The 47861-nt window shown below is 71.4% G+C and carries 42 protein-coding genes and 1 pseudogene (1 of these 43 running past the window's edge); 23 read left to right on the top strand and 20 right to left on the bottom strand.

Annotated elements, in window-relative coordinates; all coding sequences use genetic code 11:
- Together ABZS69_RS44565 and ABZS69_RS44570 are read right to left on the bottom strand one after the other, a co-directional pair.
- Window positions 1–512, bottom strand: the 5' portion of a protein-coding gene (locus ABZS69_RS44565; protein ID WP_355383720.1) for an alpha/beta hydrolase. The gene continues 175 nt to the left of window position 1, outside the view; the window shows 512 of its 687 coding nt (coding positions 1–512); it begins with the start codon at window positions 510–512; its stop codon lies beyond the left edge, outside the window.
- Between the two features lie 12 nt (window positions 513–524).
- Complete coding sequence (locus tag ABZS69_RS44570) at window positions 525–1949, bottom strand: PLP-dependent aminotransferase family protein (protein WP_355383723.1); 1425 nt, start codon at window positions 1947–1949, stop codon at window positions 525–527.
- Window positions 1950–2008: 59 nt separating this feature from the next.
- On the opposite strand from ABZS69_RS44570, the gene ABZS69_RS44575 reads away from it, so the two are divergent.
- Both ABZS69_RS44575 and ABZS69_RS44580 read left to right on the top strand, forming a co-directional pair.
- Complete coding sequence (locus ABZS69_RS44575; RefSeq protein ID WP_355383726.1) at window positions 2009–3196, top strand: aminotransferase class I/II-fold pyridoxal phosphate-dependent enzyme; 1188 nt, start codon at window positions 2009–2011, stop codon at window positions 3194–3196.
- Window positions 3197–3204: 8 nt separating this feature from the next.
- Complete coding sequence (locus tag ABZS69_RS44580) at window positions 3205–4176, top strand: pyridoxal-phosphate dependent enzyme (RefSeq protein ID WP_355383729.1); 972 nt, start codon at window positions 3205–3207, stop codon at window positions 4174–4176.
- A 184-nt stretch (window positions 4177–4360) separates the two neighbouring features.
- Here the strand turns inward: ABZS69_RS44580 and panB are convergent, their stop codons facing one another.
- Window positions 4361–5191, bottom strand: coding sequence for a 3-methyl-2-oxobutanoate hydroxymethyltransferase (gene panB, locus ABZS69_RS44585; RefSeq protein WP_355383732.1), 831 nt, complete (start codon window positions 5189–5191; stop codon window positions 4361–4363).
- Between the two features lie 146 nt (window positions 5192–5337).
- Between panB and ABZS69_RS44590 the strand changes: the two genes are divergently transcribed.
- The 9 genes and pseudogenes from ABZS69_RS44590 to ABZS69_RS44630 all read left to right on the top strand — a co-directional run bounded on the left by ABZS69_RS44590 (window position 5338) and on the right by ABZS69_RS44630 (window position 15485).
- Window positions 5338–6654 carry an MFS transporter gene (locus tag ABZS69_RS44590; RefSeq protein WP_355383735.1) on the top strand — a complete coding sequence of 439 codons (1317 nt, stop codon included), beginning with the start codon at window positions 5338–5340 and terminating at the stop codon, window positions 6652–6654.
- A 425-nt stretch (window positions 6655–7079) separates the two neighbouring features.
- Entirely contained in the window at window positions 7080–8645 is a 1566-nt protein-coding gene (locus tag ABZS69_RS44595; protein WP_355383738.1) for an MFS transporter, read from the top strand.
- A gap of 166 nt (window positions 8646–8811) precedes the next feature.
- Entirely contained in the window at window positions 8812–9414 is a 603-nt protein-coding gene (locus ABZS69_RS44600; RefSeq protein ID WP_355383741.1) for a TetR/AcrR family transcriptional regulator, read from the top strand.
- Window positions 9415–9859: 445 nt separating this feature from the next.
- Entirely contained in the window at window positions 9860–11662 is a 1803-nt protein-coding gene (locus ABZS69_RS44605) for a right-handed parallel beta-helix repeat-containing protein (protein WP_355383743.1), read from the top strand.
- A gap of 29 nt (window positions 11663–11691) precedes the next feature.
- Complete coding sequence (locus ABZS69_RS44610) at window positions 11692–12075, top strand: hypothetical protein (RefSeq protein ID WP_355383746.1); 384 nt, start codon at window positions 11692–11694, stop codon at window positions 12073–12075.
- On the top strand, window positions 12072–13289 hold the full coding sequence (locus ABZS69_RS44615) for a hypothetical protein (protein ID WP_355383749.1): 1218 nt from the start codon (window positions 12072–12074) through the stop codon (window positions 13287–13289). Before ABZS69_RS44610 ends, ABZS69_RS44615 begins: the two co-directional genes overlap by 4 nt.
- A gap of 74 nt (window positions 13290–13363) precedes the next feature.
- Window positions 13364–13567, top strand: a pseudogene (locus tag ABZS69_RS44620) (ATP-binding cassette domain-containing protein); the annotation flags it as partial.
- A gap of 76 nt (window positions 13568–13643) precedes the next feature.
- Entirely contained in the window at window positions 13644–14630 is a 987-nt protein-coding gene (locus ABZS69_RS44625) for a sigma-70 family RNA polymerase sigma factor (RefSeq protein WP_355383752.1), read from the top strand.
- Window positions 14631–14693: 63 nt separating this feature from the next.
- Window positions 14694–15485 carry a nuclear transport factor 2 family protein gene (locus ABZS69_RS44630; protein ID WP_355383754.1) on the top strand — a complete coding sequence of 264 codons (792 nt, stop codon included), beginning with the start codon at window positions 14694–14696 and terminating at the stop codon, window positions 15483–15485.
- On the opposite strand, the gene ABZS69_RS44635 is transcribed toward ABZS69_RS44630, so the two are convergent.
- The gene (locus ABZS69_RS44635) at window positions 15482–15844 is read right to left on the bottom strand and encodes a MerR family transcriptional regulator (RefSeq protein WP_355383757.1); all 363 of its coding nucleotides are present in this window, start codon (window positions 15842–15844) and stop codon (window positions 15482–15484) included. The two genes, ABZS69_RS44630 and ABZS69_RS44635, sit on opposite strands and share 4 nt — an antisense overlap.
- Window positions 15845–15923: 79 nt before the next feature.
- Here ABZS69_RS44635 and ABZS69_RS44640 point away from each other — a divergent pair, with 79 nt between their 5' ends.
- Window positions 15924–16559 (top strand): SDR family NAD(P)-dependent oxidoreductase, encoded by a 636-nt coding sequence (locus ABZS69_RS44640; protein WP_355383760.1) that lies wholly within the window; start codon window positions 15924–15926, stop codon window positions 16557–16559.
- On the opposite strand, the gene ABZS69_RS44645 is transcribed toward ABZS69_RS44640, so the two are convergent.
- The 6 genes from ABZS69_RS44645 to ABZS69_RS44670 are packed head-to-tail and all read right to left on the bottom strand — an operon-like array spanning window position 16538 to window position 21820.
- On the bottom strand, window positions 16538–17248 hold the full coding sequence (locus ABZS69_RS44645) for a GNAT family N-acetyltransferase (protein WP_355383763.1): 711 nt from the start codon (window positions 17246–17248) through the stop codon (window positions 16538–16540). The two genes, ABZS69_RS44640 and ABZS69_RS44645, sit on opposite strands and share 22 nt — an antisense overlap.
- Window positions 17249–17303: 55 nt before the next feature.
- A complete protein-coding gene (locus ABZS69_RS44650; RefSeq protein WP_355383766.1) occupies window positions 17304–18374 on the bottom strand; it encodes a hypothetical protein in 1071 nt (356 codons plus the stop codon).
- Window positions 18375–18407: 33 nt separating this feature from the next.
- Window positions 18408–18908, bottom strand: coding sequence for an SRPBCC family protein (locus ABZS69_RS44655; protein ID WP_355383769.1), 501 nt, complete (start codon window positions 18906–18908; stop codon window positions 18408–18410).
- Window positions 18905–19267 (bottom strand): metalloregulator ArsR/SmtB family transcription factor, encoded by a 363-nt coding sequence (locus ABZS69_RS44660; protein WP_355383772.1) that lies wholly within the window; start codon window positions 19265–19267, stop codon window positions 18905–18907. Before ABZS69_RS44660 ends, ABZS69_RS44655 begins: the two co-directional genes overlap by 4 nt.
- 14 nt (window positions 19268–19281) lie before the next feature.
- Window positions 19282–21120 carry an acyltransferase gene (locus ABZS69_RS44665; RefSeq protein ID WP_355383775.1) on the bottom strand — a complete coding sequence of 613 codons (1839 nt, stop codon included), beginning with the start codon at window positions 21118–21120 and terminating at the stop codon, window positions 19282–19284.
- On the bottom strand, window positions 21113–21820 hold the full coding sequence (locus ABZS69_RS44670) for an alpha/beta hydrolase (protein WP_355383778.1): 708 nt from the start codon (window positions 21818–21820) through the stop codon (window positions 21113–21115). Before ABZS69_RS44670 ends, ABZS69_RS44665 begins: the two co-directional genes overlap by 8 nt.
- A 1069-nt stretch (window positions 21821–22889) precedes the next feature.
- Here ABZS69_RS44670 and ABZS69_RS44675 point away from each other — a divergent pair.
- On the top strand, window positions 22890–25013 hold the full coding sequence (locus ABZS69_RS44675) for a histidine kinase (protein ID WP_355383781.1): 2124 nt from the start codon (window positions 22890–22892) through the stop codon (window positions 25011–25013).
- A gap of 11 nt (window positions 25014–25024) precedes the next feature.
- Window positions 25025–25672, top strand: coding sequence for a response regulator transcription factor (locus ABZS69_RS44680; RefSeq protein ID WP_355383784.1), 648 nt, complete (start codon window positions 25025–25027; stop codon window positions 25670–25672).
- A gap of 356 nt (window positions 25673–26028) precedes the next feature.
- On the opposite strand, the gene ABZS69_RS44685 is transcribed toward ABZS69_RS44680, so the two are convergent.
- On the bottom strand, window positions 26029–26775 hold the full coding sequence (locus ABZS69_RS44685) for a methyltransferase (protein WP_355383787.1): 747 nt from the start codon (window positions 26773–26775) through the stop codon (window positions 26029–26031).
- Between the two features lie 471 nt (window positions 26776–27246).
- A complete protein-coding gene (locus ABZS69_RS44690) occupies window positions 27247–28248 on the bottom strand; it encodes a hypothetical protein (RefSeq protein WP_355383790.1) in 1002 nt (333 codons plus the stop codon).
- Window positions 28249–28433: 185 nt separating this feature from the next.
- Between ABZS69_RS44690 and ABZS69_RS44695 the strand changes: the two genes are divergently transcribed.
- From ABZS69_RS44695 to ABZS69_RS44720, 6 genes are read left to right on the top strand one after another with little or no spacing between them, the layout of a single operon-like run.
- Window positions 28434–29498, top strand: a complete 1065-nt coding sequence (locus tag ABZS69_RS44695; RefSeq protein WP_355383793.1) for a LacI family DNA-binding transcriptional regulator — start codon at window positions 28434–28436, stop codon at window positions 29496–29498.
- Between the two features lie 14 nt (window positions 29499–29512).
- Window positions 29513–31120 carry an FAD-dependent oxidoreductase gene (locus tag ABZS69_RS44700; RefSeq protein WP_355383796.1) on the top strand — a complete coding sequence of 536 codons (1608 nt, stop codon included), beginning with the start codon at window positions 29513–29515 and terminating at the stop codon, window positions 31118–31120.
- Between the two features lie 33 nt (window positions 31121–31153).
- The gene (locus ABZS69_RS44705) at window positions 31154–32416 is read left to right on the top strand and encodes a sugar ABC transporter substrate-binding protein (protein ID WP_355383799.1); all 1263 of its coding nucleotides are present in this window, start codon (window positions 31154–31156) and stop codon (window positions 32414–32416) included.
- Window position 32417: 1 nt separating this feature from the next.
- Complete coding sequence (locus ABZS69_RS44710; RefSeq protein ID WP_355383802.1) at window positions 32418–33359, top strand: sugar ABC transporter permease; 942 nt, start codon at window positions 32418–32420, stop codon at window positions 33357–33359.
- The gene (locus ABZS69_RS44715) at window positions 33349–34179 is read left to right on the top strand and encodes a carbohydrate ABC transporter permease (RefSeq protein WP_355383805.1); all 831 of its coding nucleotides are present in this window, start codon (window positions 33349–33351) and stop codon (window positions 34177–34179) included. The genes ABZS69_RS44710 and ABZS69_RS44715 overlap by 11 nt, the downstream gene beginning before the upstream one ends.
- Before the next feature lie 2 nt (window positions 34180–34181).
- A complete protein-coding gene (locus ABZS69_RS44720; protein ID WP_355383808.1) occupies window positions 34182–36035 on the top strand; it encodes a hypothetical protein in 1854 nt (617 codons plus the stop codon).
- A 43-nt stretch (window positions 36036–36078) separates the two neighbouring features.
- Here the strand turns inward: ABZS69_RS44720 and ABZS69_RS44725 are convergent, their stop codons facing one another.
- The 4 genes from ABZS69_RS44725 to ABZS69_RS44740 form a co-directional block, all read right to left on the bottom strand.
- Window positions 36079–36858: a pentapeptide repeat-containing protein gene (locus tag ABZS69_RS44725; RefSeq protein WP_355383810.1), complete on the bottom strand. Its 780-nt coding sequence runs from the start codon at window positions 36856–36858 to the stop codon at window positions 36079–36081.
- A 119-nt stretch (window positions 36859–36977) separates the two neighbouring features.
- A complete protein-coding gene (locus ABZS69_RS44730) occupies window positions 36978–38750 on the bottom strand; it encodes an NAD+ synthase (protein WP_355383813.1) in 1773 nt (590 codons plus the stop codon).
- Window positions 38751–38782: 32 nt separating this feature from the next.
- Window positions 38783–40234 (bottom strand): BTAD domain-containing putative transcriptional regulator, encoded by a 1452-nt coding sequence (locus ABZS69_RS44735; protein WP_355383816.1) that lies wholly within the window; start codon window positions 40232–40234, stop codon window positions 38783–38785.
- 63 nt (window positions 40235–40297) lie between these two features.
- A complete protein-coding gene (locus ABZS69_RS44740) occupies window positions 40298–41491 on the bottom strand; it encodes an MFS transporter (protein WP_355383819.1) in 1194 nt (397 codons plus the stop codon).
- Window positions 41492–41550: 59 nt separating this feature from the next.
- Here ABZS69_RS44740 and ABZS69_RS44745 point away from each other — a divergent pair, with 59 nt between their 5' ends.
- Window positions 41551–42513 (top strand): DUF5937 family protein, encoded by a 963-nt coding sequence (locus ABZS69_RS44745; RefSeq protein ID WP_355383822.1) that lies wholly within the window; start codon window positions 41551–41553, stop codon window positions 42511–42513.
- On the opposite strand, the gene ABZS69_RS44750 is transcribed toward ABZS69_RS44745, so the two are convergent.
- Window positions 42504–43550 (bottom strand): terpene synthase family protein, encoded by a 1047-nt coding sequence (locus tag ABZS69_RS44750; RefSeq protein WP_355383825.1) that lies wholly within the window; start codon window positions 43548–43550, stop codon window positions 42504–42506. The genes ABZS69_RS44745 and ABZS69_RS44750 overlap by 10 nt on opposite strands.
- 8 nt (window positions 43551–43558) lie before the next feature.
- On the bottom strand, window positions 43559–44104 hold the full coding sequence (locus ABZS69_RS44755) for a hypothetical protein (protein WP_355383828.1): 546 nt from the start codon (window positions 44102–44104) through the stop codon (window positions 43559–43561).
- A 153-nt stretch (window positions 44105–44257) separates the two neighbouring features.
- Between ABZS69_RS44755 and glnA the strand changes: the two genes are divergently transcribed.
- Window positions 44258–45619, top strand: coding sequence for a type I glutamate--ammonia ligase (glnA, locus tag ABZS69_RS44760; protein WP_355383831.1), 1362 nt, complete (start codon window positions 44258–44260; stop codon window positions 45617–45619).
- On the opposite strand, the gene ABZS69_RS44765 is transcribed toward glnA, so the two are convergent.
- Both ABZS69_RS44765 and ABZS69_RS44770 read right to left on the bottom strand, forming a co-directional pair.
- Entirely contained in the window at window positions 45616–45966 is a 351-nt protein-coding gene (locus tag ABZS69_RS44765; RefSeq protein WP_355383834.1) for a YciI family protein, read from the bottom strand. The genes glnA and ABZS69_RS44765 overlap by 4 nt on opposite strands.
- Window positions 45967–46037: 71 nt before the next feature.
- Window positions 46038–46628 (bottom strand): AAA family ATPase, encoded by a 591-nt coding sequence (locus ABZS69_RS44770; protein WP_355383837.1) that lies wholly within the window; start codon window positions 46626–46628, stop codon window positions 46038–46040.
- A gap of 383 nt (window positions 46629–47011) precedes the next feature.
- On the opposite strand from ABZS69_RS44770, the gene ABZS69_RS44775 reads away from it, so the two are divergent.
- Window positions 47012–47725 carry a hypothetical protein gene (locus ABZS69_RS44775; RefSeq protein WP_355383840.1) on the top strand — a complete coding sequence of 238 codons (714 nt, stop codon included), beginning with the start codon at window positions 47012–47014 and terminating at the stop codon, window positions 47723–47725.
- The last annotated feature ends 136 nt before the right edge of the window (window positions 47726–47861 follow it).

The following is a 47861-nucleotide window of genomic DNA, read 5'->3' on the forward strand; positions in this document are numbered from 1 at the left end:
CCGGCGGGCACCGGGACGGGCTGGGTGTAATAGTCGAGCGGCAGCCGCGGCTGCTCCGCCGCCACCCTGATGCGTACGGCGGGATCGGGCAGCATGGCCACCACATCCTCCTCGTCCCACCAGTCGGTCCAGCGCGGCAGCACGCCGTCGGGCCCGGCCAGGTCGTGCAGGAACGGCAGGAAGCTCTCCTCCGCGGTCCTGACCAACCCCTCGCGCGGCGGGATGTGCGCGTCGGCGAAGACGCACGCCACCACCCGCTCGCCCAGCCCCTCCTTGATCAACGGCAGGAAGAACCCGGCGTTGCTGTGCCCGGCCAGCACGACGGGCGTGTCAGGCGTGACCGCGCGCACCGCCTCGACCACGCGCGGCCAGTACGGCGGCCCGCCCGCCGTCACGCCGGTCAGGTCGGGCACCACGGCCGCGTGGCCGCGGCGTTCCAGCGACTCGGCTACGGGAGCCCAGGTCGAGGGCCCGACGGAAGGGCTGTGCACGAGCACGAAGGTCGTCTGCATAGGCCCACACTGTCAGACGACCAGGGTGTGGCGGGAGACCGGGTGATCGGCGCCGTCGAAGACCGCCCAGGCCGCGGCCAGGTTGTTCACCGCTCGCGAAAGCTCGTCCTCGGGGAACAGGAAGTGCAGGCGCATGCGGTCGGCGTGCCCGCCCAGCGGGTCGAACGATCTCCCCGGCGGCACCGCGACCCCGTGCCTGAGGGCCACCTGGGCGAAGGAGTCCACGTCGCCGCGCGGGATCCGCACCCAGATGGTGTGGCCGCCGAGCGCGGGCCCGAACTCCCATGACGGCAGCCGTTCGCGCAGTTCGGCGCACAGATGGTCGTGGCGCCGGCGCAACGTGCGCACGCGCGCCGCCCGTACCTCCTCCAGGCGGCGCAGCAGCGCCACGGCGGCCAGCTGGCTGAAGACCTCGCCCCCGAGGTCGTGCACGGCCCGCAGCCTGGCCAGCCGCGACACCAGCGGCGCCGCCGCGCGGATCCACCCGACCCGCAGCCCGCCCCAGACGAGCTTGCTCAGCGACCCGACGGTGATCAGGTGCTCCCCCCGCTCGAACGACGCCAGCGGCGGCGGCGTCTCGCCCGTGAAGCCGAGCTCGGCGCACACCTCGTCGTCGATCAGCGGCACGTCGTGCTCGGCGGCCAGCGCGGCCAGCCGCCGGCGGGCCGGGTTGGCCATGACCGCGCCGTCCGGGTTGCGGTTGGTGGGGACGAAGTAGGCCAGCGTGGGGCGTTCGCGCAGGTCCTCCGCCGTCCCGGGGCGGACGACGGCGGCGGCGTGCCGGAAGACCTCCAGCGCGCCCGGGTACGTCGGCGTCTCGGTCAGCACGGTGTCGCCGGCCGCCACCAGGAGCCCGGTGAGCAGGGTGAGCGCCTGCTGGGCGCCCGTCGTCACGATGATCTCCTCGGCCGTCGTCGGCACGCCGCGGCCGGTGTAGTAGGCGGCCAGCGCGGCACGCAGGGCCGGGTTGCCCGCCGGCTGGTAGCCCAGCTCGCGGCCGTTCGCCAGCCGGGCGCCCGCCTCCTCGTACGCCTCGAACATCGCGGCCGGCATGTCGTGCGGCGCGGCGCACGTCAGGAGCTGCACGCCGTCCGGCGGGTGCAGGATGTGCAGCAGCAGCGGGTTGGCCGCCACGCCGTCGGCGGTCCGCGTCGCGGGCAGGTCGAGCGCGGCCACCCGGGTGCCGCTGCCCTGGCGGCGCACCACGCGGCCCTCCTGCTGCAGCAGGTCGTACGCGGCCACCACGGTGCCCCGGCCCACCGCGAGCCGTTTGGCCAGGGCCCGGTCCGGCAGGAGCGCCTGGTCGGGCGGCAGCACGCCGTCGTCGATGAGCGCCCGCAGCCGGGCCGCGAGCAGCAGGTAGAGCGGGCCGCGGCCCGACGCCCAGCGGCCCAGGAGATCGACGAGGTCGCCGTCGCCGAGATTGGCCCCATTCATGGACCAATTCTGCAGTATTGGCTCTGATGCCGGACCGTTCCGCGGGAGATCCTTGACGTATGACCGAATCTCGTCCCCCTGAGCTTCGTCCAGAGACGCGCACCGTCCACCTGCCGCAGCCCGTCGTCGAGGGCAGCCGGCCGATCACCGTGCCGATCTACCAGACCTCCGGATTCATCTTCGACGACCCCGCCGTGATGGCCGACGCGATGGGGCGGGCCGACGGGCCCTTCGTGTACGGGCGCTACACCAACCCCACCGTCCGCTCCCTGGAGCAGGCCGTCTCCGGGCTGGAGGGCGGGGCGGGGGCCATCGCCACGGGCTCGGGCATGGGCGCGATCAACACCGTCCTGCTCGGCCTGCTCAAGCCCGGCGACCACCTCATCGCGCAGAAGGCCCTGTACGGCGGGACCGCCGCCATGATCAACGACCTGGTGGGCAGGTTCGGGATCACGGTGACGTACGTGCCCGAGAACGACCCCGCCGCCCTGCGCGCCGCCGTCCGCCCCGAGACCAGGCTCGTCTACCTGGAGACGATCAGCAACCCGATGACGCTGGTCGCCGACCTGCCGGGGATGTGCGCGGCGGCCCGCGAGCTGGGGATCCTGTCCGTGGTGGACAACACGTTCGCCACGGCCCTGCTCTGCCGGCCCATCGAGCACGGGGCGGACATCGTCGTACACTCCACCACCAAATACCTGTCCGGCCACACCGACGTGGTGGGCGGGCTCGCCGTCTTCGCCTCCGCCGAGCTCTACGAGAAGGTGTGGCACTTCGCGATCGAGCTGGGCGCCTCCGCCGACCCCTTCGCGGCCTGGCTGTCGCTGCGGGGGTTGCAGACGCTCGCCCTGCGCATGGAGCGCCACTGCTCCAACGCCCGCCTCCTCGCCACCCGCCTCGCCTCCCACCCCGCCGTCACCGCCGTGCACTGGCCGGGGCTGTCCACGCACCCCTCCCACGAGCTGGCCGGGAAGCTGCTGTCCGACTTCGGCGGGGTGCTCTCGTTCGACCTCGCCGGCGGGCGGGCGGCGGGGGAGCGGTTCATGAGCTCCGTACGTCTCATGCTCCTGGCCCCCTCGCTGGGCGGCGTGGAGACGCTCGTGCTGCACCCGGCCACGACGTCCCACCGCTCGCTCAACGCCGAGGAGCTGGCCAGGAACGGGATCGGCGAGGGCACCGTACGCATCGCCGTGGGCATCGAGCACCCGGAGGACCTGTGGGCCGACGTGTCGCAGGCGCTGGCATAGTGGCCGGTGTGGATTACTCGGATGTGCTGGCCGCGGCCAGCCGTATCGACGGGCTCGTGCTGCGCACGCCGGTGCTGGAGGTCTCGCCCGGGGTCTTCTTCAAGCTGGAGCTGCTGCAGCACTCGGGGTCGTTCAAGGTCCGCGGGGCCTTCAACCGGATGTTGTCGGCGGGGGAGCTGCCGCCCAGCGGGGTGATCGCCGCCAGCGGCGGCAACCACGGGCTGGCCGTCGCCCACGCGGCGCGGGAGCTGGGGGTGCGGGCGGAGATCTTCGTGCCCGAGGTGACGAGCCCGGTGAAGGTCGCGGGGCTCGCGGCGCTGGGGGCGCACGTCACGCAGACCGGGGCCATCTACTCGGAGGCCGCCGAGGCCGCCGCCAAGCGCGCCGCGGAGACGGGGGCGTTGTCGGTGCACGCGTACGACCAGGCCGAGGTGGTGGCGGGCCAGGGGACCACGGGGCTGGAGATCGCCGAGCAGACGGGCGGCGTGGACACGGTCGTCGTCGCCGTCGGCGGGGGCGGCTTCGCCGCCGGCATCACACTCGGCACCTCAGCCGCGCCCGGGGCCGAGTCCGGAAGCGCGTCCGGAGGCGCGTCCGGGGGTGGGGCAGGGGCCGGGCCGCGGATCGTCGCGGTCGAGCCCGAGCGGATCCCGACCCTGCGCGAGGCGCTGCGGGCGGGGCATCCGGTGCCCGTCGAGGTGAGCGGGGTGGCCGCCGACGCGCTGGGCGCCACCAAGCTCGGCGCCATCGCGTTCGAGATCCTCTCCTCGCCTCGGGTGGAGAGCGTGCTCGTGAGCGACGAGGCGATCGTGGAGGCCCGGCGTACCCTCTGGGCGCGGCACCGGGTGGCGGCCGAGCCCGCGGGCGCGACGGCGTACGCGGCGCTGCTGGCGGGCGCGTACAGCCCGGCTCCTGGGGAGCGGGTGGCCGTGGTGCTGTGCGGCTCCAACACCGACCCCGGCACCCTCACCACCCCCTGACCCGCACTCACACCTCACACCCACCCCCGGCCCCGAGCTCGCGCCGACGTCCAGGCCCCTGACACCTGACACCTGACGCCTGGCTCCGGGTGGGTGCTCCTGGACGCCCGCCCCCGGACGCTTCGGCCCCGAGCGCCTGGTCCGGCCGTGCGGTGGCCGTACTGGCGCCGGGGCCGGGTCGACGTCAGTTGTACGTGTGCTCGGCGGCCGGGAAGGCGCCCGTCGTCACGTCGGTGGCGAAGGCGCGGACCGCGCGGTCCATCTCGGCGGCCAGGTCCGCGTAGCGCTTGACGAACCGGGCGGGATGCGGGGTGAGCCCCATCAGGTCCTGCCAGACCAGCACCTGCGCGTCCGTCCCGGCGCCCGCGCCGATGCCGATGGTCGGGATCGTCAGCGACGCCGTCACCCGCTCCGCCAGGTCCGCCGGCACGCACTCGAGCACCACCGAGAACGCCCCCGCCCGCTCCAGGTCCTTGGCGTCCGCCATGAGCTCGTCGCCCGACTGGCCGCGCCCCTGGACGCGGTAGCCGCCCAGGACGTTCACCGACTGCGGGGTCAGCCCGAGGTGGGCCATGACCGGGACGCCGGCCGAGACCAGCGCCTCCACCTGCGGCACGACGCGGCGGCCGCCCTCCAGCTTGACGGCGTGCGCGCCGGCCTCCTTCATGAAGCGAGCGGCCGACTCCAGCGCCTGCTGGGGGGAGGCCTGGTACGACCCGAACGGCAGATCCGCGACCACCAGCGCCCGGGACGAGCCGCGCACGACGGCGGCCGTCAGGGGCAGGAGGTCGTCGACCGTGACGGGGATCGTGGAGTCGTACCCGTAGACGACCATGGCCGCCGAGTCGCCCACCAGCAGGACGGGAATGCCCGCGCCGTCGAAGACCCTGGCCGTCATCGCGTCGTAGGCGGTGACCATGGGCCACCGCTCTCCGCGCTCCTTGGCGGCGGCGAGGTCGCGAACGGTGACCCGGCGCCCGGCGACGCCCCCGTACAGCGTGGTTGAAGAGGACATGTGTGAACCCTCCAGAAAACGTCTCGAGGCGCCCCAGTGGCGTCCCCGGACTCCTTCCGATGATGTCACGGGCCGTCACGGGCCGAAAAACCTGTGGCGAAACTGTCGGTGCCTCTTGCCAGAATCTGTGGGGAGGTTGAAACGACATGGCTCTCGCCCCTTACCGACGACTGTTCAAGATCCCGGGCGTTCCCGCGTTGCTGCTGGTGGGGCTGCTGGCGCGGGTTCCGTCCACGGCCATGGGCATGACGCTCACCCTGCACGTCGCCGTGGCCCTCGACCTGGGATACGGCAAGGCAGGGCTGGTCACCATGGCCAACACCATCGGCATGGCGATCGGCTCGCCGTTGTCGGGGAGGTTGGTCGACCGGCACGGCCTGCGTCCCGTGCTCATCGTCACGACCGTGGCGCAGGCGGTGTTCTGGGCGTGCGCGTGGGCGCTGCCGTTCCCGGTCCTGGTCGGGACGGCGGCCGTGGCGGGGCTGCTGGCGTTGCCGGTGTTCAGCGTGACCAGGCAGTGCCTGGCCGCCCTGGTGCCGGTGCCCCAGCGGCGCAGCGCGTTCGCGCTCGACTCGATGCTGGTCGAGCTGTCGTACATGGTCGGTCCGGCGCTCGCGGTGGCGGGCCTGACGACGCTGGGCAGCCGCGTGACGATGACGGTCATCTGCGTCGGCACGGCGGCCGCGGGCCTGGCCCTGATCGTGCTCAACCCGCCCACCCGGTCGGCCGACGAGCTGGCGGCCCAGTCGATCAAGGTGTCCAGGCGGCAGTGGCTGACGCCCGGGTTCGTGGCGCTGCTCGGGACGACGGCGGCGGCCACGTTCGTGCTCACGGCCACGGAGTTGTCCCTGGTCGCGACCATGAACAACGCAGGCCAGACCCAGTGGGTCGGCCTCGCCGTCGCCATCTGGTGCGTCTACTCCCTCATCGGCGGCTTCGTGTACGGCGGGCTGTCGCGCGGCTTCTCGCCCCTGGTGCTCATCGCCTCCATGGGCCTGCTCACGATTCCCGTGAGCCTGGTGAGCGGGTGGCAGTGGCTGGTCGTGATGCTCATCCCGGCGGGCATCCTCTGCGCGCCGTCGCTGTCGGCCACGGTCGACGTGCTCTCCCGGTGGGTGCCTTCCGCCGCGCGGGGCGAGGCGATGGGCTTCCACGGCACGGCCCTGCTGATCGGCGGCGCGAGCTCGGCCCCCATCGCGGGGGCCGTGATCGACGGGAGCGGGCCGTCGTGGGCGTTCGTGCTGGCGGGCCTGGTGGGAGTGGCCATGGTGCTCGCCGCCGCCCCCTTCTGGCCCCGCCGCCCCGCCGAGGCCCTTCCCTCCGCCGAGGCATTTCCTCCAGCCGCTCCTTCGGCCACGCCCGCCCCTTCGAGCACGCCCGCCCCTTCGGCCACGGTCACCTCTTCGGCCACGGCCGCACCGGCGCTCGCCGAGCCTCCGCCGGCACCAGTCGAGGCCCCTTGAGCCGGTGACCGGTCGGCCTGCCCCGGCCCGGTGATCGGCGGCCGGTGGACCCGGTCCGATGGCCGTGCGCGCATGGGGTCGGGCGGCCGGTGGACCCCGGTCCGATGGTCGCGTGCGCATGCGGCCGGGCGACGCGTCGACACCGCCGGGCCTGACGCCGGTGGCCGCCGTTTCGCTCGCTGCCCGTGGCGAGGTACGGCGGCCAGGACCCGCCCGGCCTCGCCGTCCGGGAGTTCGGCCGTGCGCCGCCTCGCTTCCTGCGTGTCCGAAGGCGACGACAGGATTTCGGGCCGGGCACGGTGGCGGCGCGGGGGCGTTGGGCGGAGTTAACCCAGGGTTTACGAAACGGGACCGTTGCGTATCGGAATACCTTGCGATACGGTGTCGTTGCGAAACTCGTACGTATCGAAATTGGGGGGCTCTTCATGAAAGAGGTAGTCGTGGACCCGCACGCGGGCCATCCACGCAGGTGGGGGATCCTTGGTGTCCTGGTGTTCAGCCTGCTGGCCGTCGTGCTGGACAACACCATCCTCAACGTGGCGATGAAGACCATCGCCGACAAGACGGTCGGTTTGGGGGCGACGCAGAGTGAGCTGGAGTGGGCGATCAACTCCTACACGCTGGTGTTCGCCGGGTTGCTGTTCACGTTCGGGGTGATCGGCGACCGGACGGGGCGCAAGCGGATGTTGTTCATCGGCATGGCGTTGTTCGGGCTGGCCTCGCTCGCCAGCGCCTATTCGCAGGATCCGACGCAGTTGATCCTGGCGAGGGCGGCGATGGGCATCGGCGGGGCGGCGATCATGCCGGCGACCCTGGCGATCATCTCCAACGTCTTCCCGCCTGGTGAGCGGGGCAAGGCGATCGGCGTGTGGGCCGGCGGCGTGGGGCTCGCCGTGGCGATCGGGCCCATCACGGGCGGCCTGCTGATCCAGCACTTCTGGTGGGGTTCGGTCTTCCTGATCAACGTGCCGATCGTGATCGTCGCCATGATCCTCATCGCGACCTTCGTACCGGAGTCGCGTGACCCGAAGCCGTCCAAGCTGGACCCGGTCGGTGTGCTGCTGTCGATCATCGGGTTGGTGGCCGTGGTGTACGGCATCATCCGCGGCGGCGGCCTCGGCACCGTGCTCAGCGCGGAGGTCCTGGTGCCGACGCTGCTCGGGCTGGTGGTGCTGGGCGTGTTCGTCTGGTGGGAGCGGCGCATCGACCACCCCATCTTCGACGTCCGCAACTTCGGCAACGTCCGCTTCAGCTCGGCCATCGGCATGATGGGCATCGTCTTCTTCGCGATGATGGGCGGGATGTTCTTCCTGACCTTCTACCTGCAGACGGTGCTGGGTTTCTCGCCGGTGCAGGCGGGGGCGCTGATGATCCCGTTCGCCGCCGCGCAGCTCATCTTCGCGCCGCTCAGCCAGCGGGTGAACGAGCGGTTCGGCGCCAAGCTGTCGGCCACCGTGAGCATGATCGTGGTGACGGGGGCCCTGGCCAGCTACGCGCTCATGGACCAGGACACGCCGATCGTGCTGATCGAGGTCATCTTCTTCGTCCAGGGCGCCGCGATGGCCAACATCATGCCGCCCGCGACCACTGCCATCATGGAGTCGCTGCCCAGGGAGAAGGCCGGTGTCGGCTCGGCCATGAGCAACACCGTCCGCCAGGTCGCCGGCGCGCTCGGCGTGGCCGTGCTCGGCTCGGTGCTGTCGTCGAACTACCGCGGCGAGATCACGCCCTCGCTGGCCGGGCTGCCCGCCGACGTCCAGCACACCGCGGGCGAGTCGATCGTCCAGACGATGGGCGTCGCCCAGGCGCTCGGTGAGCGGGGCCAGGCGCTGATCAAGCCCGCGTTCGACGCGTTCGTCGACGGGATGCACGTCACGGCCCTGGTCTCGGCGGTGATCGCGCTGGTCGGTGTCGCGGTGGTGGCAAAGTGGATGCCGGGCAAGGCACGCCCGGTCACGCAGGCGGAGCAGAAAGAACCGGCTGTGGTTTGACGACCTCCCCCGTCTGGAACGGTAGGCGGGGGACCCCGAATGATCTCGCGCGGAGAGGAGGAGAGGTTGAGGTTCGCGGCGCACCGGCCCGGGCGACGTGCCCAGCCGTTCCGCGTTTCCTCCCCTCTCACAGCAACGAAGCATGTAGATGTACGGTGAGGCAGCGATGACGATCCAGGAATCAGGGACTGCCCGTCCGGCAGGGCGCCCGCGCAGCGAGAAGGCCGAGAAGGCGATCATCGAGGCCACCCTCGATCTGATCGGCGAGGGCATGGGAGTCTCCGAGCTGTCCATCGAGGCCATCGCGTCGAGGGCGGGCGTCGGCAAGACGACGATCTACCGGCGCTGGTCCAGCAAGGAGGACCTGGTCGTCGACGCCCTCGCCACGCTCAAGGCCCCGGTGCCCGCGCTCACGGGTACGTCCGTGCGCGACGACCTGATCGCCCTGCTCGACGCGATGCGCAAGGAGTCGGGCGTGGCCCGCAACCGCTGCGTGATGAACATCGCGATGAACGAGGCCGATCGGCACCCGCAGTTGATGGACCGGTTCGTCAAACGGGCCATCGAGCCCCGGCGGCAGGCGCTGCGCGCCGTGATCGAGCGCGGCATCGCCACCGGCGAGCTCCGCGCCGACCTGGACGTCTCCATGGGCATGGCCCTCCTCAGCGGCACCATGCTCTGGCACACCAAGTGGGCTCCGGCCGGCGACCTCGACCCAGATCTCGCCGAACGCGTCGTGGACGTCGTTCTGGAAGGAATGGCGCCCTGACGGCCACCGGTCCCCGGGGCTGACGACTCCCGGCGGAGGCGTGTTTTTCGGCCGCCTCCGCCGGGCCTTGCCCGGGGTGGCCGCAGGTGTGATCGTTCTGGCCTAGGCAGAACGTGAGCATTGTTCTACTCTCGCGGCCATGCCCCCCATGCGAAGAATCGCGACTATCGTCGCGCTCACCTCAGGTCTGCTGTTACCCGGCGGCGCCGCCCTCGCCCATGAGGAGCGTCCGGTGACGCTGCCTGACGGTACGGGGACGGTGCCGGTGGTGCGGTCCGGGGAGCCGGATCTGCTGGTCTGCAAGACCGATAAAGCCGACTTTGAGCGTCGAATCGCGAAATTTCCGGACGAGCTCAAAGCCCGCAACCTCGACCTTTTCGCAAAATGTCGACAAAAAGGGGTTAGGCATCTCCAAGAGGCCGTCGACCAGGTCAATCGGCCAGGAATGACGATCGCCATTCTTCCCGGACTCTACCGGGAGGAGCCCAGCCAGCCCGCCCCCACCGGCGCCTGCGCCCAGCTCCCCGCCCGCTGGTCCACGTGGGGCTACCAGATCCTCTCCTTCGAACAGCAGCTGCGCTGCCCTCACAACCAGAACCTCGTCGCCATCCTCGGCAAGAAGGACCTGCAGATCGAGGGCACCGGGGCCGGCCCGCTCGACGTCGTGATCGACGCGGAGTACCGCAAGCTCAACGCCGTCCGCGCCGACCGTACCGACGGCGTCTACTTCCGGAACTTCACCGCCCAGCGCACCACGTTCAACTCCCTGTACGTGCTCGAAACCGACGGGTTCGTCATCGATCGCGTCCTCACCCGCTGGAACGACGAGTACGGCTTCCTCACCTTCGCCAGCGACCACGGTCTCTACACCGACTGCGAGGCGTACGGGAACGGCGATGGCGGCCTCTACCCGGGCAGCGCCTCCAACCTCAACAACGGCCGCGGCCACGACGTGCCCAGGTACGCGATCGAGATCCGCCGCTGCAAGAGCCACGACAACGCGCTCGGCTACTCGGGCACCGCGGGCGACTCGATGTGGGTGCACGACAACGAGTTCTACGACAACATGGTCGGCGCCACGATGGACAGCCTCTGGCCCTCCCACCCCGGCCTGCCGCAGAACCACGCCAAGTTCGAGAACAACAAGATCTACGACAACAACCGCGACTACTACCGCCACACCCGCGACGGCACCTGCGCAAAACCCCCGGCCGAACGCGGCTACGAGCGGGGCGTGGTGTGCTCGCAGGTGGGCGTGCCCCCGGGGACGGGCATCCTGGTCGCGGGCGGCAACTACAACATCTTCAGGAACAACCGCGTCTGGGGCCACCGGCGGGCGGCCTTCCAGCTGTTCGGGGTGCCCGCGTTCATCAGGGGCGAGAACGACCTGGCCAAGCAGGCCGACACCTCCGACTACAACCGCTACGAGGGCAACGTGTTCGGCGTGAGCCCGACGGGCGAGCGGCGGCCGAACGGGCTGGACGTGTGGTGGGACGGGCAGGGCACCGGCAACTGCTGGCAGGGGGACACGGGCGCGTCCTCGCCCGCCGTCCTGCCGGTCTGCGCCGAGGCGGCGCCCGCGCTGTCGGGCGGGGCGAACCGCCTGGTGGCCGAGCCCGTGAAGCTGATCAAGCTGTATCTGTGCGCGGACTTCAGCGCCTCGCAGGCCCGCCTGCCGGCCGGGTGCGACTGGTTCGGCGCGTCGGGGCTCGGCAAGGTGGAGGCGCAGCTCGCCCTCGGCGGCTCGGCGGTGCTGGGACTGCTGCTGGGGCTGTTCTGGTGGCGTTCGCGGCGGGGCGCGCGCCGGCACGAGGGCGACGGCGACCCGTCGGGGAACGGCGTGGTGCCCGCGGTGACGGCCGTCGTGCGGCGCAGGCACCGGCTGATCCTGGCCGGGAGCGTCGCGGGGGCCGCCGGGCTCGTACTGGACGTGGTGGCGGCGGCCGTGGACAACATGTCGCAGGCCGGGGTCGCGCTGCTGCTCATGGGGACGTGGTGGCTCTGCCTGGGGGCCGCCTTGCGGGCGAGGCGGCCGGCGTTCGGCCTGCTCACGATCGTCGTGGGGGCGCTGGCCTGCGCCGACGCCTTCGACCGGCTGGTGTACCTGATCCCGGCCATTCCGCTGGGGCCGGGGTGGATCCGGGGGTTGCTGACCGGGATCTGGGTGCTCTGCGCGGTCGTGGTGCTGGCTCCGCGGCGCGGGCGCACCGCGGAGGAGCAGCCGGCCGAGGCCGGGGTGCCCGCGTGAACGTGCCCGGCCGGGGCCGGGGTGCCCGCGTGAGCGTCCGGGTGGCGGGGTGCGCGCTGGCGTGCTGGCTCGTCACGGGGTGCGGGCCGCTGTCGCGGACCCACCACGATCCGGGCAACAGCCACGAGGTGGCCACGCGGGCGCCGAGCGGGCAGGCGGACGCCCGGATCACCGTCGCCCGCGGCCAGGTGAGCCCGCCGCCGGGCTGGCTGGAGGTGGCCAAGGGGCAGCGGGTCAGCATCACGGTCACCAGCGACGTGGCCGACGAGCTGCACGTGCACGGCTACGACATCGAGGCCGAGCTGCGGCCGGGGGTGCCCGCGACCGTGCGCTTCACGGCCGGCCTGACCGGGGTGTTCGAGGTGGAGACCCACAAGAGCAAGCTGGTCCTGACGCAACTGGCGGTCCGGTGACGGCGGGGGTCCTCGCGCACGGGATCGGCACGCGCGGCGACCTGCCGATCCCGCTCTTCTACGCCTACGCGGGCGCTTTCGCGGCGCTCGTCGTCTCGTTCCTGGCGCTCGGGCTGCTCTGGGCGGACTCCCGCTTCCGCGGCGACCGGGCGGGCCTGCTGATCCCGCTGCGCCTGCCCGGCCGTCCGGCCCGCGTCCTGACCCTGCTCGCCGCCGGCTACACGATCGGCTGGCTCGCGGCCGGCCCCGCCGACGGGAACGCGGGCCCGTACCTGGTGTATGTGCTCTTCTGGGTGGGTCTGGTCCCGGCCTCGCTGCTGCTCGGCCCGGTGTGGCGGGCGCTGAGCCCGTTCCGGCTGCTGCCCGACCGGCCCCGGCGGCCGCTCCCGCCGGGGCTCGGCTACTGGCCCGCCGCCGCGGGCCTGCTCGCGTTCACCTGGACGGAGCTGGTCGCCCCCGAGCCCGCGGCCCCGCTCACCCTGCTGACGTTCTGCGTCCTGTACGCGGCCGCACAGCTCGCGGGCACCCTCGCGTACGGCCACGCCTGGCTGGAACGCGGCGACCCGTTCGAGGTGTACTCGACGCTGATCGGCCACCTGTCACCCCTCGGCCGGCGGGCGAACGGCGAGCGCGTCCTACGCAATCCCTTCGACGGCCTCGACGCCATCCGGCCCGCCCCCGGCCTGGTCGCCACCGTCTGCGTCCTGCTCGGCGGCACCGCGTACGACGGCTTCTCCGGCACCCCCGCCTGGGTGAACGCCCTCCAGTCAGGCCCGCTCGGCCGCACCGGGCTGGGCACGCTCGGCCTGCTCGCGGCCGTCGCCGGCGTGGCCCTCCTGTACGCCGCCTGCCTCGGCGCGGCGGGACTGATCGGCGGCACCGCAGGGCTGACCGCCCGCTTCGCCCACTCGCTGGTGCCGATCGCCACCGGCTACCTCATCGCCCACTACTTCTCCCTCCTGGTCATCGAGGGCCGGCACGGCATCCTCCTGGCCGTGGGCGTGGCCGCCGAGCCCGACCCGAACGCCGTCGAACCCGCGGCGATCGCCACCGTCCAGGTGCTGGCCATCGTGATCGGCCACGTGGTGGGCGTGGTGGCGGCCCACGACCGCTCGGTGCGCCTCCTGCCGCCCGGCCGCGCGGTCGCGGGCCAGATCCCGCTGTTCGTGCTCATGGTCTGCTACACGATCGGCGGCCTGACGCTGCTGCTTTAGGCGGAGGTCCGGGGCGGCGAGGTTCAGCCTCTGGTCGGTCGTCCGCCGCAGGGCCCTCTTCCAGCGTCGAAGGCATGATCGAGGTACGGGAGCTCACCAAGCGATACGGCGGCGTCACCGCCGTACGGGATCTTCCGCCCTTCACAGTGCGGCCGGGCCGGGTGACGGGGTCCCTCGGCCCCGACGGCGCCGGCAAGTCCACCACCATGCGCGTCATCCTGGGGCTGCACCGGCCCAGCGCCGGGGCCGCGACCGTCAACGGGGGCGCAGTGAGTCGTCATCTCGCCCCAATCGTGGCAGAGTACGGCGATCCGGGCGCGCTGTAGCTTGGGCGCATCGGGAGGGGGACAGGTGATGGCGGACGAGGCGACGGCGGCGGAGCTGCTGGCCGCGGCGCGGGGCGGGGACGATGTGGCGTTCGGGCGGCTGGTCGGGCCGTTGCGGGACGAGCTGCGGGCCCACTGCTACCGGATGCTGGGCTCCGTTCACGACGCCGAGGACGCCGTGCAGGACACGCTGGACCGGGCGTGGCGGAACCTGGCGCGGTTCGAGGACCGCGGGTCGATCAGACCGTGGCTGTACAAAATCGCGACGAACAGGTCGCTGACCCTCATCGGACGCCGGGGCCGCCGCGAGCTGCCCGCCGACCTCGACCCGGCCGGTGGCGAGGTGGCCTGGCTGGAGCCGTACCCGGACGATCTGATGGGGTGGACGGCGGAGCTGGGGCCCGAGGCGCGGGTGGTGGCGCGGGAGAGCGTGGAGCTGGCGTTCGTGGCGGCGCTGCAGCACCTGTCGGCCGTGCAGCGGGCCGTGCTGCTATTGCGCGACGTCCTCGGGTACGCCGCCCGCGAGGTCGCCGACCTGCTGGACACCACGGTCGCGGCGGTCAACAGCGCCCTCCAGCGGGCCAGGGCGAACCTCGCCGGACTGCTCCCCCCGAGCACCCAGCGGCAGACCCTCGACGAGCTGGGCGAGGCGGGGAGCCGCGAGCTGGCCCGCCGGTACGCGGCCGCCTGGGAGGCCGGTGACGTGGACGCGATCGTGGCCATGCTGGCGGAGGACGCGAAGTACTCGATGCCGCCGCTGGCCGCCTGGTTCGAGGGGCACGACGGGATCCGGGGGTTCCTGCTCGGCGGGCCGCTCAAGCATCGCTGGCGGTTCCTGCCCGCGCGGGCCAACGGGCAGCTCGCGTTCGGCACGTACATGTGGGACGACAAGCGGGCGGCCTACCTGCCGGCGGGGCTGGACCTGCTGGTGGTGCGGGATGGCCGGGTGGCGGAGGTGGTGGCGTTCCTGGAGGCCGGGTTCGCCGATTTCGGGCTTCCGGCGGAGGTGCGATGAGTTTCGGGATCCGCCCGGGTTGTACGTCCGGAACGAAGACGTCGACCCGGAAGGACCCCGCCCATGTCCACGAACGAAGACCAGATCCGCGACCTGATCCTGCGCTGGGCCGAGGCGGTGCACCGCGGCGAGCTGGACACGGTGCTCGCGGACCACGCCGCGGACATCGTGATGTTCGACGTGCCGCAGGACGTCCGCGGCATCGAGGCGTACGAGAAGGCCTGGCCGCCGTTCTTCGAGTGGCAGGCGCAGGGGGCGGCGTTCGAGATCGAGTCGCTGGACGTCGTCGCCGGTGACGACGTCGCCTTCGCGTACGCGCTGCTGCGCTGCGGCATGCCCGCCGACGACGGCCGGCTGTTGCGGCTGACGCTCGGCCTGCGCAAGGAGGGCGGCCGGTGGGTCGTCGCGCACGAGCACCACTCGTTCCCGACCGCCGACGACGGGGCGGCCGCGCGGGAGGTGCGGCGGGTGCACGAGCGGTGGTACGAGGGCACCGCGGCCAAGGACCTCGACGGCATGATGGCCGCCATCGCCGACGACGTCGTCTCGTACGAGCACGAGGCGCCGCTCGCGTACGTGGGCGTCGAGGCAGTGCGGCAGGTCTGCGCGCGCGGCCTCGACGAGGGGCCCGACGTCCGTTTCGACATGCCTGACCTGAAGGTCCTGGCCAGGGAGGACCTCGCGGTCGCGTGGGGGCTGAACCGGGTCCGCGCAGGCGGTGCCGCCGAGACGTGGTCGCGGGGGACGCGGGTGTTCGAGCGGCGGAACGGCTCGTGGGTGATGATCCACCAGCACGTCTCGTATCCGTACGACCCGGACACGGGCGAGGCGCGTACCGACCTGGGCCCGCGCTAGGCGCCCGGCCGGACGGTGGCGAGCAGGGTGTCGAGGGCGTGCTGGGACGCCTGGAGCCGCTCGATCGTCTCGGCGATGCGCTCGCGCTCCTTCCGCAGGTTGCTCAGCATGCCCGGGCACGCCGTCGGCACCATCCGGTCGCCGTCGTCGTGGACGCAGGGCAGCAGGAGGGCGATGACGGTCGTCGGGAGCCCGGCGGCGAGCATCGTACGGATGTGGCGCACCGAGGCCACGTCGGGCTCGCCGTACTCGCGGTAGCCGTTGGGCAGCCGCACCGGTCGCAGCAGCCCCTGCTCCTCGTAGTAGCGCAGCAGCCGCCTGCTCACCCCGGTGCGGCGGGCCAGGTCTCCGATCCTCATATGCTCCTTGACCTTCACATCGATGTGACGCCTTAGCTTCCGATCACAAGCTTCCGACAACAACAACGGAGAGGAGCCGATGATGCCTGGAGCCGTGATCATCGGAGCGGGGCCGGGGATCGGCCGGTCCGTGGCCCGGCGGTTCGCGAGGGAGGGGCTGCGGGTCGCGGTCGTCTCGCGTGGCGGCACGACATTCGATCTGGACGGGGCGCTCGCGTACAAGGCGGACAGCACCGACGAGGCCCAGCTCAAGGCGGCCCTCGACGCGGCCGCCGCCGAGCTGGGCACGCCGGACGCCGTCGTCTACAACGCCGCCCTCATTCGGCCGGACACGCCGGACGAGGCGACCGTGCGGGCCCAGCTGGACGCCTGGGCCGTGAACGTGGTGGGGGCGCTCATCGCGGCCGCGCACGTGGCGCCCGCGATGGCCCGGCGCGGCAGCGGATCGTTCCTCATCACCGGGGGGATGCCCGAGCCCAAGGCCCGATACGTCAGCCTCTCGCTCGGCAAGGCGGGCGTGCGGACGCTGGCGGCGCTGCTCGACCAGGAATATGGGCCCTCGGGGGTGCACGTGGCCAGCGTCACCGTGGCCGGACCGGTCGCGCCCGGCACGGCCTTCGACCCTGACGACATCGCCGAGCACTACTGGCGCCTGCACACCCAGCCCCGCGAACAGTGGGAACGGGAGGTCCTCTACGGCGGCACCGGCACGTGACCCGCGGGCGTGAGCTTCCAGAGCCGGCCGATGGCGTGGAGCCCCAGCCGCCCGGCCACCCGCTGGGAGGAGTGGTTGTCGGCACTCGTGCTGTAGAACAGGCGGAGCCCCGGCAGCAGGCCGGCCCAGGCGGCGGTGGTCGCCGCCGCGTATCCGCGGCCCCGGAAGGCGGGTGACGTCCAGGTGCCGGCCTCGGCTCCCTCGGAGGTCAGCCGGGCGCTGTGGCAGATCGCGGCCACCTGCCCGTCCTCGACGATCATCGCCCAGGGCGCGCCCGCGCCGCCGGCGACGAGCTCGTCCCACTCCTCGGGCTCCCAGCTCGCGGGCCGCAGCGGGCGTACGCGTGCGGCGTGCGACGGATCGTCCGACCTGAGGACCTCGGCCGGCACCTCGAACCGGAGCGGGGGCCGCACCAGATAGCACGGCCCTCCGGACACCGCCCGCCCGCCGCCCAGCAGGGCGTCGCACCGCGCCAGGACGTCCGGCGGCTCGCCCGGGGGCGGCGGGGCGCCTTGGGAGACGAGGTCGAGGAGGCGCGCGGCGAGCGGGTCGGGCACGTCGGCGGAGACCGCGGCGGTCAGGCCGTCGGCCGCCACGCCGATCACCACCTCCTCCGGCCCCGGCAGGCGGCCCCGGGCGTCGAGGCGCCAGATGACGCCCAGCTCGACGGCGAGCAGGTCGGCGGTCATGGCCCCACCAGCGTGAACGCGACGGTCATGGCCCCAACCAGGGTGAACGCGACGGTCATGATCCCACCAGCGTGAACGCGGCGCTCGCGGCCACCCTGCCGTTGACGATCACGTCGAGCTCCCTGGCGCCCGGCGGCTCGTCGCGGGTGGTGACCGGGCGGAAGGAATGGCTCTTGCGCACGGTGAACGTCGTGCCCGGCCCCGCCGCCTCCCGCTGACCCAGGTGGAACACCCTGCGCGAGCCCGCCCGCCGGATCGCGTACTTGAGCAGCACCGGCCCCGGCGCGCCCGCCGTGACCGTGACGGCGAAGGCCAGCTTCCCGCCGACGGCCACCGTGTCGGACTCCAGGGCCAGCGCGTCGACCGCGCCGCTGCCCGGGGTGGCGCCCACCAGCGCCAGCGCCTCGGGGTGGCCGGAGCGCAGCAGCCCGCGCACCGCGTGGCGCAGCACCTTCTCCACATGCGAGCCGCCGTCGGAACGCCATCGGGCCAGCAGCTCCAGCGCCGCCTCCGGGTGGTCCTTGGCCAGGTCGTTGACGTGGTTGGCGACCGAACGGCGGACGTATTCGCTCGGGTCGTCGCGCAGCCGGTCGAGCAGCGGCAGGGTCGGCCCGGGCGCCATCAGCCAGCGCACCCGGGCGCCCCACGGCAGCCGCGGTCGCGACCCCTCCGAGGCCAGCCGGCGCAGATGCTCGTCGGGGGACTCCGCCCAGCCGTACATGATCTTGAGTGCGTCGTCGCGGTGGTGCTCCAGATAGGGCCGCACGGCGAACTCGCCCGTGGCGTACGGGGTGAGCACGGCCAGCGTGCCCATCCCCGCCTCCAGGTGGTCGAGCCCCTGGGCGGCCGTGTGATCGGTGGCCGGCCAGCCGCTCCACATGTCCAGCGTGACCCGCGAGGCGCACTCGCGGACGACCTCGGCGGCCTGCGGGTAGGGGAGCGGCAGCGCGTCGTGCAGGGCCGCGGCGACATGCCGGACGCGGTCCTTGAGCTCCAGCCCGTCGAGCCCGGTCAGGGCGCGCGCGACGAAGGCGGCTCGTGGGAACGGCGCCCATGCGCCGGCCAGCCCGTCGGCCAGCACGGAGACGGAGCCGGCGTTGATCATGTCCTTCAGCGGTTGAGGCACGCGCCCACTCTGCCAGCCGCCACCGACAATCCCTCAGCCCTGCTGCGACAGCCCGAGGAAGTGCGGACGCATCGACGGGTAGTAGTCGTCGAAGTCCGGTGTCGGGGAGCCGTCGCGGGAGGCCACGAGCATGTCGAGATAGTACTCCCAGCCGGGCCCGACCTCGCCGATCATGTCCTCGCTGTCGAGATGGTGGACGAACCGCAGCTCCGTCGTGCCGTCGCGCTCCTCCAGCAGCAGCTCGACGCGCCAGGCGCCGGACTCGTCGAGGGAGGACACGGCCAGCCGCCTCGGCGGTTCGCAGGCCTCGATGCGCAGCTCGTACCAGGGGGACTGCTCCTCGAACACCATCCGCACCTTGATCGTCTGACCGGGCGCGCCGTGCCCCTCCCAGGGGCCGAACCAGCGGGCGGTGCGGTCGGGCTCGGTGATGCTGGCCCACACGTCCTCTGAGGGCGCGCGGAACGTCCGGCTGAGAACGAGGTCGCTGCCCTCGCTCGTCCTGAACAGCCGGCCGGTGGGGATGCGGGTCATGCCGTCTTTTCCTCTCTGTTCCCGGTCCTCGTGCCCGGGCCGCGCTCGCGGCGCGTCCGGTAGACCTCGGTCTCCAGCGCGTCCAGGCGATGCTCCCACCCGGAGGGCCGTTCGAACTGGGCGAGCCAGGCGATGAGCTCGCCGAACGGCTCGGGGTCGAGCGTGTAGAAGCGCTGCCGGCCGATCAGCTCCGCGTGAACCAGCCCGCTCTGCCGGAGCACCCTCAGGTGCCGGCTCACGGCGGGCCGGCTGATGGCGAACCGCTCGGCGACCTCTCCGGCGGACAGCCGTCCGTCCTTGAGCATCACCAGGATCCGCCGCCGAACCGGGTCCGCGATCGCCCCTGCCACCTCGTCCACGGCAAAAGCGTAACCTATGGGTTACGCGTTCGCCAGCCGTTTCCTCCCGGATCGCGCCCGCTCGGGGAGCACGGAACGCGGCCCAGCACGGGCTTCCTCCCGGATCTCGCCCGTTCAGGAGCGCGGAACGCGGCCCAGCACACCGCCAGCGCCACCCCGAACACCGGCAGCCAGCCCAGCCTGGCCAGCACCCACTCCGGCCCGTCGGGCACCGTGTGCAGGCCGGGCAGGGCTCCGCCCGCCAGCAGCCCGACGGCCGTGACCAGGATCATCGCGCTCTGGTGCCACAGGAAGACCGTCATCGCGGACAGGTTCACCAGCGCCACCGCCGCCCACACGACCGGCCGCCGCAGCGCTCTGCGCAGCGGGCCGAGCAGCAGCAGGGCCGCCCCGCACTGGGCCAGCCCGAAGGAGACGGCCGCGAGGGTGGGCGGGTCGAGGTTGGAGACGGCGGCGCCGGGCACGCCCACCATGGCGGCCGGATAACCGGCCCCGAGCACCAGCCCCACCGCTCCCGCCGTCCCGCCGACCAGCAACACCCACCCGGCGGTACGGCTCCGCAACGCGCCCCGCGCCCAGGCCGCCCCCAAGCAGTACGGCACCAGCCACCCGGCCAGGACGTTCACGTAGCCGAGCCGCCAGGACCCGAGCCATTCGGCCACGACATTCACAGGGCCGAGCCATGAGGACCCGTCCGGGCCGTCCGGCGTCGACCATCCGGCCAGGACGTTCACCAAGCCGGACCAGGGGAGCCCACCCAGGCCGTACCGGACCAGATCGACCGCCGCGACGAGCGCGAGCGGCCACAGCGGATGCAACCGCGCCACCAGCGGGGTCGCCGCCGTCAGCACCGCGAACACCAGCAGGAACCACATGGGCGACAGCACCAGCTTGACCAGCACGCCCACGGTCACGGTGTCGGCTCCGGCGGCCAGCATCCCGGCCGTCGTCACGCTCCACACCGCCAGCACGACCGCGACCGGCCGGAACAAGCGCGCCATCCGAGCGCCCAGCCACTGCCGGTACGTCATGTCCGACGTCCGCCGGCTCCTCGCCGCCGCGTACCCGCCCACGAGGAAGAACACCGCCAGTGTCTGGAACAGCCAGGTCGCCGGTGCCAACTGCGGGAGGTACCGCAGCGGGCTGGCCACCCGGACCGCGCCGCTGTCGAGCACCAGCGCCGTCACCAGCCAGTGCCCGAACACGACCCCACCGATGGCCAGGGCCCGGAGGGCGTCGATGGCGCGGTCGCGATCGGGCGGGGTGTCACGCTCGACCCGCCGTACAAGGTCCCGCAGCGCTGCCAGAACACGACGCCTCCCGGCGGTGCCGACGCGACGAGCCCTCCGCACGAAAGCGCGCCGCCGTCCGCCGGCGGCGGCGCGGCCGGCTCGCCATATGGGAGTGCGCCGCCGCGCGGCGGTGGCGGTGTGGCCGGCTCGCCGTACGGGGACGTGGCTTCGTCCGGCGGCGGTGGTGCGACCGACCCGCCGTACGGGGACGCGGCTTCGTCCGGCGGTGATGGTGCGACCGACCCGCCGTACAGGGACGCGGCTCCGTTCGGGCAGGGTGGCCCGGTCGGCCCGCCGTGCAAGGACGCGGCTTCGTACGGGCACGCCGGCGCCGGCCCGATCGGCCCGCAGCGCGAGGTCGCGCAGTGGTGCGATGGCGCGGCGCTTCCCGCTGGTGGTGGCGCGGCCGGCCCTCCGCACGAGGTCGCGCGGCGGTCCGACGGTGCGGCGCCGCCTGGGTGCGATGACGTGGACAATCCACCGTACGAGGTCGCGCAGCGGTGCGAGGATGCGACGCAACCCGGTTCGGACAGGCGCGTCCATGCGGGCGGGTTCACGCATCGTGGTCCGCCTCGCGGACGGCCTGCCCGGTGACGATCCTGGCGATGTTCTCCAACGCCGGCGAACCGGACCTGAGATAGTCGCTGTGCCCACCGCCGCCCGCCGCGAAGACATGGGCGCCGAACCGCGGGGACACTGGGTCGGTGCCGAACCCGGCAGTGAGGAAGGGCAGACGCAGCCGCGTGCTGGGGATGCGCGCAACCCAGTCCCTGCCGCTCCGACCGGCCCAGACGATGGCCCTGGTCCGCAGGGCGGCGACGTTGGGGGCGAGCACGCCAGGGCTCCCGTACAGGACGATGTTGTCGACGTCCAGCCCGGACGCGGCCCGCGCGCACACCACGGAGCCGTACGAGTGGCACAGCAGCGAGATCGCGGCGGCAGGCTTGGCGGTGGTGAGCTCTCGTACGAATGCCCGCAGCCCGGGGACGCCCTCATCGGCCCAGCCGGCCGACATCGCCGCCAGGCTGACGGTGCTCGGGGTCCGGTACCCCAACCAGGCGACCACGGCGGCCCGCTCCCCGAGCGCCTCCTGCAGCCTCATGGAGCCGCCGCGCAGGAGCCCGTACTTGTCGAGGTCGGTGTCGGAGCCGGGCACCAGAACGGCGATCCTTCCGGCCGCCGCCAGATCCCCGAACACCTCAACCGCCCGGCCCCCGTCACGCCCATCGAAGGCGAGGAACCGGCGCGACGGATCCGCCATGTTCCGCAACATCGCAGCCCGCCACAGATGCCCATGCCGGGCCGCCATCCGCTCAGCCGCCCGGATGTCCTCACGACTCGCGGCATACCGCCGTGCCAGGGCAGCGGGAGCGGCACTCCGCAGCGATGCAAGATGATGCGGCTCCGGCGCCGGCACGGCCCCCGGCCACGCCACCCCCGAAACCGGCACGCCCACAGCGATGGCGACAAAGACACCACCCAGAAAGCGCCACCAACTCCGCCCCCGAAGCGCTCCCTCCTCCTCAGTCCGCCGCCGCCACCTCCCACCCCACCTCGTCAACCACTGCGGCGTCCTCGCACACCACTGCACTTGGCCCCGACACCATCGCCCACGACCCCACCGCCGCCGCTGATGGCCTCCGTTCCCGCGCCGCACGGCCACGCGCCCCGCTCCGACCACCGCTCCCGTTTCGGGCGTTGACGTCATTCCGGGCACCGTCCCCGTTCGGGGCGCCGATGCCGCTCCGGCCGTTGCTCCCGTTCCGGGCGCTGATACCGCTCCGTGTGTCGACGTCCTTTCGTGCGCCGCTCCTGCTCTGGGCGTCGACGCTGCTTTGGGTACTGCTGCCGTTTCGGGCGCGGATGCCGCTCCGGCCGTTGCTCCCGTTCCAGGCACTGACGCCGCTCCGGGGCTCGATCGTGCCGCAGGTATCGATCCAGCTCCGGGCACTTGCGCTGCTCGGACGGCTCGTGCAGCTCGGCTGGTTCGCGCTGCTTGGGCGGCTCGCGCTGCTTGGGCGGCTCGCGCTGCTTGGGCGGCCCGTGCAGCCCGTGCAACTCGGGCAGTTAGTTCAGCTCGGGTCGTTCGCGCCGCTCGGGTGGTTTGCGCTGCTCGGCTGGCTTGCCCTGCTCCGGCGGCCTGACCGGCTGGCGTCGCCACCCCGCTACCTGGGACTTCTACATGGACTTCGATCACCCAGGCGACGCTGCCGCACCCGACACCAGCACCACATCGAACCCATGACCGCATTCCACCGACCCCGGGTGGACCCAAGATGTACGACCGTGGTCCGATGCCCCGCCCAACATCACGCCGTTACCATCGGCCCATGCAGGTCACCCCACCCCTCCCGCTACTGAGGCGGGTGCCGTCCGGCGTCTGGACGGCGCTGGCCTGGTGCGCGGGCCTGGTGCTCACGTTCCTGATGCGCATCAGGCTGCCAGGCGAGGGAGAGCCCGCCCACAGCCCGGGCGCGTTGCTCTTCCACTGGGACGGCCTGTCGCTCCTGCTGGTGGCCACCGCGCTGGTCGTGGCAGGCAGCATCATGCTGGACCGCCGCCCACTCCCGGCCTTGACCTTGCTGCTGGCCGCCTCCGCCGTGGCGTGCGCTCCGCTGGGCGTGGGGGAGATCCCCTTGGCCCAGTTCCTGGCGGTCGACGCCGCCTTGTACTTCATCGCGGCCACCGCCCCACGCCCTACGAGCATCGCGGCCATCGCCATGTCGCTGACCATGCTGGCGGGCTATTTAGGGACACGGCTGCTGTTCGGCTGGGTCGTCGGGACCTCGGCGGAGCTCGCCGTGGCCATGATGGCCGTCATCGCCTGGCTGGTCGGCCGCTCGGTGCACCAGGCCCATGACCACGCCGAGAGCCTGCGCGCCCAGGCCACCGCCCAGGCGATCACCAGCGAACGCCTCCGGATCGCCCGTGAGCTCCACGACATGGTCGCGCACAGCATCGGCATCATCGCTCTGCAGGCCGGCGCCGCCCGACGGGTGATCGACACTCAGCCCGTACGCGCCCGTGAAGCGCTGGGCGAGATCGAGACGGTCGGCCGGGAAACACTGTCCGGCCTACGCCGGATGCTGGGCGCCCTCCGCCACCCCGACCCGGCCCGCCCACGAGAAACGACTCCCATTACTCACCCCGAGCCAGCCCGGCCACGTCAGAGCGCTTCGTCCGACCACCCCGCACGGGTCGGCCATAGGCAGTCGGCGCTCTCCGATCAGCCTGCACCAACCGGGCAACGACCGGATGCGCCGACCACTCGGCCGACGCCGGTCGAAGCACGCCTCGGCCAGCGCGTGCGGGTTGAGAAGGGACCGGGTGCGTCGCCCGGCGGCTCTACGGCACTGGAGGAGGGCCAGGCGCCCTCGGCTATGTTCTTTGGCCAACCCGGATCTGGCCAGGTGCCGTCGGCTGCGTTCCTTGGTCAACCCGGATCTGGCCAGGTGCCGTCGGCTATGTTCCTTGGCCAACCCGAATCTGGTCCTGCACCTTCGATGGTGCCGATCGATGTGGGATTCGCGCCGGCCGGGCTGGCGGACCTGGAGCGGCTGGCCGCGACGACGACGGCCGCCGGTGTTCAGGTCCAGGTGCGTTGGCTGGGTGTACGACGTTCGATCCCTCCGGAGATCGACATGTCCGCGTACCGCATCGTCCAGGAGGCCGTCACCAACGTCACCCGCCACGCCGGGCATCCCTCGTGCCAGGTGACCATCGACTTCGGTGACGAGGAGCTGGCCATCGAGGTCCTCGACCCCGCACCAAGCCCTCTCCCCGACCTTTCCCCCGACCCCGACCTGGGCCTTCCCGAGTCCCCTGCTTTCGGCCCCAGCCCTGCTGCCGGCCGCGATCCCCGCTGCGGCCTTAGCCTCAGCGAGCCGGGCATCGGATCCAGTGGGTCGCTTCCCAGTTCCTGTGGGTCGGATGTTGGTTCCAGCGGGTCGCGCGTTGGCTCTAGCGGGTTGGGCCTCTGTTCCAGCGGGTCGGGCCTGGGTTCTGGCGGGTCGGGGGTTGGCTCTGGCGGTGCTGGTGCTGGTGGGATGGGTGTTGGTTTCAGTGGTGCCCGTGCCGGTGCCGGTGCTGGTGGGCCGGGTGTTGGCTCCGGTGATGCTGGTCCCGGTTCTGGCGGGGCGAATCTAGGTTCTGGCGGGGTGGGACTCGGTTCCAGTGGGTCAGGCCCCAGTCCCAGCGGGCCGATCCTTGGCTCCGACGGGCCGATCCTTGGCTTCGATGGGCCGAACCTCAGCCATCGGTGGGGCTCTGGGGCTGGGCGTGGCACTGGGCTTGGTGGGGGCCGGGGGCGGGGGCGTAAGGCGCGGGTCGGGTATGGGCTGGTTGGGATGCGTGAGCGTGTGGCTCTGCTGCACGGTGTCTTCTCTGCCGGGCCATGTGAGGAAGGCGGCTTTCGCGTGGTGGCTCGCCTACCCATGCAGGCGCGGGTGCGATGAGCGTTCGTGTGATGCTGGCCGATGATCAGCCGCTGATCCGTACTGCCCTGCAGATGGTCATCACCGACGCTCCGGATCTTGAGCTCGTCGGCGAGGCGGGAACGGGTGCGGAGGCGGTTCGTCTTGCCGAGGAACTGCGGCCCGACGTCGTGATGATGGACATTCGTATGCCTGGCATGGACGGTATCGAGGCCACCCGCTTGATCACGGCCGGTCCCGCCGATGCGCGCGTCATCGTCCTGACGACGTTCGACGAGGACGACTACGTCTACGGTGCGTTGCGATCCGGCGCGTCCGGGTTTCTCGTCAAGGACATGGCGCTGGATGACATTCTTGCGGCGATTCGGGTGGTCGCCGCCGGGGATGCCTTGATTGCGCCGAGTGTCACCCGTCGGCTGATCGAGGAGTTCGCCGCTCGCCCTCACCCCGCTCCACGGCAGCGGCCCCTTAATGGCATCACCGATCGGGAGCGTGAGGTGCTGACCCTCATCGCGCGTGGGCTGTCCAATACGGAGATCGCCGCCGACCTGGTTCTGAGCGTTGCCACGGTCAAGGCGTACGTGACGAGGTTGCTGACCAAGCTGCAGGCGCGCGATCGCGTTCAGCTCGTCATCATCGCTTACGAAGCGGGCTTGGTGTCATCGTCCCGCGACGGATAGGACGGAAAGATGGCGTATTGACCTGCACTTACCGTCTGTGCGTATCCCATGATGACTTCGCCTATTGTCCTGAAGTGATCACGTTGAGTGGGAATGCTGGGTGTGTGACAGGTATGTGGCAGGAGTTGATGGGTGACGGATACCGCTTCCTGCGGAGGGTGAGGTGATCGCCGGGTCGACACAGCCTGCAGCCGTTCCTCGTCAGGGGCGATGGTGTTGAGAGCGGGCCGATCGGCGTCTACCTGCGGGACCTGGCCTTGAGCGACATGAGTCCATTGACTGTTCGAAGCTACGTCTTCGACCTGCTGCGGTGGTTCCAGGTGCTTCTCTGCACCTTGTCAAGCGGTAGGACGTGGTCAGGCTGCCGCAGCAGTTTGAGTTAGGCGGAAGGTGAAGTAGTCGACTTTCCAGCCGTCTTTGATGAGGTCTTGGTGGGCCATGGTCTGTCTGGTGAATCCTTCTTCGTCGATGAGTTGCTTGAGGTAGGCCAGGTCACCCGATGTGCTGAAGAAGCTCAGCATGCGTCCGTTGGGTGTCAAGTATCGTCTGGCGTTGCGAAAGAACGTCGTCATAGCCCGGTAGTTCTCATCAGTGGTGGCGGCCTCGAACAGGTCACGCGCGGCGAACCATCGAAACGGCGGGTCGAAGATGATCAGATCGAACCGGCCATCGACGTGGCTGAACACGTCACTGTGGCGGGTCTCCATCCGGTCAGCCACATTGTTGCGTTCGGCGTTGTCTCGAGCGGTCTGGACGGCAATCGGGTTGATGTCGACGGCCAGAACTCTGCTAGCTGTCGAGGCGGCCAGGATGGCGTTGACACCGCAACCGGTGCCCATGTCGAGGACCTGGTCGTCGGGACGGACCTCGTTCAACACGACCTCACCCAGAAGATGCGACATGCCGGTGATCGGCTGCACTTCGGGCGGAACCACGAGAGTCCTGCCGAGGTAGGTGAAGGTCTGGCCGGAGCCAGCCTCGGTCTTGGCAGCCTCGTAGGCGCGCTGATGCCACTGGCGGATCCGTTCTGCCTCGGCAGCTGAGAGCATCGGGGTGTAGGCGGAGTCGGTTGGCCGAGAGCGGGGCGGGTCGGTATGAGCCATGCCGGAACCCTACTGAAGCGAATAACACAGGCGCTTGCGCTGAGGGACTGCGGAGACTGATCTGCTGGCTGTTGTTGTGTACGGCTGCCTGGCTGGTGTCTGGTCGATCTGCCGGTGGGCTGTCGCTGTGTACGGTTGCCCGGCTGGCGTGCGGCTGGCCTGCTGGTGGGCTGTTGTTGTGTACGGCTGCCCTGCCGATGTCCGAGCGATCTGCCGGTGGGCTGTCCTTGTGTACCGCTGCTCGGCCGATGCTCGGGCGACCTGTCGGCGGGTGAGGTGAACGGCGGTGGTGGGGTGGGGTGGGGTGGGAGGACCGTATGCGTAGGTCGAAGCGGTGGGAGTTGGAGACGGAATGATCCGGGGCCGTGGACATCGGGGGGAGCACGGCCGATCGGGAAACCCGCAGTCCCTCGGGTCCTGCTGTCCGCGATCATCGCCGTGTCGGCTCCCGGCCCTGCCGCCGAGCGGGGGTCAGACTGCTCGGGCGATGCAGATGCGGGCGTTCAGTCGTGGCCCTGCCTCGTAGAACATGTACTCCACCCCGTCCTGGGTGCCGAACGACGGTGCCGCCACTCTGCCGTTGTCCGAGGGAATGGGGGAGTGGAAGACGCCGAGGTGTGTCTCCCTGTCGAACGCGTTGCCGACCTCGGTGATCCGCATCCTGCCGTCGTTGCCGTGGTAGGCCACGTAGGTTGTTCCGTTGCGTTTGACGAGGGTCGGGCCGGAGATGTCGGTCAGGCCGTCGGGCTCGGGGTTCACCAGCGGGGTCGCGCTGAACTGCCAGCCGTCCCAGCCGTTGGGCGACCAGCCGTAGAAGATGCGGCGGCCGTTGCGCAGGCCCATGAAGATCATCACGTACTTGTTGTCGCGTCCGGGCAGTTGATGCTCGAAGACCCGCGCATAGGAGGTCTCGGAGGTGCCGGGCACCAGGCGGGTGCTGAGGATCGGGGTCTCGTCGGTGAAGGTGACGCCGTCGGTGGAGCGGGCCACGCGCGTGGTGAAGTTCTCGCCGTGGAAGTAACAGAAGAACTGGCGGGTGGCGGCGTCCCAGGTCACGTGGGGTGAGGACACGTGTGAGACCGTGGTGGTCGGCAGGCGGTTGTCGATGATCGGGTTGCCCGAGTAGTCGTCGAAGGGGCCTGCCAGGGAGTTGGCGAAGGCCACGCAGATGCCGCCCGGGTCCTCATGCGGGGCGTAGTAGAGGTAGTAGCGCGCCCGGGGATTGCTGAGCTTGTCGTACACCCCTCTGATGCAGGGGAAGATGAACTCGCCCGTCGGGTTGTGGCTGAGCGGCAGGGCGAGCGCGTCGCGCAGATACCGGTAGGTCGGCATCCCGGCTGGTCCGAGGCCCAGTCGCGCGGCCGGGCCCGATGCCGCGTTCGCGGTCGGTCCGAGGCCCAGGCCGGTGGCCACGCCCGCGGCCGCGCCCAGTAACAGGGTCCGCCGGCGGATCAATGGGTGGGGAGTGTCCACGTCCTCTCCTTCACGCTGCGTCGCGGTGAGGACTCACACGCTCTCCCTCGGTGGAATGCCGCGTCAAGATGCTAATACGAATTAATCGAGGAAAATCCCCTCTTGACAGCACACGGCGCCATGCGAAAGATAGGGGCCTACCAAGTCGCTAATGCGCATTAACGAATCATGGGAGCACACAGACGGTGACTGGCCCCGGCCGACGTCTCACACAGCAGGACATCGCCAAGATGGCCGGCGTGAGCCAGACGATGGTGTCCCTCGTGCTGAACAAGCGAGGTGACGCCGCAGTGCGGATCGCCCCCGAGACCCGCGAAAGGGTCCTGCGGGTGATCAAGGAGACCGGCTACGTGGCCGATCCCGCCGCCCGGCGGCTCGCCGAGGGCCGCAACCGCATCCTCGGCGTGTTCACCTACGAGTCGGTCTTCCCCACCGAGAGCGCCGACTTCTACCACCCGTTCCTGGGCGGCATCGAGGAGTGCGCCGAGGAGATCGGCTGCGACCTGCTGCTGTTCACCAGCGCAAGGGCGGTCTCGGGGGCGCGACGGAAGATCTTCAACGAGGAGAGCCGCGTGCGGCTGGCCGACGGCTGCCTGCTGCTCGGCCGTACGGTCGACCGTGAGGACCTGGCCCGGCTGCTGGCCGAGGGGATCCCGTTCGTCTCCGTCGGCCGCCGCGACGACGCGGGCGGGCCGGTGCCGTACGTGGGGGCCGACTACCCGGCGGCGGTCCGGACGCTGGTCGAGCGGGCGGTGGCCCTCGGCCATCGGCGTCTGGCCTACGTCGGGGCGGGCACGGGCGGCGAGTCCAGGGCCGACCGCCTGCGCGGGTTCCACGAGGGGGTGGCGGCGGGCGGCGCCGACGGCCTTCGCGGGTTCCACGAGGGGATGGCGGCGGGCGGTGTCGACGGCCGCCATCTCCCGCCCGAGGCGCCCCTGGAGGACCTGGTCGCGGCCGGGGTGACAGCGGTCTTCGTCGAGGAGTACGCCGACTGCGTCGCGCTGGCCAGAGCGGCAGGGGAGCGCGACATGGAGATTCCCCGCGACCTGTCCATCCTGACCCTGGGCGCGTTCACCCGGCCCGTCCAGGCCGACACCGACTTCACGGGATTCCGCATCCCCAGGCGCGAGATGGGCCACAGAGCCGTAAAACTGCTGGCCGAAGTGCTGGAGACCGGCGGGAGCCCACAGGAACTGCTCCCCTGCGAGCTGATCGCCGGCAGCACGCTGGCTCCGGCACCCGGAATGTGACAGGAGACCCCCACGTGGTTGAGATATCGGCAGACGCGGCCATCGTCGGCGGCGGGCTGGGCGGCGTCGCCGCCGCACTGGCCCTGCTGCGGGCCGGTCGCACGGTGGTCCTCACGGAGGAACACGACTGGCTCGGCGGCCAGCTCACCAGCCAGGCCGTACCGCCCGACGAGCCCTCCTGGGTGGAGCGGTTCGGCGTCACGGCGAGCTACCGGGCCCTGCGCGAAGGCATCCGGCGCTACTACCGCGACCACTACCCGCTCACCGAGCGGGCGCGGGCGCAGCGGGAGTTCAACCCGGGAGCCGGTCATGTGAGCCGCCTGTGCCACGAGCCCAGGGTCGCGGTCGCGGTGATCGAGGCGATGCTCGCCCCCTACCGGGGCTCGGGCCGGTTACGGGTGCTGCAGCCGTACCGGCCGGTGGGCGCGGAGGTGGACGGCGACCGCGTCACCTTGGTACGGCTGGCACATCGCGACGACGACGCCGAGCAGGTCGTGTTGCGCGCGCCGTACGTGCTGGACGCGACCGAGACCGGCGAGCTGCTGCCCCTGACTGGCACCGAGTACGTCACCGGATTCGAGTCACAGTCCGAGACGGGCGAGCCGAGCGCGCCCGCCGAGGCGCAGCCGCTGAACATGCAGGCCGTCTCCGTCTGCTTCGCGGTCGACCACGTCGACGGCGACCACACGATCGACCGGCCCGCCTCCTACGACTTCTGGCGGGCGTACGAGCCGCCCTTCTGGGGCGACAAGCTGCTGTCGTGGCGGTGCCCGAACCCGCGCACCCTCGCGATCATGGAACGTTCCTTCACGCCCAATCCCGACGACGACCCCCAGCTCGTCGAGGCCGACCAGCGCGTCAACCCGGGCGACGCCAACCTGTGGACCTTCCGCAGGATCGCCGCGCGCCGCAACTTCACGCGGGGCGCCTACGCCAGCGACATCACCCTCGTCAACTGGCCGATGATCGACTACCTGGAGGGGCCGGTCATCGACGTGCCGGATGCCGACCGGCACCTGGCGGCCGCCCGCGAGCTGTCCCTGTCGGTGTTGTACTGGCTGCAGACCGAGGCCCCCCGCCACGACGGCGGCACCGGATACCCGGGCCTGCGGCTGCGCGGCGACGTCACCGGCGGCGCCGACGGGCTCGCCCAGGCGCCCTACATCCGCGAGTCCCGGCGCATCCGGGCCCTGACCACCGTCACCGAACAGGACCTGTCCGTGGCGGTACGCGGCGACAAGGGCGCCGTCTCCTATCACGACTCGGTGGGGGTGGGCATGTACCGCATCGACCTGCACCCGTCGACCGGCGGCGACAACTACATCGACGTCGCCTGCTCCCCGTTCGAGATCCCCCTCGGGGCGCTGGTCCCGCAGCGGATGACCAACCTGCTGCCCGCCGGCAAGAACATCGGCACCACCCACATCACCAACGGCGCCTACCGCCTGCATCCGGTGGAGTGGAACGTCGGCGAGGCGGCCGGCGCGCTCGCCGCCTTCTGCCTGGACCACGCCACCACGCCGCACGCCGTGCGCGCGAACGACCGGCTCCTGGCCGACTTCCAGCACCGGCTCGGCCGCGACGGCGTGGAGCTGCGCTGGCCCGACGTCACCGGTTACTGAAGTCGTCATCGACGTCAGAAGGAGAAACCCCCCATGAAAGCATCCGGGAAGCTGGCGGCCCTTTCGCTGACCGCCCTCCTCGTGGCCACCGCCTGCGGCGACGGCGGCACCACGCAGGCCGCGCAGGGCCCGCAGCCGCTGCGCATGTCGATCTGGACCTCCAACGAGGCCCACCTGAAGCTGTTCAACGAGATCGCCGCCGAGTACCGCAAGTCCCACCCGCAGGTCGGCGCGATCACCTTCGACCCCATCCCGTTCGAGAACTACACGACCACGCTGACCACGCAGATCGCCGGCGGCAACGCCCCCGACCTGGCCTGGATCCTGGAGAACTCCGCCCCGGACTTCGTCGGCTCCGGCGCGCTCGTCCCGCTCAAGAGCAAGATCGAGAACGTGGGCGAGCTGGTCCCGGCCGCCACCCGGCTGTGGGAGCGCGACGGAGAGCTGTACGCCTACCCGTTCTCCACCTCGCCCTTCGGCGTCTTCGTCAACACCGACCTGGTCAAGGCCGCGGGCCAGAAGTCGCCGCGCGAGCTGATGAAGGCCGGCCAGTGGGACTGGGAGCACGCCAACGAGATCAACAAGGCCGTCGCGGCCAAGGGCAAGAACGGCCTGACGATCCTCAACTTCGACTACAAGGCCTGGGACAACCTCGCCACCGTCTGGCAGGGCTGGGGCGCCAAGGCGTGGAGCGACGACGGCGCCACCTGCCAGTTCAACGCGCCCGAGATGGTCGAGGCCATGACGTTCGTGCACAAGGCGATCTTCACCGACAAGTCCATGCCGGGGCCGGGCACCGCCGTCGACTTCTTCTCCGGCGACACCGCGATGGCCGTCGCCCAGATCTCCCGCGCCGCCATGCTGAAGGACGCGACCTTCAAGTGGGACCTGGTGCCGCTGCCCGCCGGGCCGAAGGGCGAGTACGCGGTCATCGGACAGGCCGGGATCGGCGTGCTGAAGAAGCCGCCGAGGGCCCAGCAGGCCACCGACTTCCTCGCCTACTTCGCCAACGCCGCCAACTCCGCCAAGCTCGCCGCGTACTTCCCGCCGGCGCGCGGCTCCCTGCTGACCGCCGACACCATGGCCAAGACCAGCCCCATGCTGAACGGCGACCAGCTCCAGAAGGTCGTGATCGACGGCATCGAGAAGGGCGTGGTCAAGCCCAGCCACACCGGCCAGGCCGAGCTCGCGCAGACCGCCAGGGCCGCCCTCGACCCGCTGTGGAAGCCGGACGCCGACGTCAAGGCGGTGCTGGACGGCGTGTGCGCGAAGATCCAGCCGCTGCTGGGCGGATGACGTGGCGGCCACGGACCTCGGCGGACGGGTGGCCGCACGCGCCGCCACCCGGCCCCGCCCCTTCTGGACCGTCCCCCGGCGCGACGCCCTCGTCGGCTACCTGATGGTCTCGCCGCAACTCGTGGGCAGCGTGCTGTTCGTCCTGCTGCCGCTCGGCCTGGTCGTCTACTACAGCCTCCAGGAGTGGAACGTGCTGGCGGGCACGTTCGAGTACGTCGGCGGCGAGAACTACGCCAAGCTGCTCGCCGACCCGAAGATGGGGCAGGTGCTGACCAGCACCGCGCTCTTCTCGGCCGGGCTGGTCGTGCTCAACCTCACCCTCGCCCTCGCCCTGGCCATCCTGCTCGACCAGCGGCTGCGCGGCACCACGTTCTTCCGCACGCTGTTCTTCTCGCCGGTGCTGGTGTCGCTGGTCGCCTGGACGATCGTCTGGCAGTTCCTGCTCCAGCAGGACGGCGGCGTCAACGGCCTGCTCGGCGCGGCGGGCGTCGACGGGCCCAACTGGCTGCGCGGCGAGACCACCGCCCTGCTGTCGGTCATCGTGGTCCAGGTCGTCAAGAACGTGGGGCTCAACATGGTCCTGTTCCTGGCGGCGCTCCAGGGCGTGCCCCGCCAGCTGTACGAGGCCGCGCAGCTCGACGGCGCCGGCGCCTGGACCCGATTCCTGCGCATCACGGTGCCGCAGATCAGCCCGACGATCCTGCTCACCTCGATCATCACCGTGGTCGGCTCGCTGCAGGTGTTCGCCCAGATCGCCGTGCTCACCCAGGGCGGGCCCGGCATGTCCACCACGGTCCTCGTCTACTACCTGTACCAGCAGGCCTTCCAGTTCCGGCATCTCGGCTACGGCGCCACCCTGTCGGTCCTGCTGTTCCTGATCGTCGCGGCGCTGACACTGCTGCAGTGGCGGCTGCGCCGGAAGTGGGTCTTCCATGAGTCGTAGGGTCAAGCTCGCGCTGTACGCGCTGCTGTGCGTCATGTGCGTGCCGTTCGTGTTCCCGACCTGGTGGATGGTCACCTCGTCGGTGAAGCCGATCAGTGACATCTTCGCCTTCCCGCCCGCGCTGGTGCCCTCCCGGTTCGACTTCTCCACCTACGGCCGGGTCTTCGAGCTGCAGCCGTTCGGGCAGCAGTACCTCAACAGCCTCTACATCGCGGCGGTGGTGACCGCCGGCACGATGGCGGTGGCCGCGACGGCCGGCTACGCCTTCGCCCGCGTCCGCTTCCCCGGCCAGAACGTGCTCTTCCTGGTCGTGCTCGTCGGCCTGCTGATCCCCAGCGAGGTGACGATCGTCCCGCTGTTCCAGATGTTCCACACGGCGGGGCTGACCGACACGCACTGGCCGCTGATCCTGGTGCCGATCCTGGGCGCGCCCAGCGTGCTGGCGACGTTCATCATGCGGCAGTTCTTCATCACGCTGCCCGGCGAGCTGGAGGAGGCCGCCAGGGTCGACGGGCTCGGCCGCTTCGGCACCTTCTGCCGGGTGGCGCTGCCGCTGGCCAGGCCCGCGCTCGGCGCCGTCGCCATCTTCACGTTCCTGCACTCGTGGAACCTCTACCTCGAACCGATCGTGTTCCTGTCGACCCCGTCGAAGTTCACCCTGCCGCAGGCGCTCACCCAGTTCGTCGACGCCTACGGCTCGCCCCTGTGGAACGTGCAGCTCTCGGCCGCCACGATGACCGCCCTGCCCATCCTGGTCGTCTTCGTGCTGGCCCAGCGGCAGTTCATCGAGGGGCTCGCGCACACCGGTCTGAAAGGCTGACCATGCTCTCCCGCCGTACCCTCCTGCGCGCCGCCGCCCTGCTCCCGGCCGTCCCCGTGCTCGCGCCCGGCGCCGCCTACGCCGATCTGGCGCCGCTGCCCGGTCTGGACCGCAGGTCGTTCGCCCCCCACGAGCAGCGCTTCGCGCCGTACCTGGCCACCCTCGCGCCCATGGTCAACGACATGGACGACAGCGGTTTCTTCGCCGGCGGCTGGTGGCGTTCGCCGTCGGCGCCGTACAACGCCCGGGTGCAGGAGCACGTCTTCACGCTGGCCTGGTTCCACGCCAACGCCCGCCCCTGGAACCCGTACGCCGGGGACGCGAGCCTGCTGGCCGCGCTCGACGCGGCGCTCGGCCACTACCTGTCGCTCCAGCACGCCGACGGCTCCTTCCCCGAGTACAACCGCAACGAGCACGGCCTGGCCCCCACCGGGTTCGGCATCGGCTACCTCGCCAAAACGCTGCGGATCCTGCGCGCGACCGGGGCGCTGCCCGCCCGGCAGTCCCAGCTCGCCGCCGCCCTGCGGACGGCGATGACGTGGTTCCTCGACCCCGCCAACCGCACCGTCTGGCAGGAGCCGCTCAACTACGCCAACCAGACCGCCTCCGGCCTGGCCGGGGCGTCGCTCGCGCTCAAGCTCGACCCCGACCCCGCGCTCGCCACGAGCCTGAGCGAGGGGTTCGCCAGGATCGCCGCGACCGGAGTGAGCACCGCCGGCTTCTTCCACGAGGAGGGCGGCCACGACATGAACTACAACTTCGAGGTCATGCTGCCCGAGCTGGCCGACGCCTACCACCAGAGCTCGGACCCGCACCTGGTGGGCATGGCCCGCAGGTTCACCGGCTTCCTGTCCTACAACCTGCTGCGCGAGCCCGACGGCGCCGGGTACCTGGTCAACGTCGCGCCCTCCACCCGCACCAGCACGCGCTGGTACGACGAGGTCAGGCCCGACCCCGACAGGACCGCCCTCAACTGGACCTTCACCCGCCAGGTACCGCTGCTGTCGGCGTTCATGACCGCCCGCGAGGACCTCGCCGAGGCCCGCGCCGCCTGGTCCGCGTCCACCGAGCCGGTGACACCGCTCGCCAAGCAGGACACCTCACCGCGCATCCTCACCCACGGCCTGTACGACGAGAGCTTCCCCACCAGGCGGCAGCGGGCCGCCGCCATCGCGGATCTGCCCTACCTGCGCTCGGACGACTTCGTCGAACTGCGCAGGGACAGGGGCCAGGACTTCCTGTACGTCCGCAAGCCCGGCCTGTACCTGGGCGGCTACTTCGGCGCCCGCGCCTCCCGCGCCCGCACCGGCCTGACCTTCCTGTGGCATCCCGAGGCCGGCACGATCATCTGCGGGCTCAACGACAACAACTACGCCTGCTGGTCCACCGTCTTCCCCGGCCAGGCGCCCGACTCCAACGGCCCCCTCCCCGCCACCTACTTCCGCGGCGCCCCCGGCGGCGGCGAGTGGACCGGCGGCCGGGCCCCCGCGGCCTTCGGCATCCGGTACGGCAACGCGAACGTCACCACGGACGTCCTGGTCACCCGCCGGACGATCCGGCGTACGGTCACGGCGAACGCCGCGGCCACCGAGCAGATCCCCCTCGTCCTCCGGCCCGAGGACGCCCTCACCTTCACCGACGGCACGCGGGCCGCGTTCGGCGGCTCGACCACCGCCACCGCCGACGGCTTCGACGTGCGCCGGGGCCGCACCACGATCCGCTTCCGCTGGGGCGGCCCGCTGCAGGCGACCGTGGCGGCCGGCAGCGTGCGCTACTTCCGCGACGGCGCCCGCCGCTTCCACGCCCTCCGAGTCCCCCACCAGGGCACGTTCGACCTCACGGTCATCCTGGGCTGACGCGACCTCACGGGCTTGGAGCGCCGCTGAAGCCCGGACAGGGTTAGGAGGCGCGGGGTTTGGCGGGGGTGCGGGGGAGGCCCACGGCGCCGTCGGTCTGGGCGTCGCGGAAGACGGCGCCGTCCAGTTTCGCGCCGGTGAAGTCGGCCTGGCGGAGGTCCGCGCCGGTGAAGTCGGCGGTGCGGAGGTCCGCGTCGGTGAAGCGGGCCCGGGGCAGGACGGCGTCCTTGAAGTCGATGCCGCGCAGGTCCACGCCGGACAGGTCGGCGGAGCGGAGCGTGACGCCGTCGGCGGCCACCGGGCCGGTGGCCACGGGGCCGCGGTCGGAGCTGTGGTCGCGGCGGCCGAGCACGGTCAGGGCGGCCTCGACGGTCAGGTGGGGACGGGGGGTCGCCTGCCCGCGGGCCCGGTCCTGCAGGTACGCGGCGATGCTCAGGGTCGCCTTCCAGGCGAAGGCCGGCGCGTCGTGGGCGACGTCCTCCAGCTCGTAGAGGCCCTGGACGCGGGCGCTGGAGTCGCTGGACCTGAGGTCCTTCAGCGCCTTGTCGTAGCGGGCCTGGAGCTGCTTCTCGGTCTCGAGCGAGACGGTCTGGGAGCTGAAGTAGAACGTGCCGACCAGACCGGCCAGGGACAGCGCGGCGGTGACGAGGGAGCCGACCTGCATGAGCATCGTCCGGGTGGCGGTCACCGCCTCGGCCCGCTGGTCCGGCGGAAGGTTCTTGACGTCGGAGGTCATCTGGCGGGTGACGGGGCCGAGCAGCGCCACGATGGCCACGACCGAGCCGGCGACCGCCACCCCCAGCACGATCATCAGCAAGGTCATGTCCCGCCTCTTCCGCTCATAAGGCCCGGGGCCCAAAGGGCCGGCCGGGCCATATTAGCGACGCGGAGTTGACGATTTCCTGGGTTGATCGTCCTGTTGTGATATGCGGTTATCGCCGTTTAGTCAGCGGTTTCGCGCCATCTGTTGGTGATGGGGAGGCGGCGGTCGCGGCCGAAGTTCTTCGGGGTGATCTTGGGGCCGGGCGGATACTGGCGGCGCTTGTACTCGGCCAGGTCGACCAGCCTGATGATCCTCGTGACCAGCTCCGGATCGTGGCCGGCCGCGATGAGCTCCGCCGAGCCCATGTCCTTCTCCACGTAATCGTCCAGCAGGCGGTCGAGGATTTCGTAAGGAGGCAGGGAATCGGTGTCGCGCTGGTCGGGGCGGAGCTCGGCGCTCGGCTCCTTGGTGATGGAGTTTTCCGGAATGGGAGTTTTGGCGTCGAGCATGAATTGCGGCAGCGAATTGGCGTTGCGCCACCTCGAAAGGTCCCACACCATCGTCTTCGGAACGTCCTTGATGGGGGCGAAGCCGCCGGCCGAGTCGCCGTACAGGGTCGAATAGCCCGTCGCCAGCTCGCTCTTGTTGCCGGTCGTCAGCACCAGGTGGCCGTGCTGGTTCGACAGGCCCATGAGGATCATGCCGCGCACCCTCGCCTGGAGGTTCTCGGCGGCCAGGCCCGAGAGCTCGATCTCCTTCTCGAAGGCGTCGACGATGTCGGCGATCGGGGCGATCCGGGAGTTGACGCCCTGCCTGCGGACCAGCTCCTCGGCGTCGGCCAGGGAGTGGTCGGAGGAGTAGCGGGAGGGCATGAGCACCACGTTGACGCGCGAGGGGCCGATGGCGTCGGAGGCGATGGTGGCGGTCAGGGCCGAGTCGATGCCGCCGGACAGGCCCAGGATGACCGACTGGAAGCCGTTCTTGGCCACATAGTCCCGCACGGCCAGGACCAGGGCCGCGTACACCTCGCCGTGCAGGTCCAGGTGCTCCGCGACCGCCGGGGGCGCCGGTTCGTACGGCTCCACGGGGGCGGAGGAGAGCACCAGGCGCTCGACGGTGATCGTGGAGCCGTCACCCGCGTCATAGGGGAAGGAGCCCGGCTCGGCGTCCGAGGTCGGCAGCTCCAGGTCCACGGTCAGCAGCTCCTCCCGGAACTGGCCGGCCCGCGCCACCAGCTCGCCCGAGGCGTCCACCACGATCGAGTCGCCGTCGAAGACCAGCTCGTCCTGGCCGCCGACCTGGTTGACGTAGACGAGGGCGCAGCCCGCCTCGCGCGCCCGGCGCGCGCACAGCTCCAGGCGTACGTCGTCCTTCTCCTTCTCGTACGGCGAGGCGTTCGGCGCGACCAGCAGCCCGGCGCCCGCCTGGCCGACGACGGCCACGGGGCCGCCCTCCTGCCAGAGGTCCTCGCACACCGCGATCGCCACGTCCACCCCGTGCAGGCGGAAGATCGGCAGCCGGTCGCCGCGCACGAAGTAGCGGTATTCGTCGAACACGCCGTAGTTGGGCAGGTGATGCTTGGCCGTGCGGGTCACCACCTCGCCCTTGTGCAGCAGCGCGGCCGCGTCCAGCGGGGCGCCCTTCGGCTGCCCGACCCGGGGAGCCAGGCCGGCCCGGTCGACGTAGCCGACCACCACCGGCAGGTCGCCCAGGCCCTCCCGCTCCAGCCTGCGCGCCACCTCCTCCAAGGTCCGGATGCTGGCGTCCACGAAGGACGTACGCAGCACCAGGTCCTCCACGGGGTAGCCGGTGAGGAACATCTCGGTGAAGACGGCGAGGTGAGCCCCGCGGTCGGCGGCGTCGCGGGTCCACGCGACCAGCCGCTCGGCGTTGCCGTCAAGGTCGCCGACGGTCGGGTTCATCTGGGCCAGGGCGATACGCAGTTGTGCCACGCGCCAAGCCTAGTACGGCGGGATTTTTATCGTCAAAGCGACGAAAAGTAAGTCTTTTCCCCGGGTGTCACAAAACCTGACTCATACGCGGCCATAACCAGCTGTGCGCGGTCGAACAGCCCGAGATGCTCCAGGAGCGACTTGACCACGATGGCCACCTCCTCCTCCGGCAGGGAGAGCGTCTGGCCGATCAGGCGGTTCGTCAGGCCGCGGGCGACGAGTTTCAGCACGTCGAGCTGGGAGTCGGCGAGCCCGGCCAGCGCCGGGGGAGAGTCCGGGTCGACGCGTCCCGCGAACGCCGCGATCAGCCGGGTGGTGATCGTCGGGTCGATGAGCGCGTCCCCGGCGGACGCGGCCCTGATCGCGGCCAGGAACTGCTCGGGAGCCGACGTTTTCAAGATGAATCCGCTCACACCCGCCCGTAACGCCGCATACAGGTTCTCGTCGCTGCCGAACGTGGTCATCATGATCACCTTGGGCGGCCGGTTTTCGGACAGGATCCGGCGGGCGGCGGCCAGGCCGTCCAGGCGGGGCATCTGGATGTCGAGCAGCACCACGTCCGGGCGGGTCTCGGCCACGAGCGCGATCGCCTCCTCGCCGTCGGCCGCCTCGCCGGCCATCGTCACCCCGGGCTCGGCGTCCAGCATCGCCCGCACGCCCGCGCGTACGAGCGCCTGGTCGTCGGCCACCAGCACCCGCAGCGGCACGCCGGTGGACGCCGCCTCCGGAGGCGGCGGCGGATCCTCCAGGCGCTGGGCGAGCATGTCGGCCTCCAGGCGCTGCAGGCCCGCCGACAGGTCGAGGCCCAGCTCGTCCCGCCACACCGAGCGGGCCCTGCGCAGCGCCGCCAGCGCGTCGCCCTGGCGCCCCAGCCCGTAGAGCGCCGTGGCGAGCAGCCGCCACGCCTCCTCCCGCAGCGGGTACGCCGACGCGTGCGCCTCCAGGTCGGCCGCCAGCGACGTCGCGCGGCCCAGCGCGAGACCCGCCCCGGCCCGGCGCTCGACGGCGATCAGCCGCAGCTCCTCCAGCCTGGCCGCCTCCGTCGCGGCCCAGCTCAGCTCGCCGAACTCGGCCAGCGCCGGCCCCCGCCACAGCCCCAGCGCGGTGTCCATGGCCGCCCACACCCGGCCCGGGTCGCCCTCCGACTTCGCCAGGGCCTCGAACCGCCACGCGTCCACCTGCTCGGTCCCGGCCCGCAGGGCGTATCCGGGCGGCGCGGAGACCAGCACGCGGGCCTCCTCGCGGGGCGCGCGATCGGGTTCGAGGGCGCGGCGCAGGCGGGAGACGTACCCCTGGATGGTGGACAGGGCCTGCGCGGGCGGCGCGCCCGGCCAGAGCTCGTCGATGAGGGTGTTCACGGGCACGGCGCGGCCGCCGGCGACGAGCAGGCGCGCGAGCACCGCCCGCTGCCGCTGGCCGCCGAGATCGAGAGGGGCGCCGTCGGCCCAGGCCTGGAACGGTCCCAGCGCGGTGAATGTCAGCATGTCAGCCGTAACTTTAGAGGGAGACGGTGCTTGGGTATATGCCGAATTCTCCCAATACGGCGGTCAGCGGCGTCTGATCGCGGGTCCGAGCAGCAGCATGCCCGCCGCCGACAGCACCCCCACCCCGCCGATCGTGAACCACAGCGCCTGGGAGCCGATCTCCAGCAGCGGCCCGCCGATCAGCGGCGCCAGCACCGCCGCCAGCGACCACGCGAACCCGAACAGCCCCGAGTACCGTCCCCGCAGCTCGGCCGGCGCCAGCGTGGCCACGACCGTGCCAGGGATGCCAGCCGTGATGACCTCGCCCGCCGTCCACACCACGATCGTGACCGCCAGCCCGAGCGTGGTCTCCACGAACGCCGTCATCGCGAACCCGAGCGCCATCACCGACAGCCCCAGCGCGAACATGCGGGCCGGGTCCCGGCGCCCCAGCCACGCCGACACCAGCGGCTGCACGAGGACGATCAGCACCCCGTTCACGGCCATGGCCAGCCCGAACTCCCCGGGCGACAGCCCCACGACCTTCGTCATCGCCACCGGCAGCATGGTGATCGTCTGCGAGTAGACCAGCGCGTTCCCCAGCATCACCAGCGTGAACCCGATCATCACCCGGTCCCGCAGCACCACGCCGAACCCGCCCGCGGACTCGCGCGCCGCCGGCCTGGTCTCGGGGACGGCCCGCCACACCAGCACGGCGAAGACCACGCTCGACAGCGCGTCGATCCAGAACAGCCAGAGGAACCCGAGGCTCGCCAGCCAGCCCCCGGCCGTCACGCCGACCGCGAACCCGAGGTTGATCCCCCAGAACAGCAGCCCGTACGCCCGCGGCCGCTCCTCGGGCGAGACCAGGTCCGCGACGAGGGCGCTCGACGCGGGCCGGTAGACGTCCATCACCAGGCCGAGCACGAGCATCGAGGCCACGATCGCCGGCAGCGAGGAGCTGTAGCCGAGCGCCAGCAAGGTCGCGGCAGTGGCGAGCATCCCGCCCGACAGCGTGGCCCGGCGGCCGATCCGGTCGGCGAGCACCCCTGCGACCAGCTGCGACAGCAGCGACCCGATCCCGAACACGCCCATCACCAGGCCCGCCGCCGCCACCGACATGCCGCGGCTCTGCGTCAGGTAGACGCCGGTGAAGGGCATGACCATGGTGCCCAGGCGGTTCACCACCGTGCCGCCCCAAAGGGCCCAGAACGGGCGGGGCAGCCCGCCGATCTGGGACCGCAGAAATGACCTTCGCTCAAGAGTTGTGCTCGACACGGAACAAAGCCTGATGTTCCCGGTTTGCCGGGGCGAACGATTTAGTGCAGGCTAAAACCATGTCTGTCACATGGGTGCTGAAGCCGGAGGACGTGGCCCGGATCCGGTTCGCGTTCTCGCCGATGTGGGAGCTGGTCGCCAGCCTGCGCACCCTCCAGGGCCCGTCCAGGCACTCGATCCACCTGCCCTGGCTCAAGGCCGTGCGCCCCCGCCTGGCGGGGCTCGACCTGGCCGAGCTGTTCGCGCTCGTGCCGCCGAACGGCTACATCGCCGACTTCATCACCCCGCCGCCCGACACGCCGATGCCGGAGTTCGCCGCCGAGCTGGACCGGGTCAGGAGCGCCGATCCCGAGCAGGCCGGCGCGGAGGCGGCGAAGATCGAGGGGACCGACCGGGCCGTGATCGAGCGGTTCACGGCCGACCCCGAGGCGGGCGTGGCCAGGGTCGCCGCCACGCTGGAGGCGTACTGGGAGGCGTGCTTCGCGGAGTACTGGCCCCGCGTGTACGGGCTGCTGGAGCGCGACGTGCTGCGCCGGTCGCGGCAGCTGGCCCAGGGCGGGGCGCACGAGCTGTTCGCCGCGCTCGATCCGGCCGTGGTGTGGACGGGGGAGCGGCTGCTCATCGACCGGCCGTGGTGCGAGGCGGGCGGCCTGCACGGCGACGGGCTGGTGCTGGTGCCCAGCGCGTTCTGGGGGCCGGCCGTGGCGGTGATGACGGCACCGTACCAGTCGATGCTGGTCTACCCCGTGCTCGGCGTCGGCACGCTGTGGGAGCAGGGCCCGCCGCCCGCGCCCGGCGCGCTCGCCGCCCTGATCGGCAGGAGCCGGGCGCAGATCCTGCTCGCCCTCGCCGACCCCACCACGACCTCGGCCCTGGCCGCGCGCATGACACTCACGCCCGGCGCGGTCAGCCAGCACCTCGGCGTGCTCAGCGACGGCGGGCTCGCGGTGGGGATGCGGGTCGGCAAACAGGTCGTCTACCGCCGCACCCCCACGGGCGACACGCTGGCGGGTCACGCGTAGCGCTTGGACTCCAGCAGCCAGTCGAGGTGGGCGCGCGGCGCCGCCAGGTACGCGCAGGCGACCTTGCTGACGTCTCTCGCCTCCTTCGGCTCCAGGTCCTCCAGCGGCAGCCGCCGGGCGGCCTTGTGCATGTCCTGGCAGCGTGCGGCGATCCGGTCGAGCACCCAGGCCGTCGCCTCCCGCTCGCCGAGCCCGAGCTGGCGCATCGCGAGCACCACGAAGTTGTGCACGTCGCCGCGCTCCTTCGGCCGGGAGGCCACGTCGTTGCACCAGGCCGTGACGTCGCTGCACGCGTTCACCAGCTGCTGCCACGGCTCGCACTCGTGCACCCACACGGGCACCTCGACCCGCAGGCACGGCTCGACCAGGTCATAGAGGTACGGCCCCACGGTGCCCCTGCGCAGCGCCGGGTATTCCTCCAGCGTCGGCATCCGGCCCGCCGCCCGGTTGTCGGCCTCGGTGCGGCACGCGTCGTGCTGGCGCCGCAGCCCGACCGCGAACCTGGCCCGCCACCGGTCGCTCATCCGCGCGCTCGTCACCCGCCACAGGTCCGCGAACGCCGCCTCCAGCGGATGCCGGGCCGCGCCCCTGAGCATGCCGTCGAAGATGTCCAGCGGGCACGAGCCCTCGTCCAGCTCGTCGTCCAGGTGGAACAGCCACGTCAGCCACTGCGCGAACAGCGCCGCCGCGGCCGCGTCGAACTCGGCGAACGCCCGGCCCGCCATCCGGTGGTAGCCCACGCCTGGGGCCGCCCGCAGGCCGGTCCTCCTGGCCCAGTCGATGACCGCGGCCTCGATCGCGTACACGGCCGGGTGCATCCTGCACGGGGCCGCCATCGCGGGCACCCGCTCGGTGAGCGGCAGCAGCGCCGTCGCGGCCGAGCCGCCCCTGCGCGGCAGCGGCAGCACCGAGGTCAGGGCCGACCGCAGCGCGGTACGCACCGTGGCGAACACCGTGGTGCTCGTGGTGCTCGTGGTGGTGTTGTTCACAGTGTTCTTCACCGTGGTCTTCGCGGCGGTCTTCGCAGCTGTCTTCACGCCGGCCTTCACAGCGGGCCGAAGAGCCAGTTGCCCGCGGCGTTGGGGTCGTCGCCGCGGTAGTAGTCGGAGGCGGCCAGGACCAGCTCGTCCACGGTGAGCGTGCCCCTGCCCTCGCGGTCGAGGCGGTCGAAGGCCGCGTCCACGTCGTCGTACGCGACCCCGAACGCGCTCAGCATCGTGCGGAACTCGCCGGGGCCGATCTCCCCGTCGCCGTCGCCGTCGCACAGTTCGGCGACGGCCACCGTCGCCGGCCTGAACACGGAGTCGTACTGGTCGCCCGTGACGAACGCCGCCACCATCCCGGCGCGGAAGTCGGCGCGCGCGATGCCGAAGTCGACGTCGCGCTCCAGCGCCTTCGACAGGGTCGACCAGATCTCGTCGAAGCCGTCGACGAGGCTGGACCCGGTGACCGAGGTGGGGGACTCCCCGAAGCCCACCAGGATGCGGGCGCCCAGACCCAGCAGGTCCTCCCGCTCGACGACGCCGTTGCCGCTCGCGTCGATGTGGTCGAACGCCCGATCGAGCTTGTGATTGAGCAGGTCGATAGCCACCAATGCCTCCCCCGAGACTGACTGCGTGATCACAGTAAGCTCGGGGCGGGCCTTTGTCAGCGAGGCTCGCACCGGCGCCCCCCGTAACGTGTGCGAAACACGGGCACGGCATGCTGGTAGCTGTACCAGTACTGACAGATATGAGGGGACGCTGTGGACCGCCAGCAGGAGTTCGTGCTCCGCACGCTCGAGGAACGCGATATCCGGTTCATCCGGCTGTGGTTCACGGACGTGCTCGGTTTCCTCAAGTCAGTGGCCATCGCGCCGGCCGAGCTCGAAGGCGCGTTCGCCGAGGGCATAGGTTTCGACGGCTCGGCCATCGAGGGTTTCGCGCGTGTCTACGAGTCGGACATGCTCGCCAAGCCCGACCCGGCCACGTTCCAGATCCTGCCCTGGCGCAGCGAGACGCCGGGCGCGGGGCGGATCTTCTGCGACATCCTGATGCCGGACGGCTCGCCGTCCCACGCCGACCCGCGCTGGGTGCTCAAGCGCACGCTCGCCAAGTGCGCCGACATGGGCTTCACCTTCTACACCCACCCGGAGATCGAGTTCTTCCTGCTGAAGAACCGCCCGGAGGCCGGCGTGCGGCCCGAGCCGATCGACTCCGGCGGCTACTTCGACCACACGCCGCACAGCGCCGGCCACGACTTCCGGCGCCAGGCGGTGCTGATGCTGGAGTCGATGGGCATCTCGGTGGAGTTCAGCCACCACGAGGGCGCCCCCGGCCAGCAGGAGATCGACCTGCGCTACGCCGACGCGCTGACCACGGCCGACAACATCATGACCTTCCGCCTGGTCATGAAGGAGGTCGCCCTGGAGCAGGGCATCTGGGCCTCCTTCATGCCCAAGCCGTTCACCGAGCACCCGGGCTCCGGCATGCACACCCACATGTCGCTGTTCGAGGGCGACAGGAACGCCTTCTACGAGGCCGGGTCCGAATACCGGCTGTCCAAGATCGGCCGCTCGTTCATCGCCGGGCTGCTCAAGCACGCCGCCGAGATCACGGCCATCACCAACCAGTGGGTCAACTCCTACAAGCGGCTCTGGGGCGGCGCCGAGGCCATCGCGGGGCAGGGCGGCGAGGCGCCCTCCTACGTGTGCTGGGGCCACAACAACCGCTCCGCGCTGGTCCGGGTGCCGATGTACAAGCCGCACAAGGGCGGCTCGACGCGGATCGAGTTCAGGTCGCTCGACTCGGCGTGCAACCCGTACCTCGCCTTCGCGCTGATCCTGGCCGCGGGCCTGAAGGGCATCGAGGAGAGCTACGAGCTGCCCGCCGCCGCCGAGGACAACGTGTGGACGCTGACCAGCGCCGAGCGGCGGGCCCTCGGCATCCAGCCGCTGCCCGGCTCCCTCAACGACGCGATCGCGGTGATGGAGCAGAGCGAGCTGGTGGCCGAGACGCTCGGAGAGCACGTCTTCGACTTCTTCCTGCGCAACAAGCGCGCGGAGTGGCGCGAATACCGGCGGCACGTCACCGAGTTCGAGCTCGGCCGCTACCTGCCGGTGCTCTAGACGCTCCCCTGAAACTCGCGGACCTCGATCGGCAGCAGGGCCACCGCCGCGGCCAGCTTGCGGGCCCATTCCAGGGCCGCGTCCAGGTCCGGCGCCTGGATGATCGTGAAACCACCGATGTGCTCCTTGCCCTCCGCGTAGGGGCCGTCGGTGGTGAGCGGCTCGCCGTCGCGCATCCGCACCACGCGGGTCTGGGAGGGTGGCTGGAGCGCGCCGGAGAAGACCCAGGCGCCCGCGTCGCGCATCTCCTGCTCGACGGCGCCGATGTCGCGCATGATCGGGTCCAGGATCTCGGGCGGGGGCGGGGCTCCGTCGGGCTGGTGCATGCTGAGCACGTACTGCTTCATGTGACTTTTCCTTTCCGTCACCTCTTGCACGAACGAGGTGCGGCCATATCGACATCCGCCGCGCGGAAATCTCATCGGGTCGGCGTCGGCGTCCGCTCGAACACGATCTCCCGGAGCAGCCCGGCCTCGGCCCGGCCGATGACGCACGCCCCTGCGGCGGGCGCCGGGTCGCCGGACCTCACCCTCGTCAACAGGCTCTCCCACCTGCGCCGATGGCGCGCGAACGTCCTGGGCGCGACCACCCGGCCCCTGGTCACCTGCCCCGCCAGCGCCTCCTCCGGCGGCGCGTCGAGCAGGAGCAGGTGGAAGTCCGCGCGGTGCCTGCGGGCCAGCCAGGCGAAACCCCGCAGCACGTACGGCGCGCACCCCCGGTTGTGCGCGAGGACCGAGTGGCCCAGGCGCAGGGCGTGGCGGATGCGGCTCAGGTGAGTGACGAAGACCACAGCGCGGCGTACCGGCCCGGGAACCCAGCCGAGCCGTCCGTTCCAGTGCCGCTTGGACTGGTAGGAGTCGATCACCACGACCGTGCCGCTGGTGACGGGCAGGCTCTCCGCGCCGTGCAGCCCGTACAGGCGCCGCAGCAGCGTGGTCTTCCCCGCGCCGGGCAGCCCGGTCAGGATGACCAGCGACCCCGGCGGAAACCGTAACCTCGGCCCGTGCACAGACCCACCCCCGCTTCTGTCGTGTTGCTTACAGCTTCTCCGAGGTTGGCCCGGGGCGCGCACTCCGGATCGGCGGATCGGTCGCGGGGCGGGGGAAACCCGGGATAAGGTAAAGGCAACGCCTTGATCGGCCTCACTTCAGGCAAGCCTGGAGTGGGGCCGATTTTCGTTGCTTCTAACCCCTGAGTTACATCCTGGCGATGTGCGGCGCATAGCGTGTCGGTGGGTGGGAAGTTTCGGGCCCCTTCGAGGCGTTATGTGGTGGTGTCGATCAGCCTCAGGACCCCCGAGATCTGGTGAAACCGGGTGTCCGGTAAAATCGGCCTGCTCCTATTGACATTTCTGGACTTGTCGCCGTATGTGGCGATATTGGAGGGTGTGGCATGACGACGTCTGCCCTGCAGACAGTGCTGACGGTTCCCGAGCGTTTCCGGGGTCCGGCGGGAGTCGCCAACGGCGGCTGGATCGCGGGCACCATGGCGGAGGCGCTGAACGGGGGCCGATCAGCGGTCGAGGTCACGTTGCATGCGCCGACACCTTTGGAAACCGAGTTGCGCCTGGAGCACGTCGCCAACTCCGTCTCCCTCTCGGACGGCGACAAGCTCCTGGTCGAGGCCATCCCCGTGGCCGAGGACCTGGAGGGCCCGGGGTTCGTGCCGTTCAACGACGCGGCCCGCGCCGAGGCGGGGTTCGTGGGGCTGAAGGCCCACCCGTTCGCCGAGTGCTTCGCCTGCGGGCTGCGCGAGCCCGGTGACGGCCTGCGCATCTTCCCTGGCCCGGTGGAGGGCACGGATCTGGTGGCGGCCGGCTGGCGGGTGCCGTTCACGGTGACGGGCGAGGACGGCGTGCCCGCCTCGATCGTGGGCGCCGTGCTCGACTGCATCACCGGCTGGGCCCACTTCGGGCCGGGCGAGAGCGCCCTGCTCGGCCGCCTGGCCGTGCAGATCCACCGCCCGGTCTCCCCTGGCGGCCGCTACTCCGTCGTCGCCCGCCCGACCGGCCGCGACGGGCGCAAGATGTTCGGGCAGAGCGCCATCTACGAGGCGGACGGCACGCTGGTGGCCGCCGCCCGCGCCACGTGGATCGCTCCACGCTGACCCCGGCGATCCCGACGATTTCGGAACGGCCCCCGAGCACGGGTGTATTCGAGGGGTCGTCGCAACACGGTGAGCACTCACTGGCGGCGGCCAGCATAGCGAGCTGAGTGGGTTTCCGCAGTCCCGAGTTGCGGGG

Source organism: Nonomuraea sp. NPDC005650 (assembly GCF_040605375.1).
Lineage (GTDB): Bacteria > Actinomycetota > Actinomycetes > Streptosporangiales > Streptosporangiaceae > Nonomuraea.

What these genes read in the sequence shown, in the direction of transcription:
- ABZS69_RS44670 (WP_355383778.1), bottom strand. Translation starts at nt 21,820, where the DNA reads ATGGCGGATCCGTCGCGCCGGTTCCTCGCCTTCGATGGGCGTGACGGG.
- ABZS69_RS44775 (WP_355383840.1), top strand. Translation starts at nt 47,012, where the DNA reads ATGACGACGTCTGCCCTGCAGACAGTGCTGACGGTTCCCGAGCGTTTC.
- ABZS69_RS44575 (WP_355383726.1), top strand. Translation starts at nt 2,009, where the DNA reads ATGACCGAATCTCGTCCCCCTGAGCTTCGTCCAGAGACGCGCACCGTC.
- ABZS69_RS44685 (WP_355383787.1), bottom strand. Translation starts at nt 26,775, where the DNA reads ATGGCTCATACCGACCCGCCCCGCTCTCGGCCAACCGACTCCGCCTAC.
- ABZS69_RS44655 (WP_355383769.1), bottom strand. Translation starts at nt 18,908, where the DNA reads ATGACCCGCATCCCCACCGGCCGGCTGTTCAGGACGAGCGAGGGCAGC.
- ABZS69_RS44665 (WP_355383775.1), bottom strand. Translation starts at nt 21,120, where the DNA reads ATGCGTGAACCCGCCCGCATGGACGCGCCTGTCCGAACCGGGTTGCGT.
- panB (WP_355383732.1), bottom strand. Translation starts at nt 5,191, where the DNA reads ATGTCCTCTTCAACCACGCTGTACGGGGGCGTCGCCGGGCGCCGGGTC.
- ABZS69_RS44635 (WP_355383757.1), bottom strand. Translation starts at nt 15,844, where the DNA reads ATGAGGATCGGAGACCTGGCCCGCCGCACCGGGGTGAGCAGGCGGCTG.
- ABZS69_RS44705 (WP_355383799.1), top strand. Translation starts at nt 31,154, where the DNA reads ATGAAAGCATCCGGGAAGCTGGCGGCCCTTTCGCTGACCGCCCTCCTC.
- ABZS69_RS44605 (WP_355383743.1), top strand. Translation starts at nt 9,860, where the DNA reads ATGACGATCGCCATTCTTCCCGGACTCTACCGGGAGGAGCCCAGCCAG.
- ABZS69_RS44735 (WP_355383816.1), bottom strand. Translation starts at nt 40,234, where the DNA reads ATGCTGACATTCACCGCGCTGGGACCGTTCCAGGCCTGGGCCGACGGC.
- ABZS69_RS44570 (WP_355383723.1), bottom strand. Translation starts at nt 1,949, where the DNA reads ATGAATGGGGCCAATCTCGGCGACGGCGACCTCGTCGATCTCCTGGGC.
- ABZS69_RS44745 (WP_355383822.1), top strand. Translation starts at nt 41,551, where the DNA reads ATGTCTGTCACATGGGTGCTGAAGCCGGAGGACGTGGCCCGGATCCGG.
- ABZS69_RS44675 (WP_355383781.1), top strand. Translation starts at nt 22,890, where the DNA reads ATGCAGGTCACCCCACCCCTCCCGCTACTGAGGCGGGTGCCGTCCGGC.
- ABZS69_RS44625 (WP_355383752.1), top strand. Translation starts at nt 13,644, where the DNA reads ATGGCGGACGAGGCGACGGCGGCGGAGCTGCTGGCCGCGGCGCGGGGC.
- ABZS69_RS44645 (WP_355383763.1), bottom strand. Translation starts at nt 17,248, where the DNA reads ATGACCGCCGACCTGCTCGCCGTCGAGCTGGGCGTCATCTGGCGCCTC.
- ABZS69_RS44765 (WP_355383834.1), bottom strand. Translation starts at nt 45,966, where the DNA reads ATGAAGCAGTACGTGCTCAGCATGCACCAGCCCGACGGAGCCCCGCCC.
- ABZS69_RS44630 (WP_355383754.1), top strand. Translation starts at nt 14,694, where the DNA reads ATGTCCACGAACGAAGACCAGATCCGCGACCTGATCCTGCGCTGGGCC.
- ABZS69_RS44600 (WP_355383741.1), top strand. Translation starts at nt 8,812, where the DNA reads ATGACGATCCAGGAATCAGGGACTGCCCGTCCGGCAGGGCGCCCGCGC.
- ABZS69_RS44680 (WP_355383784.1), top strand. Translation starts at nt 25,025, where the DNA reads ATGCTGGCCGATGATCAGCCGCTGATCCGTACTGCCCTGCAGATGGTC.
- ABZS69_RS44725 (WP_355383810.1), bottom strand. Translation starts at nt 36,858, where the DNA reads ATGACCTTGCTGATGATCGTGCTGGGGGTGGCGGTCGCCGGCTCGGTC.
- ABZS69_RS44640 (WP_355383760.1), top strand. Translation starts at nt 15,924, where the DNA reads ATGATGCCTGGAGCCGTGATCATCGGAGCGGGGCCGGGGATCGGCCGG.
- ABZS69_RS44595 (WP_355383738.1), top strand. Translation starts at nt 7,080, where the DNA reads ATGAAAGAGGTAGTCGTGGACCCGCACGCGGGCCATCCACGCAGGTGG.
- ABZS69_RS44590 (WP_355383735.1), top strand. Translation starts at nt 5,338, where the DNA reads ATGGCTCTCGCCCCTTACCGACGACTGTTCAAGATCCCGGGCGTTCCC.
- ABZS69_RS44720 (WP_355383808.1), top strand. Translation starts at nt 34,182, where the DNA reads ATGCTCTCCCGCCGTACCCTCCTGCGCGCCGCCGCCCTGCTCCCGGCC.
- ABZS69_RS44715 (WP_355383805.1), top strand. Translation starts at nt 33,349, where the DNA reads ATGAGTCGTAGGGTCAAGCTCGCGCTGTACGCGCTGCTGTGCGTCATG.